We start from the raw sequence: 56,722 nt of genomic DNA on the forward strand, positions 1-56,722 counted from the left end.
ACGATCAGGACGGGCAAGCTCCACGCGAGTCCGCATAGAAGCGATGCAATCGTGAACACGATCAGGCCGCTCACGAGCAACTGCTTGCGACCGAAGCGGTCGGCCAGTGCCCCCGCCGGCATGAGCAGCGAGGCGAAGCTCAGCATGTAGGCGGTCACCACCCATTCGATGCCGGCGAAATCCGCGTGCAGGGAGCGTGCGATAGACGGTAGAGACACCGACACGATATTCGCATCCAGTTGCAGCATGAACGATGGCGCCGACGTGCAGATCAGCACCAGCCATTCGCGGCGTTTCGCAAACGTCGCAGGATCGGAAGCAACGGATCGATTCATCTGGGGACGCTCGCGGACTGACGGTCGATGTCGGAGAATTATCTGTATATGCTTGCATCGTGTCAATTGCCTGCATATGCTGACGATGAACGACGCAACGAGCGGCAGGAGAAGCGACGATGGTAAAGAAGGTGGAACGTAAGACGAAAGATGGACAGTGCAGTTGCACGGCGTTGCGTAGAGCGACGCGGCGCATTTCGCAACTCTATGACGCAGCGCTTGCACCATGCGGTCTGAAGACCACGCAGCGCGCGATCCTTGCGCAAATTCGCCGATCCGAGCCCACCAATGTCGGCATGCTCGCCGACGCGCTGGTGATGGACTCGGGAGCACTCGCGCACACCTTGCGACCCATCGAGCGCGATGGCTTCATTGCAATCGAGGTCAATCCCGACGACCGGCGCCATCGGCTGATTACCTTGACACCACAAGGGCATGCGAAGCTCGCTGAGTCCGAACTCCTGTGGCGCAAAGCGCAAGCGGGTTTCAATGCCGCATTTGGACGCGTGGAGTCCGAAGCTTTACGCAACATGCTGGAGTTGTTGCTGTCGGACGACTTTGCAACCAGCTTTGCGAAAGGCGCAGCGAAGCCGGCTAGCCGTTGATGCTTTCGGCGCAACTAGCGCTCTGTACAGGTTCGTTTCCATATAAAAGGAGACTGGGATGCCGACTTACATCGTATCGTCTACCACTGGCCTGCTGTCCGATGCGGATAAAGCCGGTATTGCCAGAGAAATCACACGCGCTCACACCAGTGCAACGGGCGCGCAGGGATTCTTCGCTCAGGTCATTTTCACGGAGATCCCATCGGGCGCCCATTTCATGGGAGGCGTGAAGATCGAGACCAGACAGGTGTTCGTTCACGGCCACGTTCGCGCTGGAAGAACGGCCGAACAGAAAGCGCAATTACTTGCCGACATCGTCGAATCAGTCGAGCGGGTGACGAAGCTGCAGCGGCGGTTTCTCTGGGCGTACATTTCGGAATTACCGCCAGGGAATATGATCGAGTACGGTCAGGTCCTGCCGCAACCCGGTGCGGAGCAAGCATGGTTCGAGGCGTTGCCGGAAGAGGAGCGGGACTACCTGCAGAGCTTCGCAAAAACGCAAGAGCGATGAATGTCCGGAAAGTAGCGTGACCGGACGCCGACTTTCCTGACCACGATCCTCAACCCAGAACCTATATGAAAGAAAACTGGACGCCCGCAGACATCCCGGCCTTGAACGGCGAACGCATCCTGATTACCGGTGCGAATAGCGGCATCGGCTACCACGCCGCAGTGGTGCTCGCACGGAAAGGGGCGCACGTCATTCTGGCCTGCCGCGATCCAGCGCGCGCAGACGTGGCGCTAACTCGCCTGAAGGCAAGCGCGCCCGGCGCGAGCGCCGAACTGGCGGTCCTCGACCTTGCATCGCTCGAATCGATTCGGGATTTTGCGCTTCGCCAACTCGCGCAGGACCGTCCGCTCCATACGCTGATCAACAACGCTGGTGTCATGGCACCGCCAAAAAGGCTGGAAACCGCAGACGGATTCGAGATTCAGTTCGGCACCAACGTGTTAGGGCATTTCGCGCTGACGGGCCTGTTGATGCCGCTGCTGGAAAAGGCGGCCGTCTCGGAGCGGCCGCGCATCGTGACAGTTGCATCCATTGCACACAAACGTGGACGAATCGATTTCGACGATCTGCAATCGACACAGCATTACTCGCCAATGCGGTCTTATCAGCAATCGAAGCTCGGCAATCTCATGGTTGCGTTCGAACTCGCCCGACGCCTACGAGCATCCGGCTCGCAGGTGATGTCGGTCGCCGTCCATCCGGGAGTGGCAAACACTAATCTGTTTCGGGCCGGAGAGCGTTCGGCGCTGGATAGCGCAGTGCGCGCCGTAGCAAGTCAGCTGATCGGCGCATTCCTGAATACCGACGCCGCCGGGACGTTGCCCACCTTGTATGCCGCGACATCGCCGGATGTCGTCGACGGCGGCTATTACGGTCCGACCGGCTGGATGGAGATGCGCGGCGAGCGTGTGGGCAATGCGGCGATCGCGCCTCAGGCCAACGATATGGAATCGGCGCGGCGCTTGTGGGAAGTGTGCGAGACACTCACGGGAATTCGATTTCCGTAACAGATATGCACTAACGTCGACCGATTGACGGGGCGCCACACTCGCTCAAAAAATCGACTGCCCCGTGTACGTCGTCAACCACTCCAACGCCAGCACTCCGGCCAGCGAATTCCCGTTGCTGTCGAGCCCCGGCGACCACACGCATACCGCCATCTCGCCCGGCAGCACCGCGACGATGCCGCCACCCACGCCGCTCTTCGCCGGCAGTCCGACGCGATAGACGAAGTCGCCCGCCGCGTCGTACGTGCCGCATGTCAGCATCAACGCGGAGAGCCGTTTGGCGGAACTGGTGTCGAGAATCCGCTCGCCCGTGGCCGGCACCACGCCGTGATTGGTCAGGAATAGCGCGGCCGTTGCCAACTCCACGCAACTCATCGAAATGGCGCACTGACGGCAATACGCGTCGATGACCACCTCCGGTGGCATCTCCATGTTGCCGAAGCTGGCCATGAAATGCGCCATCGCGCGGTTGCGGTGAGCGTGCTGTAACTCCGACTGCGCGACGCGCGAGTCGTAGTCGATCGAAGATTCGCCCGTCAGCCGCCTCATGAATTCCACCAGCGCGGTTTCGGCCTGCACGAAACGGCGGCACAGAACATCGGTGACCACCAGCGCCCCGGCATTGATGAACGGATTGCGCGGCTTGCCGTGCTCGGCCTCGAGTTGCACCAGCGAGTTGAACGCATTGCCCGACGGCTCGCGGCCGACACGTTGCCAGAGCGCGTCGCCGAGTAACCGGAACGCCATCGTGCACGCGAACAGTTTGGAGATGCTTTGAATGGAGAAGCGCGTGTCGGCGTCGCCGGTGCGGAATACTTCGCCAGCCGCCGTCACGACCGCCATGCCGAACTGGCCGGCAGGGACGGTGGCGAGTTCGGGGATGTAGTCGGCGACCTTGCCGGCGCCGAGGAAGGGCTGAAGATCGCGATGAATCTGTTCGAGAATGGGCGCGTAGTTCATGAGGCTCCAGGCGTTGAAGCCGCGATTCTACTGGCTGTCGCCGGATTCATGCGAGGCCGCGCCGAGGTGGCGCGGCAGCCTTTTCAGTGCGCGCCCGCCGCGCCCGGACCGCCGCCGCCTTTGGCCGGCCGCGTGATCCAGATCAGCGGAATGATCAGGATGAAGATAATGGCCGACACGAAGAAGATGTCGTTCAGGCCCATCATCGCGGCTTGAGTATTCACCGTGAAATCGAATAGCGCGTGCGCCGATTGCGTATTCAGATGCAGCAGCGACTGGGTCGAATCGATCTGCTGGTTGAACAGCGGGTTGTCGATATTGGCGCGCTCGGTCAGCCGTTCGTGATGCAGCACCGTGCGGTTGTTCCACTCGTTGCCGGCCACCGACGTGCCCACCGCGCCGCAGAACACCCGCGCGAAATTCGACAGCCCCGCCGCGGCCGGAATCTTGTTCGGCGGCTGGCCGGACAGAATGATCGCGGTTAGCGGCACGAAGAACAGCGCCATCGGAATACCTTGCAGCAAGGTGGGAATGACGAGGTGCCACGTATCGATCTCGACCACGTATTTGGAGCGCATGTAGAACACGATCGCGAAGCCGATGAACGCGAGCGTGGCGATTATTCGCGCGTCCGAGCGCGGCAGCACGCGGCCCATGATCGGCGCGAGCAGCACCGCGAATATCCCGAGCGGCGCGGTGACGAGACCGGCATCGACGGAACGGTAGTTCAAATACTCCTGCATCCATTGCGGCAACAGCACGAGATTGCCGAAGAAGACGCCGTAAGCCACCGAAATCGCAATCGTGCCGCCGGCGAAATTGCGCTGCTGGAACAGGCGTAAATCGACGATCGGGTTTTCTTCGGTCAATTCCCAAACGAGGAAGAATGCGAAGCTGATCAGCGCGGTGATACCCAGAATGACGATGACCGGCGACGCGAACCAGTCGAGGTCCTTGCCCTTGTCGAGCATGATCTGCAGCGACGCGACCCAGGTGATCAGCAGGCCGAGCCCGATTACGTCGATAGGTGGCTTGCGGGTGGCCGATTCGCGCGTGCGGTAGATCATCCAGGTGACGCCGGCGGCGAAGATACCGACCGGTATGTTGATGTAGAAGATCCAGGACCAGCTATAGCTATCCGTGATCCAGCCACCGAGCGCCGGGCCCGCGATGGGGCCGACGGTGGCGGTCATCGCCCAGAGCGCGAGCGCGGTGGAGGATTTTTCCTTGGGATACGAGCCGAGCAGAATGGCCTGCGACAGCGGAATCAGCGGACCGGCCACCGCGCCCTGAAAAATCCGCGCGACCAGCAGGATAGGCAGCGTGGGCGCGATACCGCAGAGCCACGACGCCAGCACGAACGCCAGAATTGCGCCGACGAACAGCTTGACCTGGCCGATGCGTTGCGTGAGCCAGCCGGTGAGTGGAATCGACACGGCATTGGCCGCGGCGAATACGGTGATGACCCAGGTGCCTTCGTCGACCGACACACCCAGATTGCCCGAGATGGTCGGAATGGCGACGTTCGCGATCGACGTGTCGAGCACGTTCATGAAGGTGGCGAGCGCGACGGCGATGGTGGCCAGCACCAGTTGGCCGCCTTTTAGCGGCGGTGGCGGGGCGGGCGGTGCCGCGGCGGGCGCGGAAGCGGGCTGGCTCAAACGATTCTCCGGAACGGGGTGCAGCAGAAAGGCGGTGTGCTTCGAGGCTGGTGAACGCTGATCGCGGACGCCGCTAGCGAGGGGTCGCGCAAAAAATCCTGGCCGGCATGCGCCGACGCGGCAGAAGCCGGCTCCCGCAAAAGCATACCTGTATTCGGCTTCCGGTGTCGTTCGCGACCGCAGTCCGGCACAAGAACCGACGGCCCGGCGTATGCTCGGTCCTCGCCACATACGATCGCGCCCGGCGCCCGGTTCGCGGCATCGCGCGAAAACGATCGTATCGAACCGCATTCATCAAACGACAGGGAAGGGAAACGCCATGGCTTGGGAGCAATTCGAACACGGCTGGCGGCGCGCGCCGGCAACGACGCCGGTCAAGGGACTGGTCGTGCTGATGCACGGCGTGGGCAGCAATGCGCGCGACCTGATGCCGCTCGCGGACATCTGGAGCGAGACGCTGCCGGACATCGCATTCACGTCGCTCGACGGCACCGACGAATTCGACGGCGGCTTCGGCGGGCGTCAGTGGTTCAGCCTGCGCGAGGTGAATGAAGGCAATCGCGAGGCGCGCGTCGCCGCCGCCTATCCCGCCTTGCGCGCCGTGCTCGAGGCCGAACTGGCGCATTGGCAGGTCGGTTTCGGCCGTCTCGCGCTGGTGGGTTTTTCGCAAGGCTCGATCATGGCGTTGCATCACGTGGCGAGCAGCAGCGAGGGTGCGGCCGGCGTGGTCGCTTATTCGGGGCGGCTCGCCTCGGTCATCGTCGCGCAGAACGGCACGCCGCTCACGCTGATTCACGGCGAGGAAGACGCGGTGATTCCGCTGCAGGAGCTCGAATATGCCGCCGACAGCTTTAGCGGTGCGGGCTACACCGTCGACGCCTATGCATTGCCGGGCATCGGCCACACGATCAATGCAGACGGTGTGGCGCTCGGGAAAACGGCGCTGGAGCAGGCGTTGGGCGTGTTGTCGAAGGACTGAAAGCGCAATCGGAAGCGTCGGTCGGACCACGGGCACGGTCCGCAGCAGGTAAAAAGTGCCCCTAAGTATTCTGATGTGCTTGCCGTTATCGGTCATTCGCGTGAAAATCACCTCCGCCGCGCGGAAGCGCAACGCCCGTAGGCGTCCCACGCGGCACGGGTGACCGGGGGGCGCAACCGACGAGTGCCCCGTGAGGGCCGATAACGACACATCAGAGCCTTCCTATGGGCAGACCGCCGCTGCATCCTTCGCTTGCCGAGCGACTCTTCCGCGAATCCGTGGCGGTCGACGTCGGCACGGCCAACACCCTCATCTATACGGACAGCGCCGGCATTCTCCTGAATCAGCCGTCGGTGGTCGCTTTTCAGAAAGAGTCAGGCGCGAGTGCCGGTTCGGGCTTCAAATCCAATGGCAAACGCGTGGCGGCGGTCGGCACGCAAGCCCGCCAGTTGCTCGGACGCGAGCCCGGCAATCTCGAAGCCGTGCGGCCCATGCGGCACGGCGTAATCGCCGATTTCTCCGCGGCCGAGCACATGATCCGGCAATTCGTCGACATGGCGCGGCCGCGTTCGCTGTTCCGCCGGCGCGCCGCATTCACGCTGTGCGTGCCGGCCGGCGCCACTCAGGTCGAGCGGCGCGCGATGAAGGAAGCGGCAGTAGCCGCCGGCGCGTGGAAGGTCAGCCTGATCGGCGAGTCGCTGGCGTCCGCGGTCGGCGCCGGTCTGCCGGTTTCCGACGCGGTTGGCTCGATGCTCGTCGACATCGGCGGCGGCACGACCGAAGTCGGCGTGATCGCGCTCGGCGGCATGGCGTATAGCGGTTCGGTTCGCGTCGGCGGCGACAGTTTCGACGCGGCCATCGTGACGTATGTCCGCAATCTGTATGGCGTGCTGCTCGGCGAGCAGACCGCCGAACACATCAAGAAAAGTATCGGCTCGGCCATGCTCGACGTGCCGCGCGAGCATCTGAATGCGACGGGACGCAGTGTCGACGACGGCTTGCCGCGCACCATCCAGTTGAGCAATCACGATATCGCCGAGGCAATCGAAGGTCCGCTGCGGCAGGTGATCGGCGCCGTGAAACGGGCGCTGGAACTGGCGCCTGCCGAACTCGTGACCGATATCGCCAGCAACGGAATCGTGCTGGCGGGCGGCGGCGCGCTGCTCGGCCACCTCGGCCGGCGCTTCACTCAGGAGCTCGGCCTCGACGTTCGGGTCGCCGACGAGCCGTTGACCTGCGCGGTGCGCGGCGCAAGCGCTGCGGCATCGGCCGGGCTGCTCGACGAGCATGCTTACGATTGACCGAACGCGTTCCTTTTATCTGCTGTCACGGCTTTAGAACTATCGCGGCATGGACCGTTGATGCACACCCGCTGTTTCACCCGCGAACAGCTTGCCTGAACTGTCACGCATCTTTATCGGCTGTGTGACAATACGCCCCGCGTCCCACTTGCAGGGACGCTCGACAAGACGTTTCCCCAATCTATTTCCAGCCGGCACCGCTCATCGCGAGCATTGCCGCGCCGTTTGTGAACCACCTGTGAATCAATCCGTTCAAGCGTCGCCATCGTCCTCATCGCCGTCTTTTATCGAGCTGCAAAGCGGTCTGCGCATGCCTTATGTGGAGGCGGGCGAGGGTCCGTTGCTGCTGTTCATCCATGGCTCGCTGTGCGATTACCGCTACTGGCAACCGCAAGTCGCCGGATTGTCGAAGCAATACCGTTGTGTTGCGGTGAGTCTCACGCATTACTGGCCGGTGACCGATACCGAAGCCGATCTGCCGTTCAGCTGGAGCGAACATGCGGATGAAGTGGCGGAATTCATTGACCGGTTAGGTGCGGGGCCGGCGCACGTCGTCGGGCATTCGCGTGGCGGCTGCGTCGCGTTCCATTTCGCGCGGCGTCATCCCGAACACGTACTGACGCTGACACTCGCCGATCCCGGCGGTCCGCTGCAGATTGCCGGCCGTCCGCCGGCGCGCCTGCCCGAAACCGTCAACGCGTTACGCGCGAAAGCGGCCGATCTGATCGAGGCGGGCGAGGTCGAGGCGGGCTTGCAACTGTTCGTCGACTCGGTGAGCCGGCCGGGTTTCTGGGCGATGAGCACGCCGGGTTTCCGCAAGATGGCGACCGACAATGCGCACACGTTGGCCCGGCAATTCCGCGATCCGCTGCCGGCCTACGTGCCCGAAGAGGCCGAGGAGCTGCGGTGCCCCGTGTTGCTGATCGATGGCGAGAAGAGCCCGGAAATGTTCCGCCGCACCGCGACCGCGTTACAGGGATGGCTGCCCGACGCGCGCCGTGAAACCGTGCGCGGCGCGTCGCATGGTATGAACCTGGCGCATCCTTCCGCATTCAATCGCTATGTAGACGAGTTCATCAAGCTGATGAGCAACGCCTGAGCTGAGCAACCGGTTTGCCATTGTGTTGCACGCGGACCGCGTGACGTGCATGTGAAGCGTCGCGCGGCCCGGTGGTGTTGTCAGTTCTTGCGCAGCGCGTCTTTGTCGAGTGCGCGTTCCGCCGCTTCGCCGACGAGGCCGTGATAGTAGAGATGCACGCCTATGGCGAGCGAGTCGTTGCGAATTTCGTGGAATGCGCGGCGTGCCTTGACCGGATCTTTGAATAGCAGATAGTGCGCTTCCTGAGCGACCAGTTTCGCGACTTCGTGCAGGCCGTGGCCGTGCAACACGTCCACGAGTGCGTCGAGACTGCGGTGCGTGCGCGCGTCGGTGCGCGGATAGAGCATGTGCAATACCGCGACGTCCTGCGTCTTCAACGCTGCCGACAATGCGACGACGATATCCTGATGATTCAACGCAGTAACGATGTGGTCGTCGTTATGCACGTGATCCGGAAACAGCATTTCAAGAGAAGCGTTCATTGCGTTATTCCTTCGTGATTCGTGTTCTTCTTGCTGATTAAAAAGGCCCGCCGTGAAGGCGGGCCAAAGACAGCGATGTGTCGCAGGGGAAGCTAAACACGAAGCCAGTATCGCAGACCGAACGCATCGGCGCTGCCCGCCTGCCGCAAAACATTGTTGCACTCAATGTCCAAGCTTTCATTTGGCTGGCGATCCGGTAATGGTTCGTTATATTCGATGATTCGATTCGCCGTATTTCGGCGGTTATTTACGCAATGAATGTTGCGCGAGTCGATATGGATTGTTGCGACCAATCGTCGCAATTCCGGACCTCGTGCAATTTAGAATGCGAAGCGGAGCCGGGCATGCCAGAAGCGCCTCTCATGCAAGACGTGAAGAACACGATTGACGAGCATGCCGGCACGTGTGCGATGTGAAATATAAAAGGAACGTGTAGATGAACTCGAAGACACACGCAACGCTGAGCTTTTCCGATAGCGACCAGACTATCGATCTGCCGATTTACCAGGGCACACTTGGGCCGGACGTCATCGACATTCGCAAGCTGTATGGACAGACCGGCAGGTTCACGTACGACCCGGGTTTCATGTCGACGGCGGCCTGCAATTCCGAAATTACGTATATCGACGGTGATAAGGGCGAGCTGCTGTATCGCGGTTACCCGATCGAGAATCTTGCACAGAATGCGGACTTTCTGGAGAGTTGTTATTTGCTGCTGAAGGGCGAATTGCCGGATGCGCAGCAGAAGAAAGAGTTCGTGGATACCGTCACGCAGCACACGATGGTGCATGAGCAGATGCATTTCTTTTTCCGTGGATTCCGTCGCGACGCGCATCCGATGGCGATTCTGGTGGCGGCGGTGGGGGCGTTGTCGGCGTTCTATCACGACTCGCTGGACATTACGAATCCGGCGCACCGCGAGTTGTCGGCGATCCGGATGATTGCGAAGTTACCGACGCTGGTGGCGATGGCGTACAAGTACACCGTGGGTCAGCCTTTTGTTTATCCGCAGAACGATTTGTCGTATAGCGCGAATTTCATGCGGATGATGTTTGCGAATCCGGCTGAAAAGTACAAGGTGAACGATGTACTGGTGCGAGCGCTGGATCGTATTCTGATTCTGCATGCGGATCATGAGCAGAATGCGTCGACGTCGACGGTGCGGCTAGCGGGTTCTTCCGGGGCGAATCCGTTTGCGTGTATTGCTGCGGGGATTGCCTGTTTGTGGGGCCCGGCGCACGGTGGGGCGAACGAGGCTGCGTTGAACATGCTGGAAGAGATCGGCTCGGTCGACAATATTCCGGAGTTCATCAAGCAGGTGAAGGACAAGAATTCCGGCGTGAAGTTGATGGGGTTTGGGCACCGGGTTTATAAGAACTATGACCCGCGGGCGAAGTTGATGCGGGAGACGTGTCACGAAGTACTCGAAGAGCTGGGGTTGCATGATGACCCGTTGTTCAAGCTCGCTATGGCGCTCGAGAAGATTGCACTTGAAGATGAGTACTTTGTTTCGCGGAAGCTTTATCCGAATGTCGATTTTTATTCGGGCATCGTGCAGCGGGCTTTGGGGATTCCTACGGCTATGTTCACCTGTATTTTTGCTATGGCTCGGACTGTGGGGTGGATCGCGCAGTGGAATGAGATGATTGCTGATCCGGAGCAGAAGATTGGGCGGCCCAGGCAGTTGTTTGTCGGTGAGCTGGGGAGGGTTGCTCGGCCTGTTGGCGAGCGGTAATCGGCGGGGTTTTTCGTTGCACTGGGGTTTGTCGTTGCACTGGCTTTTTTGGCCTTTCCTTGTATTGTTAGTGGTCTATTAGCGTTCCCCCTGTGCGGGGGGGCACTTACTTCTCTTTGCCGCCGCAAAGAGAAGTAAGCAAGAGAAAGCGGCTCAAACCGCTAATTCTTAAGCGGGCCCCGCGCGAGATTCTTGGTAGTGGTGCATCTGGAATCTGTGCTCCCGCACACTCCGCCTCAGTGACAAGGCAGTCATTCTTCCGGCGGCGCTTCGCGCGCCCCCGCGTCGTTCTACCCCCCCTCGGTTTTTCGGTTTCCGTGGTGTACCCATCCGCGACGCACGCAGTGCGGAGTGGGAGCTGATGAGTGCTTTGTCACTAACGTCAAATGCGTGCGGGACCGGATTCCAGATGCACCACTACCAAAGAAATGCCGCGGTTCCCGCTTAAGAGTTAGCGGTGTGAGCCGCTTTCTCTTGCTTACTTCTCTTTGCGGCGGCAAAGAGAAGTAAGTGCCCCCCCGCACAGGGGGAACGCTAATAGACCACTAACAATACAAGGAGAGGCCAAAAAGCCAGTGCAACGAAAAAAGCCCAGTGCAACGTATAACCCTTAGACTGCACGTCCCGTGCCAACAGAAAAAATAAAAAAACAGCCACATCCCCCCACACCCATACCCTCTACAATCAAAAAACGCCCGGAACCTTAAGCCCACCGCAGGTCCAACCCCATCACGAGCAACATCACCGAGCACTCAAAGGAGAGACCCTGATGCAGCAGCCAGAAGCCCTCGGCGGCCTGTCCCACTCGGGCGGAGTCCGCCCGGAAAACGAACCCGACGGCGCCTTCATCCCCACGGAAAACCTCAATGTCGCAAGCGCGGCCCAGCATGTGCTCAAGTCCGGCGACACCTTCATCGTCAACGACCCGCTAGGCGACATCACCGGCCATGAAGACGGCCTGTTCGTCAACGACACCCGCGTTCTCTCCAATCTGCGTCTCACCTTCGGCGGCCGCGCGCCGTCGCTGCTCTCCGGCAGCGTCAGCAGCGACAACACGTCGTTTACCGCCCACCTGACCAATCGCCCCTTACCGCCGCTAGGCGGTGACAGCACACCAGAAGGCGTCATCCACGTCGAACGCGTTCGCGTGCTCTCCGGCACCGTCCTCAACGAGGCTATCGAACTCACCAACTACGGCACCAGCGACGCCATCGTGCCGCTGTCCATCTCCTTCGCCAGCGACTTCCGCGACATGTTCGAAGTGCGTGGCCTAAGACGCGACAAGCATGGCCGGGTTCAACCGGCCCGCGTCGAAAACCGTGAAGTCCTGCTCGGCTACGTCGGTCTCGACGACGTCGCGCGTAACGTGCAAATCGCCTTCTCCCCCGAACCCGACAAGCTGTTCGCCGATCGCGCCGACTACACCGTCAAGTTGCCCGCGCAAGCCTGCGTGTCGATCTATCTGTCAGTCGCCGTGCAAGTCGTGCCGCGCGCGGAATATGCCGACGCCAGCGTCGCGAAACCCACTCACCCGGCGACCGAAGCGCATCTGTCGCAAATCGATGCGGAACGTCCGCGCGTCGGCCGCGCCGCAGTGCGCGCCGCGCTCGTCGACGCTCACCTCGTCATGCGCGAGCGGCGCCGCGCAACCGCGCGCGTGCGCTCGAGCAATCCGCTCTTCAACGCATGGATCGACCGCTCGCTCGCCGACCTGGGTCTGCTCACCACGGACCTCGCCACCGGCCCCTATCCGTATGCGGGCATCCCGTGGTTCTCCACGCCGTTCGGCCGCGATGCCGTCATCACGTCACTGCAGTCGCTCTGGTTGCAACCGCAACTGGCCGCCGGCGTGTTGCGCTTTCTCGCCGAGCATCAAGCCCGCGAGAACTCGCCGTTCCGCGATGCGGCGCCCGGCAAGATCATGCACGAGATGCGCAAAGGCGAAATGGCGGCCACCGGTGAAGTGCCGTTCGCGCTGTATTACGGCGGGGTCGACACCACGCCACTGTTCATCGTGCTGGCCGGCGCTTACGCGGCCCGGACCGGCGACCTCGGTCTGATCGACGAACTGTGGCCGGCGCTGGAACGCGCGGCGCAGTGGGTCGCAGGCGTGTGCGACAAGAATCGCTTCGGGCTGCTCGACTATCAGCGCGAATCGGATGGCGGCCTCGCCAATCAAGGCTGGAAAGATAGCCATGACTCGGTATTCCACGCAGACGGTCGCTTCCCCGATGGGCCCATCGCGCTAGTCGAAGTGCAAGCCTATGCCAGCGCGGCGTTCGACACGATGGCCCATTTCGCGGGGCTACGCGGATTGAACGAAGCAGCGGCTAATTACAACGAGCGCGCCAAAAAAATCCGTCAGTGCGTCGAAGAAAAGTACTGGATGGAAGAGTCCGGTTTCTACGGCATCGCGCTCGACGGACACGGCGAATTGTGCCGCGTGATGGCGTCGAATGCGGGGCATCTGCTGGCCTTCGGTCTGCCGTCGCGCGAACGCGGCGAATCCGTCGTGCGGGCACTCGACTCCACGCTGTTCCACACCGGCTGGGGCGTGCGTACGCTGGCCGCGAGCCAGGCGCGTTTCAATCCGATGGCCTATCACAACGGTTCGGTCTGGCCACACGATAACGCGCTCTGCGCGCGCGGTCTGTCGCAATACGGCGGTAAAGCTGCCGCCGTGCGGCTGTTGCAGGCGTTGTTCCAGGCGGCGGTCAATTTCGACATGCGTTTGCCCGAACTGTTCTGCGGCTTTCCGCGGCGGCGCGGCGAACCGCCTACCGCGTATCCCGTCGCGTGCTTGCCGCAGGCATGGGCAGCAGGCTCGCCGTTCATGATGCTAGAGGCATGTCTGGGTATCACGATCGACGCGAAAAAACGCGAGGTGCTGATCGAACAACCCATGCTGCCCGAAGGGATCGACTGGCTCGAAGTCAACGATATGCGTGTGGGCGATGCATCGGTCTCCATCACGTTCCGGCGCATCGGCGACAAGGTGGTCGCGTCGGCGGAGCAGGGCGATGTGAGAGTGGTCGCGTTGTTGTAACGCCAGCTGCATTTCTGGCTGTCGATCGATCTTCGACGCCAACCCGGTTCGGCGCGCGAAGTAGCGCGCGGCGAACCGAAGCTATGTTGGGCAAGCAGGCGAGGCGGCCTCCAACCCCTGTTGGCCGCGCATCCCCGGGTGGTAACATTTGTTGTCATCCTTCTCGACCGCTCGCCCGGTACACCGCATGCCAGACAGCTTCGACCAGCTTGCCGCGCTCATTCGCGCGCGCTTCTCCGAACTCAGTCCGCAATTCCAGATGGGCGCGGCTTTTCTGCTCGATCACCCCGACGAAGTCGCCGTTTCGTCGATGCGTAAAGTGGCCGAGCGCGCCCAGGTTCAGCCGGCATCGCTCGTCCGCTTATCGCAGCAACTCGGCTTTCCCGGCTGGAACGAATTGCGCAGTCTGTTCGTCGCGCGGGTTCGTACGCGGCCCGAACCGTTGGCGAGCCGCGCGCGTTCGCTGGTCAAATCGAAGGACGTACTCGCGACCGACCTGCTGCTCGCGCAGCAACACAACCTCGAAGTGACCGCCGCGCCCGGTTCGCGGGCGATTGTCGAAACGGCTCGCCTGCTGCGGCGCGCGCCCCACGTTCATGTGGCCGGCTTCCGCTCCTGTTATGCGGTGGCGTTCGGGCTCGTGTACGGCTACCGGCTGTTCCGTTCGTCCGTGTCGCTACTCAACGGCGAGGCGGGCACGTTGGAGATGCAATTGCGTACGGTCGAGCGCGATAGCGCGACCATCGTCATCAGTTTTGCGCCGTATTCAGTCGAAGCGCTGCGGGTCGCCGAAGCAGCGCTCGAGAAGGGCAGCAAGCTGATCGCCATCACCGACAGCGCGGTATCGCCCATTGCGCTGAACGCCGACAAGGTGCTGATTTTCTCGCACGAAAGTCCGTCGTTTTTCCCATCGCTGGTTGCCGCCACGGCGATTACCGAATCGCTGGTAGCCCATTTGCTCGCGCTCGAAGGCGCGCAAGCGGTCGAACAACTGGCCATCGCCGAGCAGTCCTTGCACGCGAAAGGCGCCTACGTAGCCTGACCTTCATAGCGCTTGTGGAAGCCGCGGATCTTTGGCCCGCTCCGTCAGCCTCCGTCCAGTTTGACAACAAATGTTGTTTTAAAGTATAAATCCGTCCTGATTGTTGATATGCACGAACGCGTCTTCAAATCCCTATCAGGAGCAACAGCATGTCCACCGTGTTTCATCGCGCGCCGAAGCTGCGCTTGCCGGTTGCCGTTGCGGGCGACGGCATCGAAATTATCGATTCCACCGGCAAGCGCTATATCGATGCCTGTGGTGGCGCAGCGGTCTCGTGTCTGGGTCACAGCGACCCGCGCGTCATCGCTGCAATGGCACATCAGGCCGAGAAATTGCCCTACGCGCACACGTCCTTCTTCACGACCGATGCCGCCGAACAACTCGCCGCGCAACTGGTCGCGAAAGCGCCGCAGGGTCTCGAGCACGTGTACTTCGTGTCGGGCGGCTCGGAAGCCGTCGAGGCGGCATTGAAACTGGCGCGTCAGTATTTCGTCGAAACGGGTGAGCCGCAGCGACGTCATTTCATCGCGCGCCGGCAGAGTTATCACGGCAATACGCTGGGTGCGCTCGCCATTGGCGGTAACGCTTGGCGGCGCGAGCCGTTCCTGCCGATTCTGATCGAAGCGCATCACGTGAGCCCGTGTTACGCGTACCGCGAGCAGCGCGCCGACGAAACCGAAGAGGCATTCGCGCAGCGACTCGCCGACGAACTCGAGCAGAAGATCGTCGAACTCGGCGCGGACTCGGTGGCGGCATTCGTGGCGGAAACGGTTGTCGGCGCAACGGCCGGCGCGGTGCCGCCGGTGCGCGAATACTTCCGGAAGATTCGCGCAGTCTGCGACCGCTACGGGGTCTTGCTGATTCTCGATGAAATCATGTCTGGCATGGGGCGCACGGGCTATCTGTACGCGTGCGAAGAAGACGGCGTGCGGCCGGACATTCTGACTATCGCGAAGGGACTCGGCGCCGGGTATCAACCGATCGGCGCAACGCTGGTGAGCGACAGGATCTATCAGGCAATCGTCGGCGGCTCGGGTTTCTTTCAGCATGGCCACACCTATATCGGTCACGCGACCGCTTGCGCCGCGGCGCTCGAAGTTCAGCGCGTGATCGAGCAGGACGCGCTGTTGCCCAACGTCAAGGCGCGCGGCGAGCAATTGCGCACGTTGCTGCGCGAGCATTACGTGCAGCATCCGCATATCGGCGACATACGCGGCCGCGGGCTTTTCGTCGGGGTGGAAATGGTCAGGGATCGCGCCAGCAAGGCGCCGTTCGCGCCCGACCTGAAACTGCACGCAGCGATAAAGCGCGAAGCGTTCGCTCGCGGGCTGATGGTGTACCCGATGGGCGGCACGGTCGACGGCAGGATCGGCGATCATGTGCTGCTTGCACCGCCGTTCATCTGCACGGAGCGCGATATCGGCGAGATCGTCGACCGTCTCGTCGATTCCGTCGACGCCGCACTGGCCGCGATCTGACTTTCTGCAAGATAAAGGAGACCAGCAATGACCCAACGTTTGCCCGCTTTCAATCCAGCCGATGCTACGCCCGAGCAGAAAGCCGTCTTCGACGAAATCCTGTCCGGTCCGCGCGGCAATCTGAACGGACCGTTCCCTGGCTGGATTCATAGCCCGGAATTCGCGCAGCATGCTCAGCGTCTGGGTGCGTTCTGCCGTTATCGGACCGGCTTGCCCCTGCGGCTGTCGGAACTCGCGATTCTTGTAACAGCAGCGCGTTGGCGCGCGCAGGCGGAGTGGGCCATTCATCATCCGATCGCGCTGGAAGCCGGCGTGCCGGCAGCGGATGCCGAGGAAATCCGCCAAGGTGGGCGCCCCGAGTTCGCCAACGCCGATGACGCGTTGATTCACGACTTCGCCATCGAGCTACACGAAACGAAGCGCGTGAGCGACGCGACCTACGCCGCTGCCGTCGAGCGCTTTGGCTTGCAGACGGTGATCAATCTGGTGGGACTGCTGGGCTATTACACGCTGGTGGCGATGACGCTAAACGTCTTCGACATGAGGGCTGCAGGCCAGCAAACTTTGCCCTTCGCCGAGTGAATGGGTGAACGACTGAAGCGAAGTAGTTAGCGGAGCTTTTACAAGCGGCTCGCTTATTTACCCGTTGCACGCGAAGGCATATGGCCACTCGACCACCGCGCACCCCATCTCTCGCGCCGCCCGGTGCGGCCCGCTTTTTGCAACCTGTAGTTCCAACCCGGCGCTAGCCTCACGCGCCGACGCATTGTTATGAGCAATGCGCCATTTTTCAGGCCGCTTCCTACTTGATGAACCCGTCCTGCGCTGTCACGCGGCGGGCATTGGAAGCGCCTATGATGAAGTCCGGTCCACGCCCGCGCCTGCTGCGCGGCGCCGTACTCGCGACCGATGCCGACACCGCAAAACTTCGGGCTGGACCGTTGCGGAGGCATCAGATTCGGTCGTGCAGCGCGCACAGCAGGGCACAACAGGAGAGCGAACGATGAAGCGCAAGGCATCAGCAGTCTGGCAAGGCGCCCTGCAAGACGGTAAGGGCACGATTTCCACCGACAGCGGCGTCCTCAAGGAGACGCAGTATTCGTTTGCGACGCGCTTTGCCGACGGCATCGGTACGAATCCGGAAGAACTGATTGCGGCTGCGCACGCAGGATGCTTCTCGATGGCGTTGTCCGCGGAACTGGGCAAGGCCGGCATCACGCCGGAGCGGATCGCGACGACGGCCGCCCTGACGCTCGACAAGGACGGCGGCGGCTTTTCGATCACGGCGGTGCATCTCGACGTGACCGTAAAGATTCCCGGCGGCGACAAGGCCGCGTTCGAGAAGGCAGCCGCCGACGCGAAGGCGGGCTGTCCGGTCTCGAAAGTGTTGAACGCAACCATCACGATGGACGCGAAACTCGAATCCTGAGCCTGAGCGGCTAGAGGAATTAGACACCGCGGTAGTAAAACCGGCGTACGGGTCCAACCCGTCGCCGGTTTTTTGTTGCGCTGCAAATCCCGAGATTATTATGTGCTTTAGACAAAACTCATTCGGTTATGCACGACGCATTTACCGGTGAGCGCTCGATTCATAGGTAATTTCGAACTGTTTTAAGGCAGTTTTTAAATCTGCCTGCGAAATGATGACGGATATATTAAAGAGATGCGGTCGAGCATTTTCTACTGCATTAAAAATCCGTCTCAGTAACTCTTGCGATCTTGCAGCGCAGCGCGAAGCGCTTGTCCCACGGGCGTGAGCGCCATTATGAGATGAAAGGTGGGAGGGGTTGGAGGCGGGCGAGCCCATTCCCGAATTCAAGCAATAGGAAGTAATAAAAAGCGCTTGCCGTATTTAATTTCGATTGTTAATCTTGGCAAACTTTAGAGTTTTCACTCAGTAGCACTTACGTCAAAAAGCCAGGTGCAATGACTTAATCCACCGCTTACCGGTTCCAAGGGGATTCAACATGCTGACCGCCACCCTCGATGCTTTCCACACCCCGCCCATCGCGCAATATAACGTTGGCGATGTCGTCACCCTGAAAAACGGCGGTTCACGCATGACGGTCACCTACGTGGGGCCCGTGGCGCTCAATCCTGGGGAATGGCTGGTCTGCGAGTGGTTCGACGAAAATGGCGAACTGCGCCGCGAAATGTTCGCCCCCGTCGACGTACGTGCCGAACCCCGGTCGATTCCTGCCGGGTCGGTGCAATGGAGCCGGGTCGGTCGCGCTGCCTGATTCGGCTTAACGTCGGTTCCAAGCGGTTCTAAGCGGGTCGATGCCGCCCAGCCGCCCAGCCGTCCAGTCGTCCAGCCGTCCAGCCTCCCGGCCGAACTTTCTTCCCGCCAGTTTTTCTACCTGCGCAACTACTTCTGTGAACGGTCGGTCGCCGTGGCGCGTCGTTGCACGCGCGCGAGCAGCGCAGAAGAGAACGCGCGCATCCGTACGACCTTGCGGTTCTGCACCACGTCGCCCGCAATATTCTTCGGCGGATTCGGCTGCAAGGACCAATACAGCGCGAGCAGCCATCCGAATACAGTCCAGCCCAGACATGCGTTGAACAGTGCCAGCGTCAGCACGTCGTGACGTTTGCGCCGGTCCGCAAGCACCGCCGGCAGAAAATACAGCGTCAGTGCGCACAAGGCGGCGACGGCCTGAATCACGACTTGGGCATTCATGACGGGGCTCCCCGAGGCGATCTGAAAAAAACCGAAGCCGCGATTGTCGCGCGATTACGCGTTTTGCGCTGCATTGCGGTAATGACGATGCAAGGACCAGGCGAAGACAACGCGCTCAGGGGTTCAGCCTGCCGCCCATCGGGACTATGATGTTCGCTTCGACCGAAACGAACCGATACGAACGCAAGCGAGCCGCCATCATGATCTCCGACGATACGACCCAACAAGCGCAACGCCTCAATCCCGACACACTCCGCGAGTTCGTCGACCGCAAATGGAACGACGAGATCGTGCCGGCGCTGACCGACTACATCGCGATCCCCGCCAAGAGCCCCGCTTTCGATCCCGAGTGGGTCAAGCACGGCTACCTCGAGCGCGTCATTACCGACGCCGCGCAATGGGCCGAGCAGCAACCGGTGCGCGGCCTGAAACTCGAAGTCATCCGTTTGCCGGGCCGCACGCCGGTCATCTTCTTCGAAACCGCCGCAACCCGTTCGGGCAGCGACGAAACCATCGTGCTGTACGGTCACCTCGACAAACAACCGGAGTTCGACGGCTGGCGCAACGACCTCGGTCCGTGGACGCCGAAGCTCGAGAACGACAAGCTCTACGGCCGCGGCGGCGCAGACGACGGCTACGCCATCTACGCCAGCCTCACGGCGCTGGCGGCACTGGACGCGCAAGGCGTCGAGCGGCCGCGCTGCGTCGGTCTCATCGAAACCTGCGAGGAATCCGGTAGCTACGATCTGCTGCCCTACGTCGATGCGTTGCGCGAGCGGCTTGGCAACGTCGGCCTCGTCGTGTGTCTGGATTCGGGCGCGGGCAATTACGATCAACTGTGGCTCACCACCTCGCTGCGCGGCCTGGTGGCCGGCGACCTGGAAGTGCAGGTGCTCGACGAAGGCATCCACTCGGGCGGCTACGGTGGCATTGCGCCGTCGAGCTTCCGCATCATGCGGCAACTGTTCGACCGGCTGGAAGACTCGGCCAACGGCACGCTTCTGCCAAAAGGTTTTCATTGCCCGATTCCCGCCGACCGTTTGCGCGAAGCCGAAGCGACCGCGCAGATTCTCGGCGACGACGTCTGGAAGAAACTGCCGTGGTCCTGCGGGCAAGACGGCCGTCAGGTCTTGCCGACCACGACCGATCCGCAAGCCGCGCTGTTGAACTCCACGTGGCGTCCGTCGCTATCGGTAACGGGCGCGGCCGGCTTGCCGGCACTCGCCGACGCCGGCAACGTGCTGCGTCCGCGTACGGCGTTCAAGCTGTCGTTGCGCCTGCCGCCGCTCATCGAGGCGGAAAAGGCCGTGGCCGAACTGAAAGCGCTGCTCGAACTGGATCCGCCGTACAACGCGCGCGTAACGTTCAAACCGGATGCGGGCGCGGCGAGCGGCTGGAGCGCGCCGGACCTCGCGCCCTGGCTCGCCACCGCGCTCAACGACGCTTCGCGTGAACACTACGGCGCGGATGTCGCGTACATGGGGCAGGGCGGCACGATCCCGCTCATGAACGTGCTGAAAGAGGGCTTCCCGAAGTCGCAGTTCATGGTGTGCGGCGTGCTCGGCCCGAAGTCGAACGCGCATGGACCGAATGAATTCCTGCATGTGCCGTACGGCAAGAAACTCACGGCGGCGGTGGCCGAGGTCATTGCCGCTGCGCCTTGAGCCAGCGCGTCTGAAAATGAGGAAGCTCAGGCAATCAGCCTGAGTTTCTTCCTGTCCAGCAACCAGCGTTCGAACTCGGCGGCGGGCATGGCCGGCGCATAGCGGTAGCCCTGCACGTATTCCACGCCGAGTCCCTTCATGAACATCTCTTCCTGCTCGGTCTCGATACCTTCGGCCACGACCTTGAAGTGAAGCTCCTGCGCGACCGCCACCATCGAGCGCACCAGCGCCTGCGCCTTGATGTCCGCGTTGATCGAGCGCACGAAGCTGCGATCGAGCTTGATGATGTCGAGCGGAATGCGGCCCAACTGCGACAGCGACGAATAGCCGGTGCCGAAATCGTCCAGATGAACCTGCGCGCCTAGCTGGCGGAACTGCTTGATCAGATCGATGGCCGACGCTTCGTCTTCGATCAGGCAACTCTCGGTGAGCTCGACATCGACGAGACAGGGTGAGAGCCCCGCCTGCTGCAACGCCTCGGCGAATTGCCGGACCACCCCGGTGTCGACCAGCTGACGCGCCGACACATTAATGGCAATGCGCAGGTTATAGCCGTCCGCCTGCCATTTCGCGGCCTGCTGCGCCGCCGTGTGCATGACCCAGCGACCCAGCACGCCGATCAGCCCGGACTCTTCCGCGTAACGGATGAACTCGGCCGGCATGATCTGCCCGCGTTCCGGCGAATTCCAGCGCACCAGCGCTTCGGCGCCCTGCACGACACCGGTGGCGAGCACCAGCTTGGGCTGATAGTGCAGCGTCAGTTGCCCTTCGTCGAGACCGCGCCGCAAGTTGGTGTCGAGCCACATGTACTCGGCGACCTTGCGGTTCATGTCCGGCGAGAACACGCGATGCGTGCGCTTGCCGGCGTCTTTGGCGACGTACATGGCGGTGTCGGCCGACCGGATCAGCGACTCCAGGTCTGCGCCGTGTTCGGGGTAGCGCGCGATGCCGATCGAGCAGCCGGTGTACACCTCGACGAGTCCAAGACTGAACGGCGTGCGCATGCGTTCGAGAATGCGCTGCGCCGTGGCTTCGAGTTCGTGCGCGGTGCCCGGCGCGGCGAGCACGATGAATTCGTCGCCGCCCAGCCGCGCGAGCGCGTCGCCCTCGTTCAGACAGGTGCGGATGGCCGCCGACACATCGCGGATCAACGCGTCGCCGAACACGTGCCCGTAGTGGTCGTTGACCTTCTTGAAGTTGTCGAGATCGAGATACAGCACGCCGACCGCCTGGTTCGGACCGGCTTTGCCGATGGCGGCCTGGATTTCGTCCTGAATTGCGTTGCGATTGGCGAGGCCGGTGAGCGAATCGGTATTGGCCAGTTCGCGCAGCCGTTTTTGCGCGAGCCGTTCTTCGGTGATGTCCGTACCCGAGCAGATCAGAAACTGTTCGTCGACGCCGCTGCCGCTCTGCACGAACTTGTTGCGAAACAGAAAGAGCCGTTCGCCGCGCAAGGTGTTCACGCGCCGCTCGACTTCATACGAGACGCCGAGCCGGAAGAAGCTGGCGATGTTTTCGCTGGAGGCGAGGCCGTCTTCGGTGGACATGAACAGCGCCCACAGATTGCGGCCGATGATGTCTTCTTCCTTGACGCCGGTGAGTTCTTCCGCGAGCCGATTGAAACGCTGGATGCGGCTGTGCTTGTCGACGATCACCACCACCGAGTTGACTTCCGACACCACCTGCTCGGCGAACGCGAGACCAGCGACCAGATCGCGGGCGACGGCCACGGTGTCGTCGTAGGCGGACGCGGTGCCGCCCCAGCTGCGGCCGCTGAGTTTCTTGCCGACCAGATGCAGGGTTAGCGGTTGCCCGGCCCATTGCACGCTGATGACCAGGTGCGAGGTGACGCCGGTAAGTGCGCGAATCTGCGCGGCCTGCGCGGGAGTCAGGGCGATGGAGTCGGCAGCAGCGGTTTCTGCCGTGGCTGCGGGCGCGGCGTTTTCATGGGCGACATCCGGCTCGACCGCAACGGACGTGAGTTCGAGTACATCGATGTCGATAGACAGACGCCAGCAAGGGCTGCTCGTGCCGAACCGCGCAAGGAGCACCGGCTCGTGATGGTCGTCATTCATGAAATCCCCGGGCGATGTGTGCCGATGGCCGCCATGCAGGCCGGCAGGCAGCAAACAGTCTATTTAAACGCAGACTGGCCCCATTGTATCGAAGCGTTTGACATTTCGGCTTATAAACAATTTAACGGTAAGGGCTGCTGTAACTTGAATGATTTTCTGGCTTTTTTCTACAGCATTAAATCGATGCGCTTTGAATGCGGGAAGCAAATGCGGGAAGCAATAAAAGCCTAAAAGCGCCGTGCCAGCCACGCCCGCGCCTGCTCCCGCGCGACCGGGCTTGCATCAACCGACGCGTCGAACCAGAACGTACCACCAATTAAAGTCGCGATGATGATGCCGTCACGATAAAGAATGCGATTACCCGCGACGGCCGGCACCCGGTCGCCGACCAGCAGCGTTCCGGCTAGATTCAGCGGATCGGAGCCGGCGACGCAGACGAAAGCACCGTCGTTCGCATGACGCCGCACTTCGCGCAGCAACGGAATCGCCTCGGGCAACGCGAACTGCTCGCCGGCGAGGCCGTCGACGAAACGGCCGCCGCGAATCACGCCGCGCGCTTCGAGCCGCTGGAACACCCGCAGCAGATCGCGCCATGGCGGCAACCATTCGGCTTCGCGTTCGAGCAGACGCCAGAACACCACGCCGTAACGGCGCAGGAGCGTCATCGCCACGTGTTCGAGCACGTCGGGCGGCCATTGGCGACGCCGGCCCGGCGTTTCCTGCGCAACTGCCGCTGTATCGGCGGCCGTGCGCCGGCTCACCAGCGCCCAGCGCCCCGCGTCGTCCATGCCGCCGATCAGCGCGCTTCCCCGCGCGCGCCGGCCGCCGCCGAAAGCCTGGCGTTTGGCCGCGGGTTTCAGCAAGGCACGCAAACCCGCGAAGCTGTCGGAGTTCACGAGACCGGCGGCGACCAGTTCGCCGAGGGCGCTCTCGAGCTCCATGCGCAGTACCCGAACTTCGCTCAGCAATTCGTCGAAGAACATCGCGCCGTGTTCCGCCAGCGCGTCGTACACGCTCTGTGCGCGCGCCGACAGTTCAACCTGCCGCGACGCGTCGAGCAGCGCGCTCCATACGCGAACCTGGCCGCGCGGCAGCAAGACGATCGGCGTACTGCGCACGGGGCCCGCCGCGCTGCGCGCGCGTTCCGTCAGGCGGGTCCAGACGATCTTGCCGGCGCGGCACAATTCGTCGAGCGACGCGTTGGCGTAGGCCTGCACGCGCGCCGGCAAGATGTCTTCCTCCCATGCGCCGGCCGCCGCCTGGAAGCCTTCGAGTTGCGCCAGCACCGCGGCCAGCGCGTCGCGTCCTTCGCTGCGGGTCGCGGGCGTCAGATGCTGCCACTCGAACAGAAACCGCATGAAGTCGTGGCGCTGAACCGGCTCGATCTCGCGGCGCAGACGCTTCACCGTATAGCGATGAATCCGCGCCAGCAGATGACGCTCGCACCATTCTTCCTCGTCGGCCTGCGGCGTGAAGCGGCCGCGCATTACGTAGCCTTCGGCTTCTAGGCGTGTCAGCGTCTGCTCGACCGTGGCGGTTGGCAGGCGCAGTGCGGACGCAATCACGCGCGCCGGCAGCGGACCGAAGCCGGTCAGCCGCGCACGCAGTACGTCGAGTAGTGCGTCGCCAGCCTCCCAGTGCTCGGCATAGCCCGGCGGCGCGGCGATGGCCGGAGCGAACGGCGCGTCGGGGTAGAGCGCCTGGAAACAGGTGAGGCGTTCGGCCGGCACCCACAGCGCATCGCCATCGCCGCCATCGCCGCCATCGTCGCCGATCAGAAAGCGCGTCGCGCGGCCCGAGCCTGCGAGCGAGTCGAGCCACGCCCGCCACTGCGTGCCGCTCTCTGTCGCGGCATCGAATCCGCCACCCGAACGGGCTTCCGCTTCGGTGATGCAGGCGAGGCTGCTGAGCGCTTCATGCATCTCGTCCACGTTGCGCGCTTGCGGCCAGGCCTCGTCGCGCACGCTGTCGATAGCGCCGGGATCGAGCGCGCCGAGATCGTCGGGACTCGCGGGGTCGGTCCAGCGGCGCGCAAGCACCGCTTGCGTACGGCGTTCCTCGATCGGCGCATCGTCGAGATAGGCGTACGGCTTCGCGTTCAGAATCTCGGCCGCAAGCGGCGAGGGCGCCGGCAGATCGCGCGCGATCAGACGCACGTCGCCGGCTTCGATCCGGCGCAACAGCGCGAGCCATCCTGTGCTGTCCATCGCCTCGTGCAGACAGTCGTCGACGGTTTGATCCACCAGCGGATGGTGCGGCACTTCGCGTTCGCCGACCACGTTCTCGAGACACGCGGCCTGCTCGGGGAACACGCTCGTCAGCAGATCTTCGCTGCGCATCCGCTGCAGTTGCGGCGCGGTTTTACGCCCCCCGGTGTAACGCGGCAGACCGAGCGCGGTGGTCGCGTTCCAGCGCCAGCGCACGCCGAACAACGGCGCGTCGAGCAGCGCCTGGATCAGCAGATGCTCGGCGCTATTCGAATGCAGATAGCGCCACACCTCGTCGAGCACGAACGAGTGACTGCCGGTCAGCGACAGCACGATCGCGTCTTCGGTCGCGGCCGCTTGTAGTTCGAAGTTGAACGCACGGCAGAAGCGCTTGCGAAGCGCCAGACCCCACGCGCGATTCACCCGGCTGCCGAACGGCGCATGAATGACGAGCTGGGTGCCGCCGGATTCGTCGAAGAAGCGCTCCATCACCAGCGTGTCCTGGGTCGGCAACGCGCCGAGCGCGGCCCGCGCACGCGCCAGATACTCGACGATCTGCCGGGCGGCGCCTTCGTCGAGACCGAGTGCGCCGATGAGCCAGTCGATGGCCTGGTCCAGGCGAGCGGTCATCACGGCGGCGTCGACTTCGACGGCGGCTTCGACTGCGGCTTCGACGGCGGCTTCGACGCCGTTAGCCGCGAGCGGCTCTGCTTCACCATCGAGCACGCGTCCGACCGCCTCGCGCAGCCGCGCGACGCCGAACGACAGTTCGTCGCTGCGCCCCGGCGCTTCGCCGAGCCAGAACGGAATGTTCGGCGGTTGTCCCTGCGCGTCCTCGACGCGCACGCGTCCGCTCTCGATCCGCAGAATCCGGTACGACGCATTGCCGAGCTGGAACACGTCGCCCGCCAGACTCTCCACCGCGAAATCTTCGTTGACCGTGCCGATCTGCATGGCCTGCGGTTCGAGCATCACCGCGTAATCGGCATTCTCGGGAATCGTGCCGCCCGAGGTGACGGCCACCAGCTTGCCGCCGCGCCGTCCGCGCAAGGTACCGCTCACGACATCGCGATGCACGTACGCGCCGCGCGGTCCGTTGCGGCTCGTATAACCTTCGGCGAGCATGCGCAGCACGGCGTCGTATTGTTCGCGCGACAGGTCGCTGTAAGGCGCGGCTCGGCGCATCAGGTCGAACAGTTCGTCTTCGCGCCATTCGGCGCTCGATACTTCGGCGACGATCTGCTGTGCCAGTACGTCGAGCGGCGCGTGCGGAATGCGCAGCGCGTCGAGTTCGCCGCGCCGCACGCAATCGAGCAGCGCCGCGCATTCGAGCAGATCGTCGCGTGAAGTCGGAAACAGCCGTCCCTTCGGCGTGCCGCCGACGTGATGGCCCGAACGTCCGACGCGCTGCAGGAACGGCGCGATTGCGCGGGGCGAGCCCAACTGGCAGACCAGATCGACGTCGCCGATATCGATGCCCAGTTCCAGCGACGCCGTCGCGATCAGCACGCGCAACTCGCCGCGCTTCAGACGCTGCTCGGCTTCGAAGCGATGTTCCTTCGCGAGACTGCCGTGATGCGCGGCGACATTCTCTTTACCGAGGCGGTCCGTGAGATGCCGCGCGACGCGTTCGGCCATGCGGCGGGTGTTGACGAAAATCAGCGTGGTGCGATGCAGGGCGACCAGTTCGGCGAGGCGGTCGTAGACGCGCTCCCACACTTCGTTCGGCATGACCGCTTCGAGCGGCACGGGCGGAATTTCCAGCGCGAGGTCGCGCTCGCGGGTATGGCCGACGTCGATGATCGCGCAGTCCGCGGGCGTCGCGCTGTCGACCGGCGCGCCGCCCACCAGAAAGCGCGCCACCGCGCTGACGGGCTTTTGCGTGGCCGACAGGCCGATGCGCGGCAAGCGTCGCTGACACAGTGCATCGAGCCGTTCGAGACTGAGCGCGAGATGACTGCCGCGCTTGCTGCCGGCGAGCGCGTGAATTTCATCGACGATCACCGTGCGGACCGTCGCCAGCATGCGTCGGCCGGAATCCGAACCGAGCAGCACGTAGAGCGACTCCGGCGTGGTGACGAGAATGTGCGGCGCGCGTTTTTTCAGCGCGTTGCGCTCCTGTTGGGTGGTGTCGCCGGTGCGCACGGCCGTGCGGATGTCGAGCGGCGGCAGACCGCGTTCCACCAGTTCGTGCGAGATGCCCGCGAGGGGCACCTGCAGGTTCAGGCGGATGTCGTTGGACAGCGCCTTCAGCGGCGACACGTAGACCACGAGCGTTTCGTCGGGCAGCACGCCGCCCCTGGCGAGACCCTGCTGGACCAGATCGTCGAGTGCGGAGAGAAACGCGGTGAGCGTCTTGCCCGAGCCGGTCGGCGCGGCCACGAGCGTGGAGCGGCCGCGGCGGATTTCCGGCCATGCGGCGGCCTGGGCGTCGGTGGGCGTGTGGAACGTATTGCGGAACCAGTGAGCGACGGCGGGGTGGAAGCCGTCGAGCACCGTCGCGGCGGCGCCCGGATCGCTCTGGCCTGGCTTGCGCGCGACACGCTTCCTGGCGGGTTTTACCGCCGTTGGGGACGAGGCCGCGCGTGCCGCGCGTGCGGGGGTCGAAGCCGAAGTCATGCGTGCGTAGTTGGGGGCGCGGTCCGCCAAAACCAGAGGACCGCCGATCCGCGTCGCGAAGAAAGCCGAACGGTCTTTCTACCAGACCCAGCGCACGCCTGCATCGCCCGTCACCGTGCGTTGATGCGCGCCGCCCAGGTTGGTGATCCAGCCGAGCGTCGCAAACACGCTGCCCGACGCGCTGAACTGACCCACGACGCCCGCGCCGAGTTGCGCGGCGGTTTGTCCGACGCTGCCCGGAACGACCGTGCCGCCGCCGAACGTGAGCTTGTCGTCGGCGCCGAACGTGCGCAGGAAACTGACGCGCAGATAAGGCCGCCACGCGGTGGCAAGCGCATCGAAGTGGCCTTGCAGACGCGCACCGATGCGCCCGACGAAGGTGTTGCCGCTATTGAAGCCGACCGTCGAGACGCCGTCGTTCAGATCCGATAGCGAGAGATGCTGCCACACGAGTTGTGCTTGCGGCTCGAGCGTCAGGCCGGCGCCGAGCGGAATCGGCAGGCCCGCTTCGAGCGAGCCGGTCACGGCATTGCCGTGCGTCGTGGCGCCAATGCCGTCGCGCGACGAAGGATCGACGGTGAGCGTGCTGCCCATCAGCACCGCGTCCGTGTACCAGCCGCTCGGGCCGATATGCGTCCAGTAGCCCCCGAGGCTGTAGGCATTGATCGCCAGATGGCCGACCGGCAGTTGCGGCATGCCGAGCGCGAAACCGTCGACGTCGCCGGTGGCCCGTGCGAAGCCGACGAACAGACCGTAGTGGTTACGCTGGCCGCTTGCGCTGCGATCCGCGTAAAAATCCTGGCCCGCCTGCGCGCCATAGACCGAACCGTCGAATTGCGGACTCGCCGCGCCGTCCTGACTCAGCACGCTGTGACCGCCCCATACTCGCCCCCACGCTGCAGGCAGGGTGCCTCGCTGGTTCAGCAAAGACTGGTCGCCGAGGCGGTCGTGGAAGGTGTCGATCTGCAACAGACCGAGTTCGCGCGCGACGCCGGGCGCTGCGGCATACACCGGCACTTCGACGCGGTAGAGCGGAGTCGGGGCCGCGCCTGCTGCGGCAGCCGCAGGCAAAGGCGCGGTGCCGGCCGCGGCGAGCGGCACGCCGGGAATGGCGGCGGCCGGTTCGCCAGGCAGGGTGGGTGTAGTGGGTGTAGTGGGCGTGATCGGCGTGGTCGGCGTCGTACCGGCCGGCAGCGGCGCGACCGTGTTGCGCAGATACCAGTTGTTCGTGGTCCCGCCGCTTACCCCGCCTTGAGCGAGATAGTAGGAATACGCGCCGGCCTTGACCGGCGTGGCCAGCGTGAATGCGCTAGAAGCCGTGGTCGCACCGTTGCTGGCCTGAACCAGTTCGATGCCGTCGGCGACCGTTTGCGCGCCCTGGCCGCCGACGTTCGTCACCTGCAGTCGCGTCGAGCCGCTCGCATTACCGCCGTTCAGCACGAGCCGGTCGGATGCCGCGCCATCTCCCGCGACGACCGTGTTCAAGCCGATGCTGCCGTTTTGCCCGACATAGTTGCCGGTCACGTTGAGGCGGTTACCCACGCCCGAACCCGTCGAACCGATGGCCACCGCGCCCGCGTTGACGAGCGATCCGTCGATCGAGAACGCGCCGTTGCCCTGGCTCGCGAGCGACGCCAACGTGTTCGCCACCGCCAGCGTGCCATTGTTCGTCACGGTGCCGGAGACGCGGCCGTAGCCGCCGAGCGTCGCGCCGGTTGCGATATCCACACCGCCGCCGCCCGCCAGCGCGGCGTTCGTGTGCGCCGCGTCGCCCACTGCGAGCGTGCCTGCGCCGAGCGTCGTCGCTCCGGTGTAACTGCTGACGCCGGTCATCAGCAAGCGGCCGCTGCCGGCTTTGGTCAAGCCGCCCGCGCCGCCGATTCCTTGCGTGAGCGTGCTGTCGAACGATTGCGTATCGAAGGTGCCGCCGCCCGCGCCCAACGTGATCGCGCGCGTGCCGGCGAGATCGAAGGCCGCGTTCCATTGCAGCGTGCCGGTGTCGAGCGCGAGCGCGCCGGACGGTCCACCGAGCGCGTTGTCGGCCGCTACGGCCAGCGTGCCCTGGTTGATGGCCGTGCCGCCGGTGTAGGTGTTGCCAGTCGTTACAACGGGCGCAAGCGTCAACACGCCTGCACCGGTTTTCTCCACCGCGCCGGTCCCGCCAATCGTCCCCGAGTAGGTGCCCGCGCCATCCTGAGCGAAACGTACGAGTCCGTTGTCGGTCACGCTGGCCGGCAGGCTTTGCGCATTCGCCTGCAAGGTCGCGCCGCTATCGACGAGCGCCGTCGCCGACGCGCCCAGCGTGCCGGTGAGATTCAGCGTGCCGGTCTGTACGTGCGCGAGCGTGAAGTCGCCGCTACCGGTCCAGTTCCACACGCTGCCTTGCATCAGCAGGGTGCCGAAACTGGTGAACGCGTTCGCGGCGGTCCCCGTGCCTTGCAAGGTGACCGTGTTGGAACCGCCTCCGCCATTCGCGGTGCCGACGATTTGCGAGCCGGTTTGCAGGATCAACGCATCGTTGCCGCCGCCCATCGTGATGGCGGTACCCACGCCGCTCTGCACGAGTCCCGCGTTGATCACGGTGCTATTGCCGTTCAGCGTGCGAATGCCCGAACCGTTCTGGCTGACGATCGTGCCGCCCGCGAGATTCTGGATCGTCGCCACGAAGCTCGAGCCCGCCGTGTTGGAGAACACGGCATCCGAGCCGCTGCCGCTCGCGGTGATCGTGCCGCTGTTGATCAGCTGGTCGTTGTTGCCTTGCAGATAGGCGGTGGGACTCGCCGCGCCGCTCGTCGCGAGCGTGCCGCTGTTCTGGATCGTGCCGCTGCCGCCGAGGATGGATGCCGCGCGCGCGTTGCTGCCGGTGGTCGTGACGGTGCCGCTGTTAATCAGGGTGTTGTTCGACTGACCGACATTGGTTTGTCCCCACGCGGCGGTCATTCCATACGCGTTGGGGCCGGCCGTGCCGATAGTGCCGCGATTGATCAGCGTGTTGTTGCTGCCGTTGGCGGCAAGCCCGTCGTTGAACGCGCCGCTCGTGGTGATCGTGGCCCCGCCTGCATTGGTGATCTGATTGCCGTTGCCCGTGCCGAGCAACACGGCGCCGCGTGCCGTGCCGGTACTGCCGCTGCCGGTCAGTGAGAAGGTGCCGCTGCTCGCGAGCGTGCTGTTGGTATCGACGCTGAAGGCCACCGCCGTTGCGCTCCGGACGAAATTACCGGAGCCGGTGTTGTCGATGCCGATTGTGACGCCAGTACTACCGGTTTGGGCATTCACCGCGGCGAGTCCGCTACCGCTGCACGCGACCGTCGTATTCGATGGCGGCGCGGAACTGCTGCAGGCCGCCATGGCTGACGGAGTGAAAGCTCTCGACAGCAACACGACGCTGCCGAGGCCGATGCCAACACGCTTCTTCATATGTGGTCCTCGAGAAAGGATGTGCACCATACGAGCGGACTGGACCGACTTATACACGCCTTACGAAAAATTTCCAAACCCGCCTCGCGCTGCGCGATCCGGTGCACTGCAGTACTCTGTACGGCTCACGCAGTCACGAATCCCCTACATCGACGATGGAGTCTTCACGATGCGATACAACCAGTTGGGCCGTACCGGTACTTTTGTTTCCGAGCTTTGTCTTGGCACCATGACGTTCGGCGGCGGCACGGGCATGTGGAAGCAGATCGGCGATCTGCAGCAGGCGGACGCCGAACGGCTGGTCGGGCGCGCACTCGACGCCGGCATCAATTTCATCGATACCGCCGACGTGTATGCGGAAGGTCTTTCCGAACAGATCACCGGTCAGGCGCTGAAGAACCTCAAGGTGCCGCGCGACAAGGTGGTGGTCGCCACCAAGGTGTTCGGGCCGACCGCGGAATTTGCGAACGCGCGCGGCGCGTCGCGGGTGCATATCATCGACGGCATCAAGGCAAGCCTGAAACGCCTGCAGCTCGATCATGTCGACCTCTACCAGATTCATGGTTTCGATCCGGCCACGCCGATAGAAGAAACGGTGCGTGCGCTCGACACGCTGGTGCAGCACGGTCATGTCCGCTATGTCGGCGTGTCGAACTGGGCCGCGTGGCAGATCGTCAAGGCGTTGGGCATTGCCGAACGTCTTGGCCTCGCGCGCTTCGAAACGCTGCAGGCGTATTACACGCTGGCCGGGCGCGATCTCGAACGCGAACTGGTGCCGATGCTGGAAAGCGAAGGCCTGGGTTTGATGGTCTGGAGCCCGCTGGCGGGCGGTCTGCTCAGCGGCAAATATGGGCGCGATCAACAGGGCGAGGCGGGCAGCCGTCGCGCAACTTTCGATTTTCCGCCGGTGGACCGCGAGCGCGCATACGACTGCATCGATGCGATGCGGCCCATCGCGGAGTCGAAGAACGTGTCGGTTGCGCAGGTTGCGCTGGCCTGGCTACTGCATCGGCGAGTCGTGAGTTCTGTGATTGTCGGCGCGAAGAAAATCGAGCAGCTCGACGACAATATCGCGGCCACCGGCGTGACGTTCAGCGACGAAGAACTGGCGAAGCTCGACCAGGTCAGCGTGTTGCCGGCCGAGTATCCCGGCTGGATGTTGTCGCGTCAGGGCGAACCGCGCCGCAAGCAACTCGACGAATCGCGTCACGGCACGCAATGACGGACGTGCCCGGTGTGCGGGGTGGCGGCTCAGGCCGATAGCTAGTCGCCGGCCTTGGCCGGCTTGTCGAACCAGCGCTCTTCGATCCACGCCATCAACCACGCCACCAGCAGCGCGCAGACCGTGCCGAGCGTCACTTCGCCGAGCCGCAACAACGCTTTGTCCCACGCCGGGCCGATGCCCGGCACCAGCATCATGATGGTCGCGGTAATGCCGCCGAGGCGCGCCGCGCTACCCACGTTGAGCATCCAGCAGATGACGATGGCGATCGCCACCGTCGCCGCGTAGGCGGCGAAATAATCATGGCCGATCGTCACGCCGGCGAGTCCGCAGACGCCGCCGACCATCGCGCCTAGAAACTGGTCGCGCGACAGCTTGCGCGTGTCGACGTAACTGTGCTGACTGACCGCGATTGCCGTGATCGCCGCCCAGAATGCCTGTTGCGTATGCAACGCGCGGCCAATGGTAAAAGCGAGACTGGCGCCGACGACGGCCTGAATCGCCATCACGGCGCCTTCGGCCATCCGTTCGCCGAGCGGCAGCGATTTCAGATAGGCGAATAGCGATGCCGTGGCGTTCGCTCTGGCCGAATGGCGTGGGTTGTCGGGTGAGTTCATTGAGTGACGTTCGATGCAGTGCAGCAGAAAGAGCCGTAGTCTAGCGGCTCCGAATTACACGCGCTCTACGGTGCGGTGTCGTTCCGACAGGCCGCGCTGGGCTCGCGCCGCGCTTTGCATTGCTCAATGTTCACCGCTACGCAGCCGGTGATACCAGTTCATCAGCGGCGTGGCCGACACACCGTGAATCACCACCGACGCCGCCACGACCGTCAACGCAAGCGGCACAAGCGGCTTCACAGCGGCGATCGGCCCATATTCCAGCGCGTAGGCGAGGTAATAGAACGAGCCGATGCCGCGTATGCCGAACCAGCTCATCAGACGGCGCTGGGTCGGTGTGGCACTCGAGCCCAGCAGCGACAGTTCCACGGAAATGGGTCGCACCACGACGAACAGCGCGATGGTCAGCGCGACGGTTTGCCACGTGAACAGCGGACCGACCCAGGTGGCCAGCACGTTGCCGACCATCGCCATGACCGCGACTTCGGCAATACGCTCGAGTTCGATAGTGAAGCCGAGCACCGATTCCGTCATGAACGCATGCGCCTTGCTCGGATTCGCCGCGGTCGCATCGACGTCTTCCGAGTCGACCGTGCCGATGGTCTTGCGGGCCGACACGTCGCCGCTCGCACGATGCTCGACGCGGCGCATCGCGACGCCTGCCGCGAAGACGGCGAGAAAGCCATAGGTATGTAAAAGCTGCGCCGCGCCGAACGAAAGTTCGATCAGTCCGAGCGCAAAGAACCCTTCGAGTCCCAGCGCCTGGGCGTGCCGGGTGCGCAACCAAGTGACCGCATGGGTCGTCGCCCAACCGAGCAGGCCGCCGATCACGATGGCGCCCGCCACGCCCCATACGATGCTGCCGGCCAGCGCCAGCGTGAAGACCTGACCGGCGGGCGCATCCGGTGTCAGGCAGAGCGCGAGGCCGAGCATTGCGAAGGGCAACGCGATGCCGTCGTTCAGACCGCCTTCGCCGGAAAGCGCGAAGCGCAGCAGGTCGTGATCGCCCGGGTTGTGCACCTGCACATCGTGAGCGAGGACGGGGTCGGTGGGCGCGAGGATCGATGCGAGCAGCAGCGCGGGACCCCAGCCGAGACCGAGCACGTAGACGCCGAACAGCGTCAGCAACGGAATAGTCGCGAGCATTGCGAGAAAGCCGAGCCGCAGCGGCACCGTCCACAGCGTGTCGAGGATGCCGAGACGCAAGCGCAGGCCGATAGCAAAAAGCGAAACCAGCAGCGCGACTTCGGTGATCATGCGTAGCAGATGCGCATCGGCCACCATGTCGAGTTGCAGCAGGCCGATGCCCGCCGGCCCGAGCACAAAGCCGAACGCCAGGTAGAACATGGCGGCGCTGACGGGCAGGCGTCGCAGGGTCGTCGCCGCAATGCCCATGAAAACGAGCACCGCGCCGACGATCAGGAACCAGAGTGTTTCGTGCATGAGTATCCGTTGAAGGCCGGCAGGCGTTGTGCGCATGCGTGGCCGATTAAACCATGGGCGCGCCGGCTGGCGTCGCCTTTATTCGCCGGGCGGCAGTGCGCCCGGGCGTGCTTCGGAACTTGCGTCAGGGCTTTCGCCCGAACGCTTCGCGCAATTTGCCCTTCGCTTTCTGCAATGTGTCGCGCCGGGTCTTCGGCAGGTTCTTGCCGGCCCGGTTGATGTAAAAATTCAGCATGGACATGGCCGACTGAAACGGCGTGCCTTTGCGTCGGCGACTCTGCGTGGACGACTGTTTGAGCGAATCTGCGATGGCTTGCGCGCTGCCGGTTTTGAAAATGTCGTGCTCGAGATCCATTGCGTCGCTGGTTTCCATCACGTGATGCGACCATTTTTTTGGACTCTTCGATTGCGTGTTTTTAGCGCTGCGGTCGCGCGCGGCGGCGTGGGCTTGCGCATGCCTCTGGCGTGCGGGCCTGCCAGAACGACCGCGTGGGGTCTGGCGTTTCGTGGTGCGTTTCGGTCGGGATGCGGTTTTGCGATTGGCCATTTGTCGGTCCTCGATGCGAAGAGCGGCGCCCGATATAGCGCCCGCTCAAAAAGAAAGGCGCCGGCCGCCGCGGTGGCGGCGGGCCGGCGCATCGTCGTGGACGTCTATCGCTGCGTTACAGTTTCAGTCCACCGGCTTCCGGTGCATCGGACGATCCGGGCGGAATATCACCGACACCGACGTCGTCACGACGATCGAAACGCTCGCGGCCCCAGTAAGGCTCGCTGCCATAGTACTGATGGACCGAAGTCGCCCACGTCTGATCGGCCATCGCCGGCCAGTGGTCCTTGTCGAATCCCGGCGCGTTCCGCACGCGCTCGGCGGTCATGTCGAGCACGAAGCATTTCTGCTGCGTGTCGAGTGTCAGCGCACTCCATGGAATAGCCAACAGCTTGTCGCCGATCCCCAAAAAGCCGCCGCTCGACAGCACGACGTAAGCGATTCGTCCGGAGCCGACATCGAGCATGATGTCCTTGACCTTGCCGATGTCTTCGCCGTCGCTGCTCATTACCTTGTTGCCGTCCAGCGTGGCCGCTGCCATCACGTCCGGTCCGGGACCGTTGGCGCTCACTGCATCGTGACCGACGATGCGGGCTCCCTGGTTCTGGCGCAGGCCGCCTTGCGTCTGTGTTTGATTCAACATGATTTGTCTCCTTCGTCAGTTGGATACATCAGGAAGGGAGCAACTGCTGTTCCTTCTGCTGGCTCAAGGCTGGACGCAGGTAACTCAAGAGAGCGTGCGTAAAGATGCAACTGCGGTTGAAATTATGTCTGCGCGCCGGATCATGGCATAGCGCTTGCGGAGAGCATTGAACAGCGTTCGACCCTTCGGATAGAAGCGCTGTCCACATACTCAAGGAGACATCGATGAAACGTTCACACACCTATCTGCTTTGCGCGCTGGTCACGATTTCGGGTGCTGCCTTTGCCCAGTCTGGCGGCGGTAATGGCAATGGCGGAGCCGGCATGGGCGGCGGCTCGGGCAATGCGCATGGCGCGGCGACCGCAGGACCGACTTCGGGCGGCAATCCGACGACCGGCGCGATGAGTTCGAGCTCGTCGACGAGCATGCACAAGATGTCGAAGTCGAAAGTCAAAAAGCCGATGACGGACTCGACCAATACCCCGGGCGCGGACGCGAGCAGCGACACCAAGGGCCACTGAGCCCACGCGAAGCCGGTTGGGAGAATCAACGACCTACCGGCTTCGCGACAGCTTCGACGATGGTTTGCTGCGCCGCCTTGTCGTTGCTGCGCGACGAGGCTTTCCCGACCGATTTGGCGCGTACCGTGCGCGACTTTTTCAGTAAAGCGGTCAGCGAACCATTGATGCTGTCTGCCACCGCCGCATCGCGTAATTGACGACCCTTGGCGCCGGTCCGTCCCGCCACCTTCGCTGCCTTCGCCGCCTGCTTGCCGGCTTGGGCGAGTAGCGCTGCAAACGCGACTTCGTCGACTCTCAAGCCACGACGCGCCTGTCCCGGCGACAGACTTTGCAACTGATCCGCCTCGAACGTGCTGATCACGACCGGATGGATGTAGCAGCGCCGGCATACCGCCGGCGTATTGCGTAATAACGCCGCCACGTCCTTCACGGTAGCGACCACATGCCGGCGCGCTTCGGCCGCGCTCGTGCTGATCAGCTTGCGCAACGCGGCCAGCGCATACACGCTGCCTGCCCACGTTCGGTAATCCTTCGCGGTGAAATCCGCATCGCTTGCGCGGCGCAGATAGTCGTTGATATCGGCCGAGCCGACGGTGTGACGATTGCCTTCTTCGTCGAGATACTGGAACAGGTCGTGACCCGGCAGTTCTGCGCAGCGCTGCACGATCCGGCGGATACGCGGGTTTTCCACCGTGACGTCGTGCTCGATGCCGCTCTTGCCACGGAATTTGAAGCGGATCCGGCCGGCCTCCAGTTTGACGTGCTTCTTGCGCAGCGTGGTCAGTCCGTACGACTGGTTATCGCGTGCGTATTCGACGCTGCCGATACGGATTAACGTGGTGTCGAGCAATTGCACGATCGCGGCGATGACCTTGTCGCCCGGCATGCCCGGCAGCTTCAGATCGCGCGCGACACGCGCTCGGATCTTCGGCAGGGCGCGGCCGAACTCCGCCATGCGTTCGTACTTGTCCGCGTCGCGGGTTTCGCGCCAGCGCGGATGGTAACGGTACTGCTTGCGTCCGCGCGCATCGCGACCGGTCGCCTGCAGATGGCCGCGTTTATCCGGACAGATCCATACATCCTGATACGCCGGCGGAATCGCGAGCGCGTTGATGCGTTCGATCTCCTCCGGGTCGTCGATCCGTTTGCCGGCCACGTCGAAATACTGGAACACGTCGTTCTTACGTTTGCGCGTGTAGCCGGGTTTCGTATCGTCGGCATGGCGCAAGCCCGGCGGCATCACCGTCACCGTGGTTTGCGAAGCGGCGTCGCCCGAAGCATCGGGACGGCGTAGAGCAGCAGAGGAGGGAGCGGTCTTGGCAGCCATCGTCGCAGGTAGAAGTTGCAAGCGGGATTCAATCGGAACACGCGCTGCGTGCAGTTGGATGGGACAGAGCAATGGCGATGCCTGGCGTGAGCGCCATGCTGCACGGTGCGCGCAGTGAGTCGGGTAGGCCGGAACGGTCCTTGCGAAAGCTCTCGTGGGTACCGAATCATTCAAGGAGAGCGCCATGAGCAGCACGTTGAACCCCGATGAAGAACCGCAACAGGTCGTCAAGGAAACGGCGGGTACGACCGGAGCGCTGGGTCCGAGCGATTCGTCCGATAGCGGCAGCGATACCGCGGGCGCGAAGCGTCACGCGTTCGATATCGACTCCGAACTCGATAACCACGCCCTCGAAACCGGCGACTCCGAACTCGGTAGCGATACCGACCGGAACGGTACGGGTGAGCGCGCGTCCGCTGACGGCGATTCGACGCTGGACTTCGACAGCGACATCGAGCCGGACCGGATCATCGATCCGCTAGCAGCCGATGACGACGACGGTCTCGACGACGACCCGAGCGGGTTGTAAGTAAGCCTTTTAACGCGCGACGTGCCCACGCCGGCGGTGTGGGCACACGCTTTGCTGAATACATGTCAACCGGTTGGACTGAGCCGAAGTTAGCGCCGATCCAGCCCGAAGTGAAGGAGCGAACAGATATGAGCAAGTCTCTCGACGGATACAAGGTGGCAGTGTTGGCGGTGGATGGTTTCGAGCAGGCTGAACTGGACGAACCGAAACGCGCGCTCTCCGAAGCTGGCGCGACGGTGCACGTCATTTCAGAAAAGGCCGGCACCATTCAAGGGTTCAGACACGTCGACAAGGGCGATGCCGTCGCGGTCGACACGACCTTCGATAAAGCCAGCGCGAGCGACTACGACGCAGTCGTACTGCCGGGCGGTGTCGTGAACGGCGACGCGATTCGCGTATTGCCGCAAGCCCAGGCCTTCGTCAAGGCGGCGGATGCGGCCCATAAACCGATTGCCGTGATTTGCCACGGCGGCTGGCTGCCGGTGTCGGCGGGCATCATCAAGGGACGCACAATCACCAGTTGGCCGAGTTTGCAGGACGACATTCGCAATGCGGGCGGTACGTGGGTGGACAAAGAGGTGGTCGAAGACGGCAATCTGATTTCGAGCCGTAAGCCCGACGACATTCCAGCATTCAACAGAACACTGATTGCGCAGTTGTCGAAGCGTAAGGCTGCTTAAGGCCAGTTGCGCGCCGACTCGCTCGCGAGGAGAAAAGGCATGAAATTCAAGATTTCGCTACAGGTCATGACGGTCGCGCTGGGGTTGGGATTACTCCCGGGCGCGGCTTCGTTGAGTACGGCTTACGCGCAATCCAGCGACGCGGCGGCCAGCGGTGCGCCGGTCAGCGGGACGATTGCGCCGGCGGATCAGCAATTCGTGCAGGAGGCGTCGAAAGCCGATGCCACCGAGATCGCGGCGAGCCGGGTCGCGCTGAAGAATTCCAGCGATCCGAAGGTCAAAAAATTCGCGCAGCAGATGATCGTCGATCATACGAAGCTGTCGCGCGGCATGGCGACTCTAGCCGCAAAGAAAGGGCTGACGACCACGCCCGCGGCAGACTCCGCGCTGGTGGGGAAGTTGCAGACGCTCAAGGGTCATGAGTTCGATCAGGCCTACGTGGAGCAGGTCGGACTCGAAGCGCATCAACAGGCCGTCGATTTATTCCAGCAGGAAAGCCAGAGCGGCTCCGATCCGCAGTTGAAAGCGGCAGCCGCGCATGCACTCCCGACCATCAAGCATCACCTGATGATGGCGCAGCAACTTGCCGGCTCCATGAAGGCTTCATCATGAACGCGATCATGCCGCGCCCGCTTTACGAGGACTCTCTCATGCAGATCACTTTTACCGACGACCAGCCCGCTTTCGATGGCTCGAATCTGACGGTGCGATTCATGGCACGCGTGGACGGCGAAGCGGTGGTGTGCGCGATTACTGCGGAAGCGCTGGAAGATCATTTCGGCGCGGATTCCGCGCTGGAAGACACGCTGATGTCGGCCTTCGATAAAGGCCGCCACCGCATCCGTTCGGTCTGCGCGGAAGCGCTCGATCAGAACGAAGGCGAAGGCGTGCTCCTGCATAGCGGTTTGTTCAGAGTGGAAGGCATGGAGCCCGATCGCGGTACGACAGCGTAGTTCAACGATGTATGGAGGCCTTATGTCGCTCATCGTCGCAGCACGTTTTACGACATTCCCTGGCGCGGAAGACGCGTCGCAGAAGTTGTTCGACGCAGGTTTCGTCGAAGAGGACGTGACGCTGTTTTTCGTGAATCCGCGTGGTCAGCATGCGCGCTATCCGATCGGCGGCGATACGCACACCGACGTGGGTTCGAAAGCCGCGCCTAAAGGTGCCGGGCTGGGCGTCACGATTGGCGCCGTGCTCGGCGCGGTGGTCGGTGTTGGGGTATTCGCGGCTTTCTCCGCGCCGGTTATTGTGTCGCTGATCGCAGCGGGTGTCGGCGCTTATGTGGGTTCGCTGGTCGGCGCGATGTCGAAAATGCGCGGGGCCGGCGGCAAAGTCGGACACGGTGCGCCGGAACCCGACGAGGCGCGCGATTCGGGTGTGCTCGTGGCCGTGCATGTCACGCAGGACAATCAGTTCGACGCGGCGCGCGTGTTGCGCGAGGCGGGCGGGGTTTCGATCGAGCGGGCGGATGGTCGTTGGCAACAAGGCCGCTGGGCCGATTTCGATCCGCTGAAGAAGCCGGTGCCGCTCAATGAATTCAGCGAGAAGCGCGCCTGAATTGCACCAGTGGAAAATTAGGTTCGACAGTAAAACGGCCCGACATCGTCGGGCCGTTTTGCATTGGACGTCCGGACTTCAAACCCACACGCGCGGTGCGCCGTGCGGTCGCGGTGTAGCGTTTTCCGCGGGACGATCTTCGCGGGTCGGTTCACACGACGCCGGCACGAAGCCGTCGTGTTTGATACCGCATGCGCCGGACGCGGTCTGCGCGCCGACAGCGGGCGTTTCCACGGGTTTCATATGCTCACGAATCTGCAGCACGGCGGCGGAGGTAATGATCGCCACTGCGGCGAGGAACTCTGCGCTCCTGATTTTTTTCATGATGAGACTCCCTGTCGTGTTTGCTTGCCCAATGTTTTCAATTGCTTTGCACGTCGTGCAGTGTGTTCTTCAATCGCGTCGTTGCGGGCGCGAGTGTTTAAGCAACCTGCATGCCATCGCTCGGAGTGCCGCAGGATAAGGCTTGGAGCTCACTGGAGAAGCACTGAGCCGCGCAACATTTACTCGCCGCGGCAACAAAGTCGAGCGCTAGCGACGGCGTGGAAGGGACGTCGGCTGGGAATAGATGGCGGGCACGCCGCATGCGAATAGATACACGAACCCCGGCGCTGCGTTTGAGCGTGGCAGCGACGGATTCCTAATAGACGAAACCCTTGGAGGTATTGCATGACTACGAACGTTGTTTCCGTGCTGAACGATCTGGTCGAAACGTCGAAAGATGGCGAGAAGGGATTCCGCAAGGCAGCTGAAGATGCGCACGATGCGCAGTTGAAAACGTTGTTCCTGTCGCGTGCCGAAGACTGCACGCGCGGAGCCCGCGAGTTGCAGGATGCCGTGCAGACGCTAGGCGGAAAACCCGAAACGGGCGGCACGGTTGCCGGCGCATTGCACCGCGGCTGGATCGACGTGAAGTCGGCCGTGACGGATCGTAGCGATCACGAAATTCTCGCCGAGTGCGAGAAGGGCGAAGACGTCGCGAAAAAGAATTACCACGATGCGCTGGAAAAGGATCTGCCGGTGGACGTGCGCGCGATTGTCGAGCGCCAGTATCAGGGCGTCTTGCAGAACCATGATCGGGTGCGCGATCTGCGTGACCAGTACGCGGCTAACCGTCGTTGATTTTTAGTCAGGCTGAGTAATTGACCGCAGGCATCGATTACAGGTGTCTGCGGGTCGCAGCAGAAAACCCGTTCGGAAATTGCTCCGCGCGGGTTTTTTATTGGGCGAGAGCCTTGAGACGACATCGAGACCATCGCGATTTCCCTCCCGATTTTCCACCGCAATAAAAAACGCCGGCATGTGCCGGCGTTTCCTTGCAGCGAGGACCGTTCGAAATTATTCGGCGACGATCTTCAGGTGGTTCTTCACGCTCGACACACCCTTCACGGCCGTCACGACTTCTTCAGCCGCTGCCTTGTCGTCCGATGACGGCACCGAACCCGTCAGCCACACCACGCCCTTGCGGGTCTTCACGTGGATGTGCGTCGACTTGACGTTCTTCGCCGCCAGCAGGTCTGCCTTGGCCTTCGTGGTGATCGTGCCGTCATCGACGTGCTGGCCGATGGTTTCCGACGAAGCCGACGGAGCCGAAGCGCTGGTTTGTGCCGTAGCGTTCAGCGCAAATGCCACACAAGCGATGCTGCCTGCTGCCTTCAGAAATTGGATGGTTTTCATGGTTTCTCCTTCAGGTGTTGATGAAAAATGCGGTCTTGTTACCTGCGCTCGATCGCGGCCAAAGCCGCTGATGACGCGTGGGATCGTTGCCGCTACGGCTCCATCGGAGCCCGCTATCGACACCGGTTATCGCTCTCACCAGACATCACCGGTCCCGGTTCTGGCGGAGGAGAGCGATATCCGTCCACATAGACCCAGTTCGCAAACCCTGTGCCCGCTTACTTCGCCGAGGCGCCGCAATTCGGAAAATCCGTTTAGGGACAGGTATTTAGGCTGAGGAATAAATTTACCGAAGGCCGCATCGGGCGAGGAGATCCAACGGTGCGACCCGAGTCGGAATTTGCCGGGTGCTTGTAAAAATGGCGCTGAACGCCCTCGCAATCGATGGGCCCGGGCCGGGCTTAAAAAAACAAAGCGTATGAAAAACAGTAGGTTGCGAAAACTGGTACGACAGTTGCTCTATAGAGCCCAGTCACCAATCTTCAGCTCTACACGGGATCTCACACAATGCCTTCAATTGAACTACGCACCCGGCAGTCTCTCGCTCTCACGCCGCGTCTGCAGCAATCGGTGCGTCTGTTGCAGTTGTCGTCGCTTGAGTTCCAGCAGGAATTGCGGACCGCGCTCGACACCAATCCGTTCCTCGAATACGACTCTTCGGATACCGAAGACGTCGCGCTCGCCACCGCCTCGAGCGGCGACGAACTGGGCGCGATGCCGGCTACCGATACGGTCGCAACCGCCGAGCCCGAATCGGCGTCGGCCGAAAGTAACTCGAACGACACGCTGGAAAGCTCGGGCCAGGACGACATGCCGGGCGACTTTTCCGGCGACTACAGCAGCCGCAGTTCGACCCGCCAGAACGGCGACTCGGACAGCAGCGATCCCGCCGAATGGGCGCGCTCGCAGCCGACGTTGCGTGAGCAACTACATGACTCGCTGCGTCTGTACCGACTGGACGACCGCGATCGCGCGGTGGCCCGCTTCATCATCGAGGCACTCGACGACGACGGTTATCTGCGTCAGGAACTGTCCGAACTCGCGGACAGCGTCGACCTCGAACCCGAACTCACTGAAGAAGAACTGCTGGTGGCGCTGCGTCTCGTGCAGTCGCTCGATCGCCCGGGTCTGGGCGCGCGCTCTTTGTCGGAGTGTCTGTCGCTGCAGGTGAACGCGTTGCCCGCCGATACGCCGGGCCGCGAAGTCGCGCGGCAGATCGTCGATCATCATCTGGAACGTCTTGCACGACGCGAACAGGCCGAGCTGCAAAAGCAGATTGGTTGCAGTGCCGACGAACTGCGGATTGCCTGCGCGCTGGTGCGCAAGCTCGACCCGAAGCCGGGCAACTGCTACGGCCGTACCGAAGACAACTACGTGGTGCCGGACGTGATCGTGCGTCAACAGCGCAACAAGTGGGTCGTGACGATCAACCCGGCCGTGCAGCCGCGTGCACGGATCCATCGCATGTATGCCGAGCTGTTTGCGCAATCGGCGGGTGCAAGCCGTTCGCCGCTTGCCCAACAACTGCAGGAAGCCCGCTGGCTGATCCGCAACGCGCAGCAACGCTTCGATACGATTCAACGCGTGGCCGAGTGCATCGTCGCGCACCAGCGCGCGTTCTTCCAGTACGGCGAGATTGCACTCAAGCCGATGGTGTTGCGTGATGTGGCCGACGAACTCGGTCTGCACGAGTCGACCATCTCGCGGGCGACAGGCAACAAGTATATGGCGACGCCGCGCGGCATCTTCGAATTCAAGCATTTCTTCCCGCGCGAGTTGGGTACGGAAAGCGGCGGTACGTGTTCGGCAGCGGCGGTGCGTGCGCTGCTGAAGGAAATGATCGCCGCGGAAAACACCCGCGATCCGCTCTCCGACGTGACGCTCGCCAAGATGCTCGCCGATCAGGGGGTGCTGGTTGCGCGTCGTACGGTCGCGAAGTACCGGCATCTGATGAAGGTGCCGCCGGCCGAACTGCGTCGGCAGATCTAAGCGCGTGTGATCGGGTAGCGCGCCAGCCGGGCTTCAACACAAAGCGCCCCGCGAGCCTGCCGGCCCGCGGGGCGCTTTGTCATTGCTGGACGTTTCGCCGACGCCCCATTACATTGACGGCTCGGATCGCCCGGAGGGCGGTCGAACTGCAACGATGGGGTGTTCATGAAGTACTCGAATCGGGTAGAGCGCTTGCAGGGCAAGCGCACTTCCGCGTGGGAAATCCATCGCGTCGCGCAACAGGCGTACGCCAATGGCGCCGACGTGATCGTGCTGAGCGTAGGCGACCCCGACTTCGCGACGCCCGCGCCGATCGTCGAACGCGCGGTGGAAGCGCTGCGCGGGGGCGACACCCATTACAGCGCGGTGTCCGGTCGCGAACCGCTGCGCGCGGCGATCGCCGACGAGCATCGTCGTATGACCGGGTGTGCCGTCGATGCAACTAACGTGATCCTGACCGCCGGCGCGCAGAACGGCGTGTTCGCTGCGTCGCTGTGTCTGCTCGAAGACGGCGACGAAGTGATCGTCCCCGAACCGATGTATCTCACGTACGAGGCCTGTGTGCGCGCGGCGGGCGCTACGCTGGTCAGCGTGCCGGTCGATCGGGCGCGCGCATTTCACCTCGACTGCGATGCGCTCGAACAGGCCGTCACGCCCCGCACCAAAGCCATTTTCTTTGCGACGCCGTGTAACCCGACCGGTGTCGTCATGCCGCGCGCAGACCTCGAACGCATTGCGGGGATCGCTCGCAAGCACGACCTGTGGGTGCTCTCCGACGAGGTGTATGCGGACCTCACGTTCGAGCGCGAGCACGTGAGTATCGCGGCGTTGCCCGGCATGGCGGAGCGGACCGTGACGCTCGGCAGTCTGTCGAAATCGCATGCGATGGCGGGCTGGCGGGTCGGCTGGGCGATCGGGCCGACCGTGTTGATCGAGCACATGGGACGGCTTGCGCTGGCCATGCTGTACGGCTTGCCTGGCTTCATCCAGCAGGCGGCGCTGGTCGCGTTGCAGCAGAAGGCGTCGATCGCCGCCGGGATGCGCGACATCTACCGGCGTCGTCGCGACGTGGTGTTCGAACGGCTGCGCGACGTGCCGGGCTTGCGTTGTCTGTTGCCCGAGGCGGGCATGTTCATGATGGTCGACGTGAGTGGTACCGGGCTCGAAACGGTGGATTTCACGTGGCAACTGTTTCGTGCGAAAGGAGTGTCGCTGCTCGATGCGAGTGCTTTCGGCGATACCGCGACGGGTTTCGTGCGGCTGGGGTTCGTGGTCGACGAGGCGCGTCTGATCGATGCGTGTAAGCGGATTACCGCGTTCGTGGGCGGTTTGGCGCGCTAAACCGGTGGGTATAATCGCGGCACTTCGATCTGCGCTTTCATCCGGTTCACTCATCGCTGCCCATGCCATTCGTCCCGATCCAGTCTTTTACGCGCAAGCGGCTTTCCGACGTGGTTTCCGACCAGATCAAACAATTGATCTCCGACGGCACGTTGATGCCCGGCGACCGCTTGCCGGCAGAACGCGATCTGGCGACGCAACTCGGCGTCTCGCGTCCGTCGCTGCGTGAAGCGCTGATCCGACTCGAAGCGGACGGCTATATAGAAACCTCCGGACGCGGCGGCTTCACGGTCGTGGACATGACCGCGCCGATCATCTCGCGGCCGCTGGCCGAATTGTTGCTGCAGAATCCGCGCACCAGTGCCGACATTCTGGAACTGCGCCAGGGACTCGAAGCCATTTCGACGGTGTATGCCGCCGAGCGCGCGAGCGCCGCCGACCTGAAAAAAATCACCAGGGCATTCGACGCGCTCAAGGCGGGCTCGCTGTCCGGCGAGCGCGCGAATCTCGCGGAACTGGATGTCGCGTTCCATCTCGCGATTGCCGATTCCACGCACAACGTCGCGCTCGCGCACGTGATGCACGGCATTCACACGCTGATTCGCGAGGGCATGCGTCAATATCATCGGCTGATCGATTACGACACCGCGATGGAAAAGCAGTTGATGAGCCAGCATCAGGCCATCTACGACGCCGTGATGGCGCGCGACGCGCAAAAGGCCCGCAAGGCCGCCGAGCGCCATCTCGCGTACGTGCGCGAGATGTACAAGGACGATGCGGCGAAGCCATGACGTCCTGAGCCGCCCGCAGGACAGGCCGCAAGACAGGCCGAGATAACGAGTAAGCCTTGATAGCCCGGATTGACACGGTTCCGGGACTTCCCTATATTTCGTGGTCAGACCAACATGACCAGTCTGACATGTGGCGTCGTTCGCGCCGCTTCACTGGTCTTTCCCCGCGCTGCCGCAGTCGCCTCTCTTTCAATGAGCTTATGAAAGTCGCCCTGTTCATCCCCTGTTTCATCGACGCTTTCTATCCCGAAGTCGGCATCGCCACGCTCGAACTGCTCGAGCGATTCGGTATCGAGGTCGACTATCCGCAGGAGCAAACCTGTTGCGGCCAGCCGATGGCCAACAGCGGCGCGCAGACCGAAGCGGCCGGCGCCGAGCGCGTATTCGCGCGCAACTTCGCGGGTTACGACTATATCGTCGGGCCGTCGGCTAGCTGCATCCACCATGTGCGCGAGCATCTGAGCGCGATCGACCAGACCGATGAAGTAAAGAAAGTCCGCGCCAGCGCGTATGAACTGGTCGAATTCCTGCACGACGTGGTGGGCGCGCGCGAGTTTCCGTGGGCCGAATTCCCGCATCGCGTCGGTTTGCATACCAGTTGCAGCGCGCTGCGGCATCTCAAGGAAGGCTCGAACTCGGAAATCGCGGGCGTGCGGTTTTCGAAACCGCGCGCGTTGCTCGAAGGCGTGAAGGGCATCGAGTTCGTCAAGCCCGCGCGACCCGACGAATGCTGCGGCTTCGGCGGCACGTTCTCGGTAACCGAAGAGCCGGTGTCGGTGCGCATGGGACAGGACAAGGTCCGCGATCATCTGCAGGCAGGCGCCGAGTACATCGTGTCCGGCGACATGTCGTGTCTGATGCACCAGCAAGGTTGCGCGGAACGCATGAAGGCCGATGCGCGCTTCATTCACATCGCGCAGGTTCTCAACGGGGTGACGCAATGAGCCGCATCGACCACGCGAAGGCGGCGGGGGCGTTCATCGACAAGACCGAGCACGTCGCGTTTCACGACCGGCGTCTATGGGATTTGCGCGAGAAGCGCGATGTTCAGGCGCACGGTATCGCCGAATGGGAAACGCTGCGCGAGCTTGCTTCCGGCATCAAGGAACATACGCTGTCCAATCTCGCGGATTACCTCGAACAGTTCGCCGCCGCGGCGCAAGCGAACGGCGTCGTCGTGCATTGGGCAGCGAATGCGGAGGAGCACAACGCAATCGTGCACGAGATCATGTCGCAGCGAGGCATGACCACGCTGGTCAAGAGCAAGTCGATGCTCACCGACGAATGCAAGATGCGCGAATACCTGGAGCCGCGCGGCATTACCGTGATGGAAACCGATCTCGGCGAGCGCATCCAGCAGCTGGATCATCAGGACCCGAGTCACATGGTGGTGCCGGCGGTGCACAAGCTGCGCGCGGATGTCGCCGAACTGTTCGGCCGCACCATTGGCACGGACCCGGCCAATAGCGACATCCATTACCTGGCCGAAAGTCAGCGTATGAATACCCGGCCGTATTTCGTGCGCGAGAAAACGGCGGGCATGACCGGCTGCAATTTTGCGGTGGCGGAGACGGGCACCGTGGTCGTATGTACGAACGAGGGTAATGCCGACCTGTCTGCGAACGTGCCGCCGTTGCATATCGCGTCCATCGGTATCGAGAAGCTGATTCCGAAAGTCTCCGACCTCGGCGTGTTCGTGCGCATGCTATCGCGTAGCGCGCTGGGCTCGCCGATCACGCAATACACGTCGCATTTTCGCGCGCCGCGTCCCGGCACCGAGATGCATTACATCCTCGTCGATCACGGCCGGTCGGAGCGGCTCGCGATGGAGGACTTCTGGTACTCGCTCAAGTGCATCCGCTGTGGCGCGTGTATGAACACGTGTCCGGTGTATCGGCGCAGCGGCGGCCTGTCGTATGGCGGCACGTATTCCGGGCCGATTGGCGCGATCATCAATCCGACGTTCGATCTGAAGCGCTATAGCGCGCTGCCGTTCGCGTCGACGCTGAACGGCAGTTGCACGAACGTGTGTCCGGTGAAGATCAACATTCACGAGCAGATTTACAAGTGGCGCACGGTGATTGCCGAGCAGCACGAAGTGCCGTTCGTGAAGCAGGAAGTGCTGAAGATGGCGGGGCGGTTGCTGGCGAGTCCGACCTTGTATCGCGCGACGGTGTCGTCGATGGGCAGCGCGTTGCGAAGGCTGCCGAACTTCGTGCTGTATAACCCGCTGAATATCTGGGGCCGGCAGCGTGCATTGCCGGAGGCGCCGAAGCAGACTTTCCATGCCTGGTACAAGCAGAATCGCGGGGGTCGAGATGGCAACGCGTGAGGCTTTTCTGGCGAAGGTGAGGCAGGCGCAGCCGCCTGGGCGTCCGCGGCCGGAGGTGCCGTTGTTTGCGAGCACCGGTGGCGATTTGCGGGCGCGGTTTACTGCGGCGTTGCAGGCGATGGGCGGGACGTGCGTCGAAGTGGGGTCGGCTGCGGAGGTGGCGGGGCTGATTCGGGAGCGGTTTGGCGATGCGGCGTCGGTCGCGTCGGCGACGCCCGAGGTCGCAGGCACGCGTGAACTGGTCGCCGATACGGTGCCTGCGTCTTTGCAGGATGTCGACGTGGGGGTAGTACGGGCGCGGTTCGGGGTGGCGGAAACGGGCTCGGTGTGGTTCAGTGAGCGCGAATACGTCGTCAATGCGCTGGGTTATATCGTCCAGCATCTCGTGGTGTTGCTCGATCCGGCGCAGTTGCTGGACGGATTGCAGGACGTGTACCGGCGCGATGATTTTCGCGCGGCAAAGTATGCGGCGCTGGTGACGGGGCCTTCGGCGACAGCGGATATCGAAGGCGTGCTGATTCGCGGGGCGCAGGGGGTGAGGTCGTTGACGGTGGTGTGGGTGGGGTGAATTCAGGCCGTGATAGACGAACCTTGTGATCGTAGTTTGTCATGGTTCTCGAAGACCGGCTAAGAATAGCAATTGCCAAACGGGCGTCCGACGTTTTTCTGCCGACTGACTTCGCTCGTCTGGGCAGTGAGGCCTGCGGACACCGTCATTGCCACGGGACCGATGCGCTTCACGCATCGTCAAAGCTGCGGCATCCCCACATCGAGTTTGTTTTCTGGCGGTACGAGCGTGTCGAGAGTGCATGGTCTTATCGAGCGAACGTCCGGGGAAGTCGGTTTGGAGGTGATCCTGTGTGCCGACGCGAAAAAATGACATTGCCGCTGCCGCTGCCGCTGCCGCTGCCGCTGCCGCTGCCGCTGCCGATGCAAGCAAGCCAGCCATGCCGCCAGCCAGACCGTAAAGCAGCGGATGGCGGATTTGATAGCGAGCCACGGCGAGATGCAGCAGTACGCATGGCAAGGCAGTGATAAAAAACCTGCCTTGAATTCGGGCCAAGGCCCAAACTCGTTGCTATAGAAGCGGCTTTCGACGATTGCATTATCGAATGCAAACGCTCGCGCAACACCCGGTCAAACCCGATCCACTCCTCAGCGAACGTGGGTCTAACCCGGGAGGAGGCCGACCTTACGATAGCTATTGACCAGCGAATCGAAAAGCTTGATGTCAGAGCGGCTTCTCGCCATCAACTGAGCACCTGCAATGGCTGCATAGATGGCGCGAGCACGATCTTCACTCTCCTTCGGCGCCACGACATTGGCAGCAATGAGCACCTGTGCCAGCCAGCCGATATTGACATCCGCGAACGTCTGAACTTCTTTCTTCACCGTGTCTGGCAAGTCGTCGTACTCGGCAGCCATAAAACTGCACAAGCACAAGCGATTGTCATTCCGAAGCGCTGTCCGGAAGGTATCGGGGTATTCGCGCAAGCATGCGAGCGCATCGCCCGACGCGGCCAATCTGGCGGCAAGCATCTCCCCGAATTGCTCCCAGTAGCGTTTCGCCACTTCGGCACCCAGTTCGGCCTTTGAGGGGAAGTGATGGTAGACACTGGCGGCTTTAATGCCGACCTCTGTTGCAATGTCACGAAAATTAAGCCCGCCGTAGCCGTGTGCCCCGGCGACTCTGGTCGCAACAGCGAGGATTTGCTCTCTCGAATTCGCGCTTCCGGCACTCTTCACATGACCCCCGCAGTTCAGAAACATTGTTGACAGCACGAATTCTATCTAATAAAGTGCAACCTACCAAGTGACAGGTAGGTTTGCTTGGGCGAAGGGCCACACCAACGCAAGTTGGTTTTTTTAGTCGCTGCGAGACTACCATGTGGCAGGTAGATAACTGCGGCAGCAAAGACTTTCTCTATGAATCTCTAGGAGCCGCACCATGTCTTCGAAACTTCAACTCTTCACTTCGCCTTCTGCCTTTCCCAACCCGCAGCGCCTGCGACTTTTCATGCACGAAAAGGGCATCGCCGAGCAATTTCAAGAAACCGTCTACGACATGACGCCAGTTGGCGAGCAGCGTGCATGGCGCCACCTGAAAATGAATCCGTGGGGCGAGACCCCGACGCTGCAACTGACCGACGGCAGCTTCATATCAGAAACAGCCGCTGTCGTGCGATATCTCGATCAGTCCTATCCAGGTCGGAAAATCATGGGCGACACCCCGTTAGAACAGGGCTTGGACAATATGTGGGACAACCGCATCTGGGTGCATATCCTGTACCGCATCGTCACGGCCTTTCACGTCTTGCACACGGGTCTTGGATTCAAGCTTGAGCTGACCAGGAATGAGGCATGGGGTGAGCACTGCCGCAAGGAGGCATTAGCCCATGCCGCGCTGGTCGACAAGCATCTCTCGGACGGTCGGCAATGGCTGCTCGGCGGTAAGGAGCCAACCTTCTCAGACATCACATTGGCCACCGCAATCGCGTTTTCGAAGTTTCCGGTAAACGCCACTCCCCTCGACGAGCGTTTCGAATTCCTCGACGCGTACTGGAAACGTTGGCAAGCGCGGCTTAGCTTCAAGGCCGCTTACGCCGACCGCCAAAGTGGCATTCCGGAATTGGACAACCCAACCGGCGCGTAAATCGGAGAGCGATGAATCCTCGTGCAGAGAGGTGACGACTCTCTGCACGAGGCTTGGTGAGCTGGCCGACTGTGCGTCATTCCAGTTCAATTAACGCGTTTGTCCAACTTCAGCCCACTTCCAGACTTTGCTATCATCACTGTATAAACATACAGGTATCAGCAAAACCCCCGTGTCCACCGACGTTCCACCAGCCATCCCGACTGGCGCTCCCTACTACCTGCAGAACTTCGAGCGAGCGCTGGCATGGCTCGCCGAGCGTTACGACGACCTTTTCGACGCACCCGAGCGCGCCTTCCTGCGCGACTTCTCCGCCTTGCCGCAACCATCGCGCGCTCTGCTAGTCCGCATGCTGATGCGTCGAGGCACGCTGTTCCGCACGAGCCGTCTGTCCTACGACGAAATCGGCTGCCCGCTAGCCGCCAGTGCGCCGCTGGCAGCACTCGGCTGGATCGACCCGCAACCCGCATTGAGTCTCGACGAACTGTTCGCGCTGACCACGCGTCCCGAATTGCTGATCATTTTCGCCGACGCCATCGCCCTTAAACCCGGCACAAGAAGTCTACGCAAATCCGACCTGCTCGAAACACTGCGCCCGTTTTATAGAGATCACGACGAACCCGATTTGCCGGCAGCACACTGCCTCGCTCACTGGCATCCGCTAACTGCCGACCAGATTCTGCAAGTCGTCATCGCACCGCTCTGCGATCGTTTGCGCTTGATGTTCTTCGGCAATCTGCGACAGGACTGGTCGGAATTCGTCCTGTCCGACCTCGGCGTCTTCCAGTACGAGAAAGTAGCGTTCGCCCACTCGTCGCGTGCGTTCCAGCAGCGTGCCGACGTCGATGTCTACCTTGCGTTGCACACTTGCCGCGAGGCGCTGGACCGACTTTCAACCGACGACGACCAGGCCCTCGGCGCACTCGTCGAAGCCGTCCACGAAATCGACACCGCCAACCCCTGGCTGCAAACACGCCGCGCAAAAATACTGTTTCGAATCGGCTACTACTGCGAGCGCAGGCAACTGGGGCCCGCCGCGCTCGCCATCTACGAAAACTGCGCGTGGCCGGGAGCGCGGCATCGACGCATGCGGGTGCTGGAACTCAGCGAACGTATCGACGAAGCGCTCGCGCTCGCGCTGCAAGCCGCCGCCGCGCCCGAAAGCGAGGAAGAAGCGCAACGGATTGCGCGCATGCTGCCGCGCCTTCGACGCAAACTCGGCGAGCCGGTCTCGCGAGCACCGCTGGGCCGACCTCTCGAGCGCAGCACCGTGGTGCTGCCGCGGCCGGCCATTGCGCAATCGGTCGAATACGTCGCCCGCGACCATCTGATGAGCAAGGAAGCCGTCCCGGTCCATTACGTCGAGAACGCGCTCATCAATTCGCTGTTCGGCCTCTTGTGCTGGGAACCGGTCTTCGCCGCATTGCCGGGTGCGTTTTTCCACCCGTTCCAGAGCGGTCCCGCCGACCTGTACGCACCCGACTTTCACGCCCGCCGCGCGCCTCAGTTCGCCGACTGTCTCGCGCAACTCGACAGCGGCGCGTATCGCGAGACGATCAGTCGGCACTGGCAGAGCAAAGCCGGCCTGCAGTCGCCGTTTGTCTTCTGGGGGTTGATGTCGGCGGAACTGTTGACACTGGCGCTCGACTGTCTGCCGGCCGCGCATCTGAAACTGTGGTTCGAACGTCTGCTGCGCGACGTCCGCGGCAACCGCACAGGATTGCCCGATCTGATCCGCTTCTGGCCCAATGAGCGCCGCTATGAACTGATCGAAGTGAAAGGCCCCGGCGACCGTCTGCAGGACAACCAGATTCGCTGGCTCGCCTACTGCGTCGAGCACGGCATGCCGGTTCGTGTGCTCGACGTGCGCTGGGCCGAAACCGTTGCGCCGGATAGCGCGATCGCGCCGTCCATCGCGATAACGCTAAGCGCACCCGCATCCGCATCGACCGAGGCCGCTTCATGACCTACGTCGTCGCGGTGCGCGCACTCTGCGAATTCACGGCGAGACGCGGCGATCTCGACCTGCGCTTCACGCCCGCTCCGACATCGCTGGAGGGCATGGCCGGTCACGTCACCGTCGCGGGCCGGCGCGGCAGTGGCTACGAGACCGAGATCACGCTGACCGGTGCGCACCGCAGCCTGACAGTGCGTGGTCGCGCCGACGGCTACGATCCCGCGGCGAACCGGCTGGAAGAGGTCAAAACCCACCGCGGCGCACTCGAACGCATGCCGGCGAACCATCGCACGCTGCATTGGGCACAGGCGCTCGTTTACGGGCATCTGCTGTGCCGCGCGCGCGGGCTGACCGGACTGGACGTGGCGCTGGTCTACTTCGATATCGGCAGCCAGAAGGAAACGGCGCTGACCCATACGCACACGGCGCGCGAACTCGAGATTTTTTTCGTCGAACAGTGCGAGCGGTTTCTCGACTGGGCCGTGCAGGAAGAGGCGCATCGCGCGGCGCGCAACGCCGCGCTCGGCGCGCTGCAGTTTCCGCACGGGGCATTTCGCAGCGGACAGCGCGAACTGGCGGTGTCGGTCTATCGCGCGGCCCGCGACGGCATACCGTTGATGGCGCAAGCGCCGACCGGCATCGGCAAGACACTCGCGACCATTTTTCCGATGCTGAAGGCGTGCGCCTCGGATCAGATCGACCGGGTGTTCTTCCTCACCGCGAAGACGCCGGGCCGCGCGCTCGCGCTGGAGGCCATCGACTCCCTGCAACGCAGCGCGCCGGATCTGCCGCTGCGAACGCTGGAACTGGTCGCGCGCGACAAGGCCTGCGAGCATCCCGACAAGGCCTGCAACGGCGAATCCTGTCCGCTCGCGCGCGGCTTCTACGACCGCCTCGACAAGGCGCGCAGCAACGCGCTCGCCACATCGCGGCTCGACCGTGCGGCGGTGCGCACTGCGGCGCTGGCGCACGACCTCTGTCCTTACTACCTCGCGCAGGAATTGACGCGCTGGGCCGACGTCGTGGTGGGCGACTACAACTATTACTTCGACAGCAGCGCGATGCTGCACGCGCTCACGCAGATCAACCAGTGGCGCGTCGGCGTCTTGGTGGACGAAGCGCACAACCTGCTGGAACGCGCCCGCCGCATGTATAGCGCGACGCTCGACCAGGCGGCGCTGCGGATTGCGCGCAAGACGGCGCCGGCGGTGCTGCGCAAGCCTCTCGAACGCTTGCAGCGTGAATGGAATACGCTGAAACGCGCGCAGACCGACACGTATCGGGTCTACGCCGACGTGCCCGGCAAGCTGCTGTCGGCGGCGCAAAACCTGATCGGCGCGGTGACGGATCAACTCGCCGAAGCGCCACTCTCCATCGACGAGTCCGCGCTGCGGTTTTTCTTCGACGCGATGCACTTCGTCGCGCTCGCCGAACAGTTCGGCGAGCATTCGATTTTCGACATCACGTTGACCACCGACCGTCACGCGCCGCGCGACAAAAGCAGTTGCACGCTGTGCGTGCGCAACGTGATTCCCGCGCCGTTCCTCGCGCCGCGCTACGCCGCCGCGCGCACCACGGTGATGTTCTCCGGCACGCTCAATCCGCAAGCTTTCTATCGCGATACGCTGGGGTTGCCCGAGCAGACGCAATGGCTCGACGTGGAAGGGCCGTTTCGCGCCGAGCAGCTACAGGTACGCGTAGCGGGGCGCGTGTCGACGCGCTGGCGCGATCGCGAGCGTTCGCTCGAACCCATCGTCGAGCTGATTGCCAAGCAGTACACGACGCTGCCCGGTAATTACCTCGGGTTCCTGAGCAGTTTCGATTATCTGCAGCAGGTGGTCGCGTTGCTGCGCGAGCGCTATCCGGCGATCCCCGTATGGACCCAATCGCCCGGCATGGACGAAGCCGCGCGCGACGGGTTTCTCGCGCGCTTTCGCAGCATGGACAGCGGCGTGGGGTTCGCGGTGCTGGGCGGCGCGTTTTCGGAAGGCGTCGATCTGGTGGGCAAACAGTTGATCGGCGCGTTCATCGCCACGCTGGGTTTGCCGCAGATGAACGACGTCAACGAGCAGATGCGGCGCACCATGGAAACGCGCTTTGGCAACGGCTACGACTACACGTATCTGTACCCGGGCTTGCAGAAAGTCGTACAGGCGGCGGGGCGGGTGATCCGGACCGAGCAGGATCGCGGCGTCGTGTACCTCATCGACGATCGCTACCGGCGGCCCGAAGTCAGAAAGCTGCTGCCGGGATGGTGGGCGGTGGAGTAGACCCCGCGTAGGCGTCGCGCATCCGCGCGATGCACTCGGCCGGGCCGCCGTGCACGATGCGCGTCGAGCACGCGATCATCAGATTTTTCGACAGACCGAAGTCTTCCACGAGAAAGCCGCGCTCGCAGACGAGGCCCTCGGGCGATGGGGTCGCGGGCACGCGGTCGACCAGCGTGCCGGTGTCCGTCGTGTAGCCCCAGACGTCCTTGCCCAACGCCACCGCGAAGCCGATTTCAAACGCGGTGCCGGAATCGGGTTCGCCGGGGCCGCGAAAGTCGTCGATGTTGGCCATCACGATATGCGCGCGGCGAATCAGGTCGAGGTTCGCCGCGTAAATCCAGGCGGCGCGCTCGCCGGGATCCAGATGCTCGGGCAGGGTGTTGTCCAGCGGATAAAGACCTTCGAAGCCGGCTTCGGCGCAGAGCGCGGCGAGCTTGCGGCCGTGCGCGACGGCGTCCGGACGGAACACGTCGAACCCGGCGAGGTAGACGCGCAGGCGTTGCTCCTGCTGCGCGACGGAATCGACTTTATTTGCGGGAGAAGGGGACATGGGCTTGGCCAAAAACGATCTGTTTAGATACCATCCGGTCGGGAACGCATTATGCGAACTGAGTGGATCGCCGTATCTTTCGAGGCCGCCGATGTTACACCTACCGCTTTCCGACGACGACTGGGCTCGCGTGCAGAGCCTGTTTCCCGATCCTGCCGACGGCCCCGCGAGCCGCGGGCGGCCGCGCCGCAGCGACCGGGAGATTCTCAACGCGATCCTGTGGCTGCAGCAGCGCAACGAGAAATGGCACCGGTTGCCCGCCACGTTTCCGCCGCAGCAGACCTGCTATTTGCGTTACATCGCGTGGAAAAAGACCGGCGTGCTGGATCAGGTGAACGAGATTTTGCCGGTTTGCGAGCCGGAGACGACCAACTAAAGCGCGAGCGGCCCGTCGTCATGACAAGCCGCCGGAACGGTCGTCAGATGTGGGCGTTGGGCAGAGCGGATTCGTCCGGACCCAAGTCGCCCGTTTGACCTGACCCGGCGCGGCGCGCTGCAATCGCCTCGACGAGCTGTTCGCGCAGTCGTTCCGCGCCGCGCATGCCGGGCAGGCGCTTCACGGGGTGCGCCGTATCGTTGGTGGTCAGCATGAGCGTGCCGACGCCGACCATCCGCTGCCACCACGGATACACCGACGTAATGGTCTGAATGCGGGAAAGTTCGAGCGTGGACGCGCGGCGTTTGAAAATGCCCTGCGTCCAGGTGATACGCGTCGTGTCGATGACGATGCGGGTAAAAGCGGTCTTCACGAACGGGATACTGGCGCCCACCAGAACCGCGCCGGCTTGCGCCAGCAACACCGGCCATTGGAGCGGGAAATAACCCGACGCGAACAGATGGATGCCGCCGATGGTCGCCATCACCGCGCCGCCTTTTAGCAGCGCGGGGAAGTTGCAGGCCTGCGACGGCGCACCGCGAAAAATGATCTGATCCATCGCTTATCCCCTTCTTTATGATCCCGTGGCACCGAACCCGGCGCCAGCGGTGCAAGCAGTATAGCCCTCGGCACCCCGCCGGCCGATTCGCGCGCCGCGAACTATTTATGCGGCGACGTCGGCCCGGGATTGGCCGGCGTGCCGGGGCCGCCGGCTGGGTTCGGATCGACCGGTATCTGGTCTTCCACCGGCGCGTCGCCTTCGTCCGGTCCCTTCGCTGCAGCCTCCGCGGCTT

The 56,722-nt window shown here is 63.0% G+C and carries 53 protein-coding genes (2 of these 53 only partly in view); 34 read left to right on the top strand and 19 right to left on the bottom strand.

The genetic code is table 11. From position 1 onward, the window contains the following. On the bottom strand, positions 1–335 hold the beginning of the coding sequence (locus tag FQ746_RS10380) for an MFS transporter (protein WP_144109114.1). The gene continues 1,219 nt to the left of window position 1, outside the view; the window shows 335 of its 1,554 coding nt (coding positions 1–335); its start codon is at positions 333–335; its stop codon lies beyond the left edge, outside the window. Between the two features lie 119 nt (positions 336–454). On the opposite strand from FQ746_RS10380, the gene FQ746_RS10385 reads away from it, so the two are divergent. The 3 genes from FQ746_RS10385 to FQ746_RS10395 all read left to right on the top strand — a co-directional run bounded on the left by FQ746_RS10385 (position 455) and on the right by FQ746_RS10395 (position 2,458). After that, positions 455–940, top strand: a complete 486-nt coding sequence (locus FQ746_RS10385; protein WP_186310688.1) for a MarR family winged helix-turn-helix transcriptional regulator — start codon at positions 455–457, stop codon at positions 938–940. Positions 941–998: 58 nt separating this feature from the next. Then, a complete protein-coding gene (locus FQ746_RS10390) occupies positions 999–1,451 on the top strand; it encodes a tautomerase family protein (RefSeq protein WP_144109116.1) in 453 nt (150 codons plus the stop codon). A 65-nt stretch (positions 1,452–1,516) separates the two neighbouring features. Then, positions 1,517–2,458 (top strand): oxidoreductase, encoded by a 942-nt coding sequence (locus FQ746_RS10395; RefSeq protein WP_144109118.1) that lies wholly within the window; start codon positions 1,517–1,519, stop codon positions 2,456–2,458. Between the two features lie 45 nt (positions 2,459–2,503). Here FQ746_RS10395 and FQ746_RS10400 read toward each other — a convergent pair whose 3' ends face one another. Then, positions 2,504–3,418, bottom strand: a complete 915-nt coding sequence (locus tag FQ746_RS10400) for a glutaminase (RefSeq protein ID WP_144109120.1) — start codon at positions 3,416–3,418, stop codon at positions 2,504–2,506. An 83-nt stretch (positions 3,419–3,501) separates the two neighbouring features. Further along, the gene (locus tag FQ746_RS10405) at positions 3,502–5,079 is read right to left on the bottom strand and encodes a DHA2 family efflux MFS transporter permease subunit (RefSeq protein ID WP_144109122.1); all 1,578 of its coding nucleotides are present in this window, start codon (positions 5,077–5,079) and stop codon (positions 3,502–3,504) included. A gap of 319 nt (positions 5,080–5,398) precedes the next feature. Here FQ746_RS10405 and FQ746_RS10410 point away from each other — a divergent pair, with 319 nt between their 5' ends. The 3 genes from FQ746_RS10410 (at position 5,399) to FQ746_RS10420 (ending at position 8,458) form a co-directional block, all read left to right on the top strand. After that, positions 5,399–6,058: an alpha/beta hydrolase gene (locus FQ746_RS10410; protein ID WP_144109124.1), complete on the top strand. Its 660-nt coding sequence runs from the start codon at positions 5,399–5,401 to the stop codon at positions 6,056–6,058. Between the two features lie 224 nt (positions 6,059–6,282). Then, positions 6,283–7,359: a rod shape-determining protein gene (locus tag FQ746_RS10415; RefSeq protein WP_144109126.1), complete on the top strand. Its 1,077-nt coding sequence runs from the start codon at positions 6,283–6,285 to the stop codon at positions 7,357–7,359. 310 nt (positions 7,360–7,669) lie between these two features. Next, complete coding sequence (locus FQ746_RS10420) at positions 7,670–8,458, top strand: alpha/beta fold hydrolase (protein ID WP_144109637.1); 789 nt, start codon at positions 7,670–7,672, stop codon at positions 8,456–8,458. 80 nt (positions 8,459–8,538) lie between these two features. Here the strand turns inward: FQ746_RS10420 and FQ746_RS10425 are convergent, their stop codons facing one another. Beyond that, positions 8,539–8,940, bottom strand: a complete 402-nt coding sequence (locus FQ746_RS10425; RefSeq protein ID WP_144109128.1) for a hypothetical protein — start codon at positions 8,938–8,940, stop codon at positions 8,539–8,541. 436 nt (positions 8,941–9,376) lie between these two features. On the opposite strand from FQ746_RS10425, the gene gltA reads away from it, so the two are divergent. From gltA to FQ746_RS10460, 7 genes are all read left to right on the top strand, one after another. Then, positions 9,377–10,675: a citrate synthase gene (gltA, locus tag FQ746_RS10430; RefSeq protein WP_144109130.1), complete on the top strand. Its 1,299-nt coding sequence runs from the start codon at positions 9,377–9,379 to the stop codon at positions 10,673–10,675. A gap of 769 nt (positions 10,676–11,444) precedes the next feature. Beyond that, complete coding sequence (locus tag FQ746_RS10435) at positions 11,445–13,721, top strand: amylo-alpha-1,6-glucosidase (protein WP_144109132.1); 2,277 nt, start codon at positions 11,445–11,447, stop codon at positions 13,719–13,721. A gap of 187 nt (positions 13,722–13,908) precedes the next feature. Next, positions 13,909–14,763 carry a MurR/RpiR family transcriptional regulator gene (locus FQ746_RS10440; protein WP_144109134.1) on the top strand — a complete coding sequence of 285 codons (855 nt, stop codon included), beginning with the start codon at positions 13,909–13,911 and terminating at the stop codon, positions 14,761–14,763. Positions 14,764–14,912: 149 nt separating this feature from the next. Continuing rightward, positions 14,913–16,241: an aspartate aminotransferase family protein gene (locus FQ746_RS10445; protein ID WP_144109135.1), complete on the top strand. Its 1,329-nt coding sequence runs from the start codon at positions 14,913–14,915 to the stop codon at positions 16,239–16,241. A 27-nt stretch (positions 16,242–16,268) separates the two neighbouring features. After that, the gene (locus FQ746_RS10450; RefSeq protein WP_144109137.1) at positions 16,269–16,823 is read left to right on the top strand and encodes a carboxymuconolactone decarboxylase family protein; all 555 of its coding nucleotides are present in this window, start codon (positions 16,269–16,271) and stop codon (positions 16,821–16,823) included. A 421-nt stretch (positions 16,824–17,244) separates the two neighbouring features. Then, a complete protein-coding gene (locus FQ746_RS10455; RefSeq protein WP_144109139.1) occupies positions 17,245–17,670 on the top strand; it encodes an OsmC family protein in 426 nt (141 codons plus the stop codon). A 538-nt stretch (positions 17,671–18,208) separates the two neighbouring features. After that, entirely contained in the window at positions 18,209–18,481 is a 273-nt protein-coding gene (locus FQ746_RS10460) for a YodC family protein (protein WP_144109141.1), read from the top strand. A 128-nt stretch (positions 18,482–18,609) separates the two neighbouring features. Here FQ746_RS10460 and FQ746_RS10465 read toward each other — a convergent pair whose 3' ends face one another. Further along, the gene (locus FQ746_RS10465) at positions 18,610–18,921 is read right to left on the bottom strand and encodes a superinfection immunity protein (protein WP_144109143.1); all 312 of its coding nucleotides are present in this window, start codon (positions 18,919–18,921) and stop codon (positions 18,610–18,612) included. A gap of 200 nt (positions 18,922–19,121) precedes the next feature. On the opposite strand from FQ746_RS10465, the gene FQ746_RS10470 reads away from it, so the two are divergent. Then, positions 19,122–20,585 (top strand): M20 family metallopeptidase, encoded by a 1,464-nt coding sequence (locus tag FQ746_RS10470; RefSeq protein WP_144109145.1) that lies wholly within the window; start codon positions 19,122–19,124, stop codon positions 20,583–20,585. A 26-nt stretch (positions 20,586–20,611) separates the two neighbouring features. On the opposite strand, the gene pdeR is transcribed toward FQ746_RS10470, so the two are convergent. After that, on the bottom strand, positions 20,612–22,660 hold the full coding sequence (gene pdeR, locus FQ746_RS10475) for a cyclic di-GMP phosphodiesterase (protein WP_144109147.1): 2,049 nt from the start codon (positions 22,658–22,660) through the stop codon (positions 20,612–20,614). On the opposite strand from pdeR, the gene FQ746_RS10480 reads away from it, so the two are divergent. Then, the gene (locus tag FQ746_RS10480) at positions 22,643–22,891 is read left to right on the top strand and encodes a hypothetical protein (protein WP_144109149.1); all 249 of its coding nucleotides are present in this window, start codon (positions 22,643–22,645) and stop codon (positions 22,889–22,891) included. The two genes, pdeR and FQ746_RS10480, sit on opposite strands and share 18 nt — an antisense overlap. Here FQ746_RS10480 and FQ746_RS10485 read toward each other — a convergent pair. Both FQ746_RS10485 and FQ746_RS10490 read right to left on the bottom strand, forming a co-directional pair. After that, positions 22,888–27,486: a DEAD/DEAH box helicase gene (locus tag FQ746_RS10485; RefSeq protein ID WP_144109151.1), complete on the bottom strand. Its 4,599-nt coding sequence runs from the start codon at positions 27,484–27,486 to the stop codon at positions 22,888–22,890. The two genes, FQ746_RS10480 and FQ746_RS10485, sit on opposite strands and share 4 nt — an antisense overlap. Before the next feature lie 78 nt (positions 27,487–27,564). Beyond that, entirely contained in the window at positions 27,565–30,903 is a 3,339-nt protein-coding gene (locus FQ746_RS10490; protein WP_144109153.1) for an autotransporter domain-containing protein, read from the bottom strand. A gap of 169 nt (positions 30,904–31,072) precedes the next feature. On the opposite strand from FQ746_RS10490, the gene FQ746_RS10495 reads away from it, so the two are divergent. Continuing rightward, the gene (locus tag FQ746_RS10495; protein WP_144109155.1) at positions 31,073–32,125 is read left to right on the top strand and encodes an aldo/keto reductase; all 1,053 of its coding nucleotides are present in this window, start codon (positions 31,073–31,075) and stop codon (positions 32,123–32,125) included. Positions 32,126–32,166: 41 nt separating this feature from the next. Here FQ746_RS10495 and FQ746_RS10500 read toward each other — a convergent pair whose 3' ends face one another. The 4 genes from FQ746_RS10500 to FQ746_RS10515 form a co-directional block, all read right to left on the bottom strand. Continuing rightward, on the bottom strand, positions 32,167–32,742 hold the full coding sequence (locus FQ746_RS10500; protein ID WP_144109157.1) for an FUSC family protein: 576 nt from the start codon (positions 32,740–32,742) through the stop codon (positions 32,167–32,169). Positions 32,743–32,865: 123 nt separating this feature from the next. Continuing rightward, complete coding sequence (locus FQ746_RS10505) at positions 32,866–34,185, bottom strand: cation:proton antiporter (RefSeq protein WP_144109159.1); 1,320 nt, start codon at positions 34,183–34,185, stop codon at positions 32,866–32,868. A 124-nt stretch (positions 34,186–34,309) separates the two neighbouring features. Then, positions 34,310–34,732 carry a DUF3175 domain-containing protein gene (locus FQ746_RS10510; protein ID WP_144109161.1) on the bottom strand — a complete coding sequence of 141 codons (423 nt, stop codon included), beginning with the start codon at positions 34,730–34,732 and terminating at the stop codon, positions 34,310–34,312. 115 nt (positions 34,733–34,847) lie between these two features. Beyond that, a complete protein-coding gene (locus FQ746_RS10515) occupies positions 34,848–35,375 on the bottom strand; it encodes a PRC-barrel domain-containing protein (RefSeq protein ID WP_144109163.1) in 528 nt (175 codons plus the stop codon). A 224-nt stretch (positions 35,376–35,599) separates the two neighbouring features. Here FQ746_RS10515 and FQ746_RS10520 point away from each other — a divergent pair, with 224 nt between their 5' ends. Continuing rightward, positions 35,600–35,896, top strand: coding sequence for a hypothetical protein (locus tag FQ746_RS10520; RefSeq protein ID WP_144109165.1), 297 nt, complete (start codon positions 35,600–35,602; stop codon positions 35,894–35,896). 25 nt (positions 35,897–35,921) lie between these two features. On the opposite strand, the gene FQ746_RS10525 is transcribed toward FQ746_RS10520, so the two are convergent. Next, positions 35,922–37,223: a DNA topoisomerase IB gene (locus FQ746_RS10525; RefSeq protein WP_144109638.1), complete on the bottom strand. Its 1,302-nt coding sequence runs from the start codon at positions 37,221–37,223 to the stop codon at positions 35,922–35,924. 184 nt (positions 37,224–37,407) lie between these two features. Between FQ746_RS10525 and FQ746_RS10530 the strand changes: the two genes are divergently transcribed. The 5 genes from FQ746_RS10530 (at position 37,408) to FQ746_RS10550 (ending at position 39,992) form a co-directional block, all read left to right on the top strand. Continuing rightward, entirely contained in the window at positions 37,408–37,752 is a 345-nt protein-coding gene (locus FQ746_RS10530) for a chemotaxis protein (protein WP_144109167.1), read from the top strand. Between the two features lie 128 nt (positions 37,753–37,880). Then, a complete protein-coding gene (locus tag FQ746_RS10535) occupies positions 37,881–38,432 on the top strand; it encodes a type 1 glutamine amidotransferase domain-containing protein (protein ID WP_144109169.1) in 552 nt (183 codons plus the stop codon). Between the two features lie 39 nt (positions 38,433–38,471). Further along, positions 38,472–39,044, top strand: a complete 573-nt coding sequence (locus FQ746_RS10540) for a DUF4142 domain-containing protein (protein WP_144109171.1) — start codon at positions 38,472–38,474, stop codon at positions 39,042–39,044. Further along, a complete protein-coding gene (locus FQ746_RS10545) occupies positions 39,041–39,385 on the top strand; it encodes a DUF1488 domain-containing protein (protein WP_144109173.1) in 345 nt (114 codons plus the stop codon). Before FQ746_RS10540 ends, FQ746_RS10545 begins: the two co-directional genes overlap by 4 nt. A 22-nt stretch (positions 39,386–39,407) precedes the next feature. Continuing rightward, positions 39,408–39,992 carry a hypothetical protein gene (locus tag FQ746_RS10550; RefSeq protein ID WP_144109175.1) on the top strand — a complete coding sequence of 195 codons (585 nt, stop codon included), beginning with the start codon at positions 39,408–39,410 and terminating at the stop codon, positions 39,990–39,992. 78 nt (positions 39,993–40,070) lie between these two features. On the opposite strand, the gene FQ746_RS10555 is transcribed toward FQ746_RS10550, so the two are convergent. After that, a complete protein-coding gene (locus FQ746_RS10555; RefSeq protein ID WP_144109177.1) occupies positions 40,071–40,316 on the bottom strand; it encodes a hypothetical protein in 246 nt (81 codons plus the stop codon). Between the two features lie 345 nt (positions 40,317–40,661). Here FQ746_RS10555 and FQ746_RS10560 point away from each other — a divergent pair, with 345 nt between their 5' ends. Continuing rightward, on the top strand, positions 40,662–41,114 hold the full coding sequence (locus FQ746_RS10560) for a PA2169 family four-helix-bundle protein (RefSeq protein WP_144109179.1): 453 nt from the start codon (positions 40,662–40,664) through the stop codon (positions 41,112–41,114). A 216-nt stretch (positions 41,115–41,330) separates the two neighbouring features. Here FQ746_RS10560 and FQ746_RS10565 read toward each other — a convergent pair whose 3' ends face one another. After that, positions 41,331–41,669, bottom strand: coding sequence for a BON domain-containing protein (locus FQ746_RS10565; RefSeq protein WP_144109181.1), 339 nt, complete (start codon positions 41,667–41,669; stop codon positions 41,331–41,333). Positions 41,670–42,176: 507 nt separating this feature from the next. Between FQ746_RS10565 and FQ746_RS10570 the strand changes: the two genes are divergently transcribed. From FQ746_RS10570 to FQ746_RS34755, 7 genes are all read left to right on the top strand, one after another. Further along, on the top strand, positions 42,177–43,658 hold the full coding sequence (locus FQ746_RS10570; RefSeq protein WP_144109183.1) for an RNA polymerase factor sigma-54: 1,482 nt from the start codon (positions 42,177–42,179) through the stop codon (positions 43,656–43,658). A 165-nt stretch (positions 43,659–43,823) separates the two neighbouring features. Then, on the top strand, positions 43,824–44,999 hold the full coding sequence (locus tag FQ746_RS10575) for a pyridoxal phosphate-dependent aminotransferase (RefSeq protein WP_144109185.1): 1,176 nt from the start codon (positions 43,824–43,826) through the stop codon (positions 44,997–44,999). A gap of 62 nt (positions 45,000–45,061) precedes the next feature. Then, positions 45,062–45,790 (top strand): FadR/GntR family transcriptional regulator, encoded by a 729-nt coding sequence (locus tag FQ746_RS10580; protein WP_144109187.1) that lies wholly within the window; start codon positions 45,062–45,064, stop codon positions 45,788–45,790. Between the two features lie 200 nt (positions 45,791–45,990). Beyond that, positions 45,991–46,734, top strand: a complete 744-nt coding sequence (locus FQ746_RS10585; protein WP_144109189.1) for a (Fe-S)-binding protein — start codon at positions 45,991–45,993, stop codon at positions 46,732–46,734. Then, positions 46,731–48,122, top strand: a complete 1,392-nt coding sequence (locus FQ746_RS10590; RefSeq protein WP_144109191.1) for a lactate utilization protein B — start codon at positions 46,731–46,733, stop codon at positions 48,120–48,122. Before FQ746_RS10585 ends, FQ746_RS10590 begins: the two co-directional genes overlap by 4 nt. Continuing rightward, the gene (locus FQ746_RS10595) at positions 48,109–48,690 is read left to right on the top strand and encodes a lactate utilization protein C (RefSeq protein WP_144109192.1); all 582 of its coding nucleotides are present in this window, start codon (positions 48,109–48,111) and stop codon (positions 48,688–48,690) included. The genes FQ746_RS10590 and FQ746_RS10595 overlap by 14 nt, the downstream gene beginning before the upstream one ends. Positions 48,691–48,731: 41 nt before the next feature. Continuing rightward, a complete protein-coding gene (locus FQ746_RS34755) occupies positions 48,732–49,157 on the top strand; it encodes a hypothetical protein (RefSeq protein WP_186310689.1) in 426 nt (141 codons plus the stop codon). 135 nt (positions 49,158–49,292) lie between these two features. Here the strand turns inward: FQ746_RS34755 and FQ746_RS10605 are convergent, their stop codons facing one another. Next, positions 49,293–49,892 carry a TetR/AcrR family transcriptional regulator gene (locus tag FQ746_RS10605; protein WP_186310690.1) on the bottom strand — a complete coding sequence of 200 codons (600 nt, stop codon included), beginning with the start codon at positions 49,890–49,892 and terminating at the stop codon, positions 49,293–49,295. 178 nt (positions 49,893–50,070) lie between these two features. Here FQ746_RS10605 and FQ746_RS10610 point away from each other — a divergent pair, with 178 nt between their 5' ends. From FQ746_RS10610 to FQ746_RS10620, 3 genes are all read left to right on the top strand, one after another. Then, the gene (locus FQ746_RS10610) at positions 50,071–50,775 is read left to right on the top strand and encodes a glutathione S-transferase family protein (protein ID WP_144109197.1); all 705 of its coding nucleotides are present in this window, start codon (positions 50,071–50,073) and stop codon (positions 50,773–50,775) included. A 172-nt stretch (positions 50,776–50,947) separates the two neighbouring features. Beyond that, complete coding sequence (locus FQ746_RS10615; RefSeq protein ID WP_144109199.1) at positions 50,948–52,741, top strand: VRR-NUC domain-containing protein; 1,794 nt, start codon at positions 50,948–50,950, stop codon at positions 52,739–52,741. Further along, entirely contained in the window at positions 52,738–55,002 is a 2,265-nt protein-coding gene (locus tag FQ746_RS10620) for an ATP-dependent DNA helicase (RefSeq protein ID WP_144109201.1), read from the top strand. The genes FQ746_RS10615 and FQ746_RS10620 overlap by 4 nt, the downstream gene beginning before the upstream one ends. Here the strand turns inward: FQ746_RS10620 and FQ746_RS10625 are convergent. Then, on the bottom strand, positions 54,965–55,552 hold the full coding sequence (locus FQ746_RS10625) for a nucleoside 2-deoxyribosyltransferase (protein WP_144109203.1): 588 nt from the start codon (positions 55,550–55,552) through the stop codon (positions 54,965–54,967). The genes FQ746_RS10620 and FQ746_RS10625 overlap by 38 nt on opposite strands. 91 nt (positions 55,553–55,643) lie before the next feature. Between FQ746_RS10625 and FQ746_RS10630 the strand changes: the two genes are divergently transcribed. After that, entirely contained in the window at positions 55,644–55,928 is a 285-nt protein-coding gene (locus FQ746_RS10630) for a transposase (protein WP_144109205.1), read from the top strand. A gap of 43 nt (positions 55,929–55,971) precedes the next feature. Here the strand turns inward: FQ746_RS10630 and FQ746_RS10635 are convergent, their stop codons facing one another. Continuing rightward, on the bottom strand, positions 55,972–56,487 hold the full coding sequence (locus tag FQ746_RS10635) for a PH domain-containing protein (protein ID WP_144109207.1): 516 nt from the start codon (positions 56,485–56,487) through the stop codon (positions 55,972–55,974). A gap of 101 nt (positions 56,488–56,588) precedes the next feature. Further along, on the bottom strand, positions 56,589–56,722 hold the 3' end of the coding sequence (locus tag FQ746_RS10640) for a mechanosensitive ion channel family protein (RefSeq protein ID WP_144109210.1). The gene runs 2,647 nt beyond the window's last position; 134 of the gene's 2,781 nt are visible here — the last part of the coding sequence; the start codon falls outside the window, past its right edge; its stop codon occupies positions 56,589–56,591.

Source organism: Paraburkholderia sp. BCC1886 (genome assembly GCF_900996245.1).
In the GTDB taxonomy this organism is placed as follows: domain Bacteria; phylum Pseudomonadota; class Gammaproteobacteria; order Burkholderiales; family Burkholderiaceae; genus Paraburkholderia.

Coding starts and splice junctions, on each gene's coding strand:
- FQ746_RS10510 (WP_144109161.1), bottom strand. CDS start 34,732: ATGGCCAATCGCAAAACCGCATCCCGACCGAAACGCACCACGAAACGC.
- FQ746_RS10610 (WP_144109197.1), top strand. CDS start 50,071: ATGTCTTCGAAACTTCAACTCTTCACTTCGCCTTCTGCCTTTCCCAAC.
- FQ746_RS34755 (WP_186310689.1), top strand. CDS start 48,732: ATGGTTCTCGAAGACCGGCTAAGAATAGCAATTGCCAAACGGGCGTCC.
- FQ746_RS10470 (WP_144109145.1), top strand. CDS start 19,122: ATGATCTCCGACGATACGACCCAACAAGCGCAACGCCTCAATCCCGAC.
- FQ746_RS10495 (WP_144109155.1), top strand. CDS start 31,073: ATGCGATACAACCAGTTGGGCCGTACCGGTACTTTTGTTTCCGAGCTT.
- FQ746_RS10530 (WP_144109167.1), top strand. CDS start 37,408: ATGAGCAGCACGTTGAACCCCGATGAAGAACCGCAACAGGTCGTCAAG.
- FQ746_RS10400 (WP_144109120.1), bottom strand. CDS start 3,418: ATGAACTACGCGCCCATTCTCGAACAGATTCATCGCGATCTTCAGCCC.
- FQ746_RS10560 (WP_144109179.1), top strand. CDS start 40,662: ATGACTACGAACGTTGTTTCCGTGCTGAACGATCTGGTCGAAACGTCG.
- FQ746_RS10505 (WP_144109159.1), bottom strand. CDS start 34,185: ATGCACGAAACACTCTGGTTCCTGATCGTCGGCGCGGTGCTCGTTTTC.
- FQ746_RS10420 (WP_144109637.1), top strand. CDS start 7,670: ATGCCTTATGTGGAGGCGGGCGAGGGTCCGTTGCTGCTGTTCATCCAT.
- FQ746_RS10515 (WP_144109163.1), bottom strand. CDS start 35,375: ATGTTGAATCAAACACAGACGCAAGGCGGCCTGCGCCAGAACCAGGGA.
- FQ746_RS10395 (WP_144109118.1), top strand. CDS start 1,517: ATGAAAGAAAACTGGACGCCCGCAGACATCCCGGCCTTGAACGGCGAA.
- FQ746_RS10535 (WP_144109169.1), top strand. CDS start 37,881: ATGAGCAAGTCTCTCGACGGATACAAGGTGGCAGTGTTGGCGGTGGAT.
- FQ746_RS10595 (WP_144109192.1), top strand. CDS start 48,109: ATGGCAACGCGTGAGGCTTTTCTGGCGAAGGTGAGGCAGGCGCAGCCG.
- FQ746_RS10625 (WP_144109203.1), bottom strand. CDS start 55,552: ATGTCCCCTTCTCCCGCAAATAAAGTCGATTCCGTCGCGCAGCAGGAG.
- FQ746_RS10385 (WP_186310688.1), top strand. CDS start 455: ATGGTAAAGAAGGTGGAACGTAAGACGAAAGATGGACAGTGCAGTTGC.
- FQ746_RS10520 (WP_144109165.1), top strand. CDS start 35,600: ATGAAACGTTCACACACCTATCTGCTTTGCGCGCTGGTCACGATTTCG.
- FQ746_RS10545 (WP_144109173.1), top strand. CDS start 39,041: ATGAACGCGATCATGCCGCGCCCGCTTTACGAGGACTCTCTCATGCAG.
- FQ746_RS10440 (WP_144109134.1), top strand. CDS start 13,909: ATGCCAGACAGCTTCGACCAGCTTGCCGCGCTCATTCGCGCGCGCTTC.
- FQ746_RS10455 (WP_144109139.1), top strand. CDS start 17,245: ATGAAGCGCAAGGCATCAGCAGTCTGGCAAGGCGCCCTGCAAGACGGT.
- FQ746_RS10445 (WP_144109135.1), top strand. CDS start 14,913: ATGTCCACCGTGTTTCATCGCGCGCCGAAGCTGCGCTTGCCGGTTGCC.
- FQ746_RS10525 (WP_144109638.1), bottom strand. CDS start 37,223: ATGGCTGCCAAGACCGCTCCCTCCTCTGCTGCTCTACGCCGTCCCGAT.
- FQ746_RS10490 (WP_144109153.1), bottom strand. CDS start 30,903: ATGAAGAAGCGTGTTGGCATCGGCCTCGGCAGCGTCGTGTTGCTGTCG.
- FQ746_RS10500 (WP_144109157.1), bottom strand. CDS start 32,742: ATGAACTCACCCGACAACCCACGCCATTCGGCCAGAGCGAACGCCACG.
- FQ746_RS10555 (WP_144109177.1), bottom strand. CDS start 40,316: ATGAAAAAAATCAGGAGCGCAGAGTTCCTCGCCGCAGTGGCGATCATT.
- FQ746_RS10575 (WP_144109185.1), top strand. CDS start 43,824: ATGAAGTACTCGAATCGGGTAGAGCGCTTGCAGGGCAAGCGCACTTCC.
- FQ746_RS10415 (WP_144109126.1), top strand. CDS start 6,283: ATGGGCAGACCGCCGCTGCATCCTTCGCTTGCCGAGCGACTCTTCCGC.
- FQ746_RS10435 (WP_144109132.1), top strand. CDS start 11,445: ATGCAGCAGCCAGAAGCCCTCGGCGGCCTGTCCCACTCGGGCGGAGTC.
- FQ746_RS10630 (WP_144109205.1), top strand. CDS start 55,644: ATGTTACACCTACCGCTTTCCGACGACGACTGGGCTCGCGTGCAGAGC.
- FQ746_RS10550 (WP_144109175.1), top strand. CDS start 39,408: ATGTCGCTCATCGTCGCAGCACGTTTTACGACATTCCCTGGCGCGGAA.
- FQ746_RS10620 (WP_144109201.1), top strand. CDS start 52,738: ATGACCTACGTCGTCGCGGTGCGCGCACTCTGCGAATTCACGGCGAGA.
- FQ746_RS10605 (WP_186310690.1), bottom strand. CDS start 49,892: ATGTTTCTGAACTGCGGGGGTCATGTGAAGAGTGCCGGAAGCGCGAAT.
- FQ746_RS10540 (WP_144109171.1), top strand. CDS start 38,472: ATGAAATTCAAGATTTCGCTACAGGTCATGACGGTCGCGCTGGGGTTG.
- FQ746_RS10465 (WP_144109143.1), bottom strand. CDS start 18,921: ATGAATGCCCAAGTCGTGATTCAGGCCGTCGCCGCCTTGTGCGCACTG.
- FQ746_RS10580 (WP_144109187.1), top strand. CDS start 45,062: ATGCCATTCGTCCCGATCCAGTCTTTTACGCGCAAGCGGCTTTCCGAC.
- pdeR (WP_144109147.1), bottom strand. CDS start 22,660: ATGAATGACGACCATCACGAGCCGGTGCTCCTTGCGCGGTTCGGCACG.
- FQ746_RS10390 (WP_144109116.1), top strand. CDS start 999: ATGCCGACTTACATCGTATCGTCTACCACTGGCCTGCTGTCCGATGCG.
- FQ746_RS10570 (WP_144109183.1), top strand. CDS start 42,177: ATGCCTTCAATTGAACTACGCACCCGGCAGTCTCTCGCTCTCACGCCG.
- FQ746_RS10585 (WP_144109189.1), top strand. CDS start 45,991: ATGAAAGTCGCCCTGTTCATCCCCTGTTTCATCGACGCTTTCTATCCC.
- gltA (WP_144109130.1), top strand. CDS start 9,377: ATGAACTCGAAGACACACGCAACGCTGAGCTTTTCCGATAGCGACCAG.
- FQ746_RS10635 (WP_144109207.1), bottom strand. CDS start 56,487: ATGGATCAGATCATTTTTCGCGGTGCGCCGTCGCAGGCCTGCAACTTC.
- FQ746_RS10450 (WP_144109137.1), top strand. CDS start 16,269: ATGACCCAACGTTTGCCCGCTTTCAATCCAGCCGATGCTACGCCCGAG.
- FQ746_RS10485 (WP_144109151.1), bottom strand. CDS start 27,486: ATGACTTCGGCTTCGACCCCCGCACGCGCGGCACGCGCGGCCTCGTCC.
- FQ746_RS10425 (WP_144109128.1), bottom strand. CDS start 8,940: ATGAACGCTTCTCTTGAAATGCTGTTTCCGGATCACGTGCATAACGAC.
- FQ746_RS10590 (WP_144109191.1), top strand. CDS start 46,731: ATGAGCCGCATCGACCACGCGAAGGCGGCGGGGGCGTTCATCGACAAG.
- FQ746_RS10460 (WP_144109141.1), top strand. CDS start 18,209: ATGCTGACCGCCACCCTCGATGCTTTCCACACCCCGCCCATCGCGCAA.
- FQ746_RS10565 (WP_144109181.1), bottom strand. CDS start 41,669: ATGAAAACCATCCAATTTCTGAAGGCAGCAGGCAGCATCGCTTGTGTG.
- FQ746_RS10410 (WP_144109124.1), top strand. CDS start 5,399: ATGGCTTGGGAGCAATTCGAACACGGCTGGCGGCGCGCGCCGGCAACG.